Below are 43286 nucleotides of genomic sequence, written 5' to 3'. Positions count from 1 at the left end.
AGGTCGTCGGTTCACCTTTTATAAGTTCAGGCTCCCGCAACCACTGAAATAAATAAGAATGAAACGGCACGCTTAAAGCGTGTTTTTTTATGTCTAAAATTTAGTGTGTATATTGAGGCTCATAACCCGAAGGTCGTCGGTTCAGCTTTTATAAGTTCAGGCTTCCGCAACCACTGAAATAAATAAGAATGAAACGACACGCTTAAAGCGTGTTTTTTTATGTCTAAAATTTGATGAGAGTGGTGAGATCATCTTCACTGCATGAGGCATTCACTTCTCATAAGCGCAAGCTCCCGCCCCCCTAAGATACACTTTAAAATGTTATAAACTTCTTAAAATAAATCGTTATTACTTAAAACCTTGTTTGGTTTGTGTTAAAACGGCACAAATATTTTTAGGTTGTTACAAATATGACTGAACTTTACCACTGGTTTGATTTAATAGGCATTGCGGTGTTTGCTGTATCGGGCACTTTGCTAGCGTATGAGAAAAAAATGGATGGCTTTGGGGTCGTAGTTTTAGCGACAGTAACTGCTATTGGTGGTGGTACAGTGCGAGATCTAATTTTAGATGTTCCAGTGTTTTGGTTACACGATCAAAGTTACTTTTTTGCCATACTCGCTTCAGTATTTGTTACAACACGCCTTATAAATAAACAAAAGCCGATACCTCATTATATTTTACAAACAGCGGACGCGTTTGGGTTAGCTTTTTTTGCAGTAATGGGGGCGCAAAAAGCACAGCTTGTTGGTATGCCCGATATGACTGCGGTAATTATGGCTGTAATTACAGGCTGCTTTGGTGGATTAATTCGAGATGTGCTTGCACGCGAGATCCCTATGCTATTAAAGGGGGAGCTTTACGCTATTACCTGTATAGCGGGTGGTACTGTTTATACGCTTGGCATTAGTTTTTCGTTAGCAACCGAAATGGCGATGGTATTAGGAATGTTAATGACCTTATTACTTCGTTTAGCCGCTATAAAATGGCAAATCACATTACACGTTTTTAAATATCCTGACTAAACTGGTGTAATTACACCATTTACTAGGATAAGGAATGTCGTTAGCTCGTATATTTTCTCGTGCTCAAGTGGGCATAAATGCCCCTGAAGTTATTGTAGAGGTTCACCTAGGAAATGGTTTACCCGCTTTTCATATTGTAGGCCTGCCCGAAGCGTCTGTTAAAGAGTCGAAAGACAGGGTACGTAGCGCACTCGAAAACTCACAATTTGGTTTTCCCGATCAACGAATAACCGTAAATTTAGCCCCAGCCGACTTACCAAAAGATGGTGGGCGGTTTGATCTGGCTATTGCGGTGGGTATTTTAGTCGCCTCTGGGCAAATAGTGTGTCCTGATATTCATAAGTACGAGTTTTATGGTGAGCTTGCTCTTAATGGTGAAGTGCGTGGTGTAAACGCTATTTTACCTTCGGTACTTGCTGCTAAAGAAGAAGATCGCTGCTGCTTTTTACCTCTTGCAAACGACAGCCTAGCAAGCCTAGTTAATGGCGTTAAACGCAAAGCCGTAAGCTCTATTCAAGAAGTATGGGGCGACCTACTTAATCAACAACCCTTGCCATTAAATATAGAGTACCCCGACTGCACGCAAGCCCCTGATTTTTTGCTCGATTTAAGCGATGTTAAAGGTCAGCCCGGTGCAAAGCGAGTATTAGAAATAGCCGCAGCTGGCGGGCATAATTTACTATTTTTAGGCCCTCCAGGTACTGGTAAATCAATGCTGGCCCAGCGAATGGCTACAATTATGCCTACTATGTCGGACGATGAAGCTATTTCAACAGCTGCGCTTTACTCTATTATTGGACAATCCATAGATTTAACTAATTGGCGACAGCGGCCATTTCGCAATCCGCATCATACGTGCTCAGCTGTTGCTTTGGTGGGGGGCTCTTCAAATCCCAAGCCTGGTGAAATTTCGCTGGCACACAACGGTGTGCTCTTCTTAGATGAGTTACCGGAATTCGAGCGTAAGGTGCTTGATTCACTGCGTGAACCAATGGAGACCGGCACAGTAACTATTTCACGTGCAGCTAGGCAAATGGAGTTCCCAGCGCAGTTTCAGCTTATTACAGCATTAAACCCAAGCCCAACGGGGAGCCATACTGATAAGCGGGCAACTCCCGATCAAGTTATGCGTTATTTATCGCGAGTATCAGGGCCTTTTATTGACCGTATTGATTTGCAAATAGAACTACCTCGTTTAACGAGTGTTGAGCTACAAAGTACCAAACCAGAGGAAACCAGTGCTGAGGTTAGAGCAAGAGTTGAGGCTGCTTATTATGTGCAGCTAAAACGCCAAGGTAAGGTTAATGCGAGACTTAATAATAAAGAAATGAGTGTGCACTGTGAACTTGCGCCTGCAGAGTTGCAATTTTTAGCTAGAGCAAGCGAGAAGTTGTCTTTATCGCCACGCTCTTACCATAGAATAATTAAGGTGGCGCGGACTATTAGTGATTTAAAAGGCGCTGAAAACATTAGTTTAAATGAGCTTAAAGAAGCACTTAATTACCGCGCATTTGAGCGCCTTATTGCGCAATTAACTAAGTATTAAATAGAAAGCATATAGCCTTTACCGCGTACGGTAACGATGCGTTTTTGATCTTTTTCGTCATTTAATTTTTTACGTAAACGACCAATAAGCACATCAACAGTACGATCGTTTGGGCTCCAATCGGGCTGGCCTATTTCTTCTGATATTTTTTCACGGGATGTGGCTTTACCTGCATTACTAATTAAGCAAATAAGCACTTTATGTTCGGCTTCAGTTAAGCGTGACTCAACGCCCGCAGCAGTAATTAATGTGCGGTTATCAGGATGAAGCTTAAAGTCAGCATATTCTATAAACTCTTCGCTTTCGTCGTCTTCTAGGTTAACTGCAACACGCTTATAGAGCGCGCGCATGCGAAGTTCTAACTCAAGTAAATCGACGGGCTTACAAATATAGTCATCAGCACCTTGTGCAAGACCTGCAATACGATCGGCTTGGGAGTCACGACTCGATAATACAATAACGCCAATATCGGTCAGTGTGTTTAATTCTTTTGCGAGCTGAAGCCCGTCGCGCTTTGGTAAGACAATGTCAATTATGGCTAATGATATAGCACCGCGCAGGTTTACCCGCTGCCTTACAATGTTAAGTGCATCAGCGCCAGTGGGGTCTACCTCTATTGTAAATTCGGTATCTGCAAAGTGATTTTGGATGCGTTTAACGAGTAGTTCATCGTCTTCAACCAATAAAACATTAATAGCCATAGTACTTTATTTTGAATGCTTATAGCTCTGTATGGTAGCACCATTAGGTAAATGCTGAGAAGGGGGTTTATTAGTTTTAAGTAACTTAATATTTCAAAGGTGTATAAGACGTTATTAGAGGATGAGGTTAGCACCTTTAGACTAATTAAAAGGTGCTAAATAATTAATTCTACTATTAATAAATCTGTATTAAGTCGTTATTTTAAAGGTTCAGGCTCAGTCATTTTTATACATCGAGTCCCACCATTGAGGCTCGTTTTTTAGCTTTTTATCAAAGTATGCGAGCATGGTGTTCCACCAATCAAATCGTTTATCGCGTGCAAAAATTTGATGGTCGGCGCCTTTGTATTCGATTAACTCTACGTCCTTATTAAGCAGTTTAAGTGCAGTGTACATTGTTAAGCTTTCGCCAACAGGTACATTGGTATCGCTATCACCATGAAGAAGTAGCATAGGTGTTGTTACTTTGTCGGCATGAAATACAGGGCTATGTTGGCTGTAAAGCTCAGGGTTATTCCACGGGAAGCTATTTTTTGATGCTTCGCCAGAATATAAGTAGCCCCACCAACCTTCACCCCAATACGAGGTAATATTAGAAATACCCGCATGAGCTATTGAAGCACTAAATATATCGGTTTTAGTTGCCAATAACATGGTCATGAAGCCACCGTACGATGCCCCTAAGTTACCTACTTTTTTACTATCAACATAGTTGTATTTATTTAAAAAGGCTTGTGTGCCTTCGATAATATCGTCTGCGGTGTAGTCGCCCCAGGCATTAACATGCTGCGCTGAAAACTTTTGTCCAAACCCTGTTGCGCCAGTAGGTTGTACTACATAAACAATGTAGCCATTTTCTGCCCATAAGTTAAACGGATAACGACCTGTAAAACCACGCGTAACTGGTGAAGTGCCGCCGTAGTAATACACGAGCGCCGGGTGCTTTTTAGTTTTATCTAAATTGCTAGGAATATAAACGCGGCCAGTTATTTCAACCCCATGTTTATTTTTAAAATTAAACTCTTCTAATGTAGGGAGTCGTATATTTGCATAGCTACTTGGTTTTGAATCCCATATTAAATCTGTTTTATTTTTACTGACGTTAAGGCGCTTTAGCTGTTGTGGCGCTAAAGCGTTAGTGCCACTTAATAAAATTTCGGTATTACGGTCGTGTGAGTAACTAAATTGTTCAACAATATCCAATCCTGTATTTAACTTTTTAAAGCGCTGTTTACTTAAATCAAATAGGTAAAGTGGTTGAGTGTCTTGCTCTGTTACTTTAATGAGCGCATCGCCGTTTTCTAAAACGTGTAGTTGGCCAATAGCGGGGTCGAATTGTTTACTGAGTGTTTTTACGTTTTTACCGCTTTCAGTAAGTAGGTAAAGTTGCCCGTCGTAGTTATTAGCAAGCATTGCTTTTGGTAGTGCTCTGCCTGCGCCATTTTTAAAGTCTGGGCCTGCAACTACATAAATATCTTTATTTGCGTATTTGGCTAAATTAAACGTTTTGAATTTACCAAGCGATGAAAGCTTGTTTGATTTTAAATCGAGTTCAACAAGCTCTGTTTCAGGGTGAGTTGATGTCTGCATTGCCATTACTGGGCGGCTCATTAATACTTTGCCACGGTTACTATTTGAATCTTCAAGGCTGTAAGAAAGAGGACCTTGGCTAAGTGCTTTTGTTAAACCACTTTTAGTATCAAGCATATAAATTTGGCTGATGGAACGTGCATACGACCAGCGATCTTGCAGACCTTTATAGTGCTTAGTTAAGCTGTTAGTGCTCTCGGGTGATTTAGACCAGCTAAACAAAAGGCTGGTGTTGTTATAAAAGGTAAAGCTATTAGCTCCTTCTAAATCGTTTGCTAATGTTTTTATTGAGAAGTTTTTACGGTTAAGTTGTTTAAGCTCACCATTTAACAAATACACTAAATATTGGTTATCTGGACTCCAAATAATGTTACTTGGTTGGCCTGCTTCAAAGCGATAAAGCGTTTGATTGTCTGAATCTTTAAGTACAGTAACTGTATTTGCTTGATTTTGTGTTTTATCACTATAAGTGCGAGTGGTAGTAACGTACTGCTTGGCATTAGGTGCGAGTGATAATTGGCTAATTGTAGGAGCATCAAACAGTTGTTTTGCAGATAAACGTTTTGTTTGTGAAGTGCTGAGCGTAATTTTATCAACCTCGCTCTTTGGAGCAAAATCAAGCGTTACATCGTGCCAATTAGCTACTTGCTGGGCTACTATTAAAACAGTGTGAGTACTGTTATTTAAAGCTAACTTATAGCTATTTTTATCGCCTGTTTGTAGTTCGCCATTAATAAATAACTGCCCTTGCTCAATCCCTTTTAAGGTAAGCGTACCTTGCGTAAAGCGGGTTGTTTCAATATTAAATTTTAGTGCCTGTAACCCACCTAAAGTGAGCGCATTGATTTTATTAAACGGTTGCCAGTTTTGTTTTTTCCCAAATATAGAAAAACTATCGGTGTCTGCTTGTAGTTGCGGCAATAGGTTGTTAATAATCGCACTGCCATGAGGTGTCTGAAAAGGCTTTAACTGCATATCTTCGGCAAGTGGGCCGATAAACTGAATTTTTGATTTATCTAATGGTGCAGCTATTGCAGCAAAGCTTAAGCTGCTAAGTGTTAAAAGAGCTGCTGCGTACTTAAATAGCTTATTTTGATGACACCATGGTGCGCTAAATTTCATTATTATGCCTATTATTATTGGAAGTTTGGCCAAATATAGCATGTATTGTTACCATGCTCACATATCCAATATAGAGGAGAGAAAGTGACTTTACTGATAGTTTATATGGTAGTGGCGATTGTTATTTCGTTTTTATGTTCTGTGATGGAGGCTGTGTTATTAAGTATTTCGCCCAGCTATGTTGCATCACTTAGAAAAAAACACCCTGGGCTTGCTAAACAGCTCGAAAAGCTTAAAAACAATATAGATCAGCCTTTAGCTGCTATTTTAACTTTAAATACAGTTGCCCATACTGCAGGTGCAGCGGGAGTTGGCGCACAAGCGGCTGTCGTTTTTTCCGATGCGGCTGTAGGTATTGCATCAGCCATTATGACATTTCTCGTATTAATTCTTTCTGAAATTATTCCTAAAACCTTGGGGGCTAATTACTGGCGAGCTCTAACGCCAAGTGTTACTTACGCTTTGCGGTTTTTAGTTATATCACTAAAGCCTTTTGTATGGTTTGCACAAAAGCTAACAAATTTAATGGGTCCAAAGCACGATGAGGCTTACTATATTCGTCAAGAGATAGAGGCAATGGCTGATATAGGTACGGAGTCGGGTGCATTACATCAGGATGAGTCCGAAATAATTCGTAATTTATTGCATTTTAGACATGCAAAATTATGCGACTTAATGACGCCTCGAACTGTAATTTTTAAAATCCACAAAGACTTAACAGTAAATCAGTATTTAAACGATCACGGCTCGTCGTCATTTTCTCGTATATTGGTATTTGATAAAGACAGCGACGATATTGTTGGGTTTGTGCATAAAAACGATATTATGCTGGCATTTCACCGTTTAGGTACCGATTACAAAATTAGCAAATTGATTAAGCCTATTTATACCGTACCAACTTCTCAGAACGTATCGTCGTTACTGCAAACACTTTTAACAAAGCGCACTCATATATGCTTAGTTGTTGATGAGTACGGTGACGTGCAGGGTATTGTAACGTTAGAGGATATGATTGAAGCTTTAATGGGGTTAGAGATTGTAGATGAGCGTGACCAATCTACTAATATGCGCGCAGTAGCAAGGCAGCGTTGGCACAAACGTTTAGCAAGCAGTGCGCATATAGTCAGTGAAGAAGATAAACACACTCGGGGTGATAATTAGTTAACCAGCCCCGATTAAATATTAATACCGCTTTAAGCGGGGCTGCCATCAGTTTTTAGCCAATCTTTAGCCCAAGATATAAATTCGTCTTGTGGTTTAGGGCGGCTAAATAAAAAACCTTGTATGGCTAGTTTTCTTCTATAATGCCTTAAATAAACGAGCTCTTCTGGTCGTTCAACACCTTCTGCTACTAAGTCTAAATTATCTTTACTCGTAATATTAAATAACGAACTTACGACCACTTGAGAAAATAAATCTGTTTCTATATGGCTAATAAGTGAACGGTCTATTTTAATTTCAGTAAAAGGAAGATTTCGAAGCTGATTCATATTAGTAAAACCAACACCAAAATCGTCTAGCGATATACCAAAGCCATGCATTCTTAATCTGTTTACTGTTTCTAATTGCATGAGGCTTGAGAGTGCATGTTGTTCTGTTATTTCTATAATTATATTACTAGGTGTGAGTTGGTTTAGTTCTAAAATAAGTAGTAATTTATTAGGGCAGTTTAGGTCATCGAGCTGGGTTGGCGATAAGTTAAAGGCCATTTTAAAATCATGACCTAGTTGTGCTGTCATATTTTTGAATTCGCTGGTGGCCTTTTCAAAAAGAGAAAATGTAATTTGATTAATTAAGTTGTGTTGTTCGGCAGTATTTATAAAACGGCAAGGTAAAATAATATTGTCGTCTTTACTTGATAAAATACGCGCTAACACTTCAACGCTTTCAATTTTATTGTTATCCGCGTTTATTTTTGGTTGGTAAAAAGGCGTTATTTCATCGTTTTTTAATGCATCAATAAGCTCATCTTTTGAAATGGCTGGCTCTTTTAATAAAGTGTGGCTGTTTAATTGCGCCACTTTAGTAAGTAACCTACTAACCTGAGACAGTTGCACTGGCTTTGAAATATTACCAATGAGGTGCGCGTTATGTTGTTTCGCGAGATTGGCAGCTAAGCTAATAACTTTATGGTCCATTTCAGAAACAATTATTATACCGCCTTGATAATGTAACTCTCCTAAGTGGCGGATTAGTTCCATGCCGTCCATTTCGGGCATATTGAGATCAGTAAAAATAGCATCAAAGTAGTTGATATCCTCTTTAACTTTTTCAAGAGCTTCTTTTGCATTCAGGCACGTAGTTATAGTGTTAGACATACCCAATTCGTTAAGTATAGCTTCCATAACGATCAAAATTGCTTTTGAATCGTCAACAACTAAAATATTAGGCACTATCTTCTTCACTGTTATCCCTTTCAATGTATCGCTTGGAGTTACTATAAAAGTAGTAGTGTTTTTTTATTTTGTCAGTATCAAATACTTTTATTTTGAAAATAGTTACCTAGCACCTTCACTCGTGTTTTTAAGCTGATTAGGTATACTAGCGCCATTATTTTAAACGGTCTTAATTATGATAAGAATAGATCTTACTTTAGCCGAGCAACCATTTTCGCTTATGGTGTCTGGGCAAAAAATTGTGCAGGTATTTCACGCGCAACAAGCCATTACATTTGATAACCCTCGTGAAAACTATTTTCAATTTACTTACGACAACAAAGTAATAGGTATTGATACAGCGGCAGTGGAAGAGCAAAGTATTTCGCTCTTTGTAGATGATCAATTTGCAACACAACTTGCGTTACCAGCACCTACAAATGGGTCACCTAAAAAAGGCTTTTTAGGGCTAGCTGCATTAGGTTTTAAGCTTTTTAAAAGTGCTAAGGTAATTAAAGTAGTGCTTGCCGGGGCTTCTGTTGCAGGCTATGCGTGGTTATTTAGTATTGAATTTGCACTAATGCTAACTGGTTGCTTAGTCGTACACGAATACGGCCATGTGCGAGCAATGAAATACTTTGGCATAAAAACCAAAGGTATTTACTTAATCCCGTTTGTTGGTGGGCTAGCTGTAAGTGACGATAAAATAACAACCCGTTGGCAAGATGTCGTTATATCACTGATGGGGCCTGCATTTGGTTTAATTACCTCGGTGTTGGGTGTCGTTTTATATTACGCCACCGAGATGGAAATATTTGCAGGTGTGGCGGTTCTTAGTGCGTTATTAAATTTATTTAACTTGTTACCAATTTTGCCGCTTGATGGCGGGCATGTATTAAAAAGTATTAGCTTTTCAATGCGTTCATGGATTGGTTTAAGCGTATGCTTATTAGGCGTACTATTTGGCTTATGGCTGAGCTACACCTTTGGCTTAATGTTACTGGTATTCTTTTTGTTTGTTGGTGCGCTGGAAATTGTATTTGAATGGCGAGGCCGTCACTACTCACACTTAATGCCGCTAGATAAATATGGCCAAGGCTTTTCAGCGGTTATGTATGCAGTTGTAGTAGCTGGGCATGTAGCTGTAATGATGCACTTTGCCGATTCAGAAAATCCAATATTGAGCCTGCCGATGACTATTTTATCGAGCTAGTATTTTTATTTTTCCAACAAAATAAGTTAGTTTTTTGCATTAATGTTTTATTTTTTAACTTTCTATGTTGATTTATTGTTAATTGAATTCTAGTGTAATATAAATTAGAACAATCTTAGCGAGTCAACTGGATGTTATTTAGAAAGGAAGCTGTCGCTCAGCAAAGTGAGCGTTTAACTGGCGTGATTACGCTAGCACAACCATTATCAATAAAACTTACCGTATTTGTTTTGGTATGTATTGCGATTGTAGTGATAAGCTTCTTATTTACAGCAGAATATTCCCGCAAGGAAACAGTACGGGGGTTTTTAATACCCAATAAAGGGATAATCCAAAGCTTTGCTAGTCAAGGTGGTATGATTGAGCAGCTATTTGTACGAGAGGGTGATGCCGTTACTAAAGGTCAGCCGTTGGCGACCATTATTGTGCAGCAAAATAACAGCCAAGGCATAGCCTTTAGTACCCAGCTTGTTGAGCAGCTAAGTATGCAAATACAGTTGCTTAATGACGAGATAGCACAAAACCTTACCCTACAAAAGCAAGAATCACTTAACTTGCAAGCGCAAAAACATGCACTTACTAATGAGCAAGTTGCATTACAAAGTCAACTAGCTCTAGCTGATGAAAAATTAGGGCTACTTAACCGACAACAAAGCAACCTAAATCAACTTAATAAAAATGGCTTTTTATCAAACATCGAGCGAGAGCAACAGCAGCAAGCCCTGTTAGATGCTAAGCAAGAAAAACAAAACCTAGCGCGCTTGCTGATGCAGCAAGAAAATCAATTAAGCCAACTTAGTTTTAATATTGCCAACGTACCACAACAATATATGTTGCGTATAAATAGTCTTAAACGCCAACAAGCGGATATTAAAAACCAGCTCACACAAATTAAAAGTAACTATCAATATACCATAACAGCCAGTAACAGCGGTGTTGTTACTGGCATTCAAGTGGTTAAGGGCGAAACACTTACCCAAGCCAAACCACTGTTGCATATTATTCCCGAAGGATCAGAGCTAGTAGCAGAGTTGTTGCTACCAACACGTTCAGCGGGCTTTATACAGCTAGGTAACGATACGCGCCTGCGTTTTGATGCTTTCCCCTATCAACGCTTTGGTTTCATTAACAGCAAAATTAGCCGTATTGATAAGGCACTCATTACCCCAAATGAAATACGCTTGCCCATTGCTCTGCAAGAGCCTGTATACCGCTTGCGGGCAATACTTAGCCAACAACAAATGCAGGCCTATGGTAAAGCGTTCGAGCTAAAAAGCGGCATGTTGTTTGAAGCGGATATTATGTTGGAGCAGCGCACATTAATCGAGTGGTTACTCGAGCCACTGTACAGCCTAAAAGGGCGCGTAAGTTAAGTGTAGCGTTTTATAAAATAAAGAAAAATTTGAAAGTTTTGGTGGTTTGCTAAATGCGAACAACCGAAAAAGACGGCCAGCTTTAGTTAACTTTAGCGAGCAGCTAAAGCTAGCCTATTAACCGCTCACCTTTATTGAAGGGGAGCATATTAACAACCCGACGACTTAACTAAAAAGCGTCGGATACATGGAGTATAACATTATGCGTGAATTAAACGTAAATGAAATTCAAGAAGTGAATGGTGGAGTTGTATTTTTAGTTCCCCCATTATTAACATTCGCTGTTAAAGTCACAGGGATTAGCATTGGTACAATTGCTGCATCTATTGCTACCTTCTCAGCATATCAGTCATTGAAGTAGGGGGATTTATGAGAGAGTTAACTGCGAGTGAATTGACTCAAGTTGATGGTGGTGTTTCTAGTCGCACTGTTGCAGCTGGTGCTAGAATACTTGGTCGTGCGTTGTTGAGTGGAATTGCTATCGGAACAGGTGTTGGTATTGCGGTTGGTGTGGCAATGATCGCATATGATGTTTATCAAATGCAAAAGTAAACATTTCTTAAGGCTACTTTGTAGCCTTTAATTTATTTCAATGTAAGGTACTAAGATGAATGCAATTATTAGAAAACCTTATAGTTTTTCAATCTCATTAGTCTTTCTAATATTAGGTGCGTTTCTTGTTAATGATGGAGAGTTTATTTTTTCTGGCTTATTTTTTGTTCTGGGTTCCTTTAGCTTATTTTATTCAATTATTAGGCTTAATTTAATATTATTTCAAATATTTCAGATTTTTATATATATAGGTATTGCAAGTTTCTACATGGTAATCATATCAGCATTAAGTTTTTCCTTATTTATTATTGCTGGATTTTCAATATTGATGCTTCACCTCACATTCAAGTATGTTTGTAAGTTAGAGTATGAATAATCTAAATTTCTCTATAAGCAAAAGCACTCCTCTATTACTCCAATCCGAAATAGCTGAATGCGGCCTAGCCTCTATGGCTATGATGGTATGTTATCACGGCCATAAGCTGGATATGCCTGCCATGCGAAAACGCTTTTCGGCTAATCTAAAGGGTATGAACTTACAGCAGTTGATTGAGCTAGGTGATAATTTAGGGCTAGCTAGCCGTGCGCTACAATGCCCGCTTGATGAAGTTCATAAACTGCAAACGCCGTGTATATTGCACTGGGATATGAATCACTTTGTGGTATTGACCAAAGTCTCTGGTAAAGGATCTTCAGCTAAATTTGCAATTAACGACCCAGCTGTTGGTAAACGCAGTTTAAATAGTAATGAGTTTAGTAAACACTTTACCGGTATTTGTTTAGAGCTCACACCAACGAGTAAGTTTGAAGCTAAACAAGAAAAAGCGCAGATGAAGTTTACCCAACTTTGGAGCACCATGAAGGGCTTAAAGGCGGGATTACTAAAACTGATAGCATTATCACTTGTATTACAGTTGTTTGCCTTGATGACCCCTTATTATATGCAGTGGGTGGTGGATGAAGTACTCATTAGTTTTGATGAATCGTTATTAACGGTGCTTGCTATGGGTTTTGCGCTGATTGCTATTATTTCGGTGGTGACTAATGCGGTACGAAGTTGGCTAATTTTACGTCTTTCCAGCCTTTTGAATATGCAAATGGGTGTGAACTTACTCCGGCACTTATTGCGGCTACCGATGAATTATTTTGAGTCGCGCCATGTCGGCGATATTGTGTCGCGCTTTGGCTCATTAGCGCAAATACGTGAGCGTATTACCACGGGGTTTGTAGAAACACTGGTCGATGGCGTGATGGCTATTACCGTATTGATTATGATGCTAATTTATTCGCTAAAGCTCACTGCAATAGTTGTAGGTGCAATTGTGCTTTACACCTTAGTACGTTTAGCGCTGTATCGTCCACTACATCAAGCCACCGAAGAAATGATTCAATCATCTGCCAAAGAGCAATCGAACTTTTTAGAAAATATTCGGGGTATGCAAACTATAAAATTGTTTGGTAATGAATCGCAGCGCCAAGGTATTTGGCAAAACCGTTATGCAGAGGTAATAAACAGTGAAATTCGTTTAGGGCGTTTAAACATTAGCTTTGATTCATTTAATAAACTGTTATTTGGCCTTGAAAATGTATTGGTGATTTACTTTGCTGCATTGCTAGTTATGAGCAATAGTTTGTCTGTTGGTATGGTACTGGCGTTTATTGCTTATAAAAACCAGTTAACCAGCCGCTTTGCCAACTTAATTGAGCAAATTATTCAATTCAAAATGATGCGCTTACACTTAGACCGTATTGCAGATATAGCACTCACGAAACAAGAAGCTAATCGTGACGGTGAAATGGCCTATACCGGTGATGACGAAGGTAAAGTTAAAGGCCAGCTTACGCTCGAGAATATTTGCTTTAGTTACAGTGAAGAGCAAGCGCCTATTTTAAATAATGTTAATTTAACGCTGAATACCGGTGACTCGATTGCGATTACAGGGCCATCTGGCGCGGGTAAAACTACGCTAATGAAAATTATGCTGGGGTTATTACAGCCGACCTCGGGTAAAGTGCTGCTGGATGGTAAAGATATCACCCAGTTTGGCCTTAAAAACTACCGTAAACAAATAGCTGCAGTGATGCAGGATGACACATTGTTAGCTGGCTCAATCGCCGATAACATCAGCTTTTTTGACCCACAGCCCAATTACTTGAAAATAGAGACGTGTGCTCGTCATGCGGCTATTCATGATGATATTACCAAAATGACTATGGGTTATAACTCATTAGTAGGTGATATGGGATCAAACTTATCTGGCGGTCAAGTACAGCGTTTACTCCTTGCTCGCGCATTGTATCAATCGCCCTGCGTGTTGTTTATGGATGAAGCAACCAGCCATTTAGATAAGGATAACGAGGCGAAAATAAGTGAGCAAATTCAGCACTTACCAATCACACGGATTATGATTGCTCATCGCCGAGAAACTATTAATATGGCTGGCAAAGTCTATCATTTAAATGCAGGTGAATTAGTGGACTTAGGTCAGCAAGGTGAGAGTGCTTAAAGCAATGAAGGCGTGCGTATATTGCACGCCTTTGCACAATGCTTGCAGTTAATAAAAGCTCAATACCAGCGATATAAAAACCCCAGTTACAAATAGCTGCACAACACAAAACCCCATAATATCTTTTGCTTTTAAGCCTGCGATAGCAAGGACGGGTAATGCCCAAAAAGGTTGAATTAGGTTAGTCCACGCATCACCCCATGCAACAGCCATTGCAACGCGAGATATATCGGCACCTAGCTCTTGTGCTGCGGGTATAACAATAGGCGCTTGTACTGCCCATTGGCCGCCGCCAGAGGGTACAAACATATTAACGAGTCCTGCACTTATAAAACTAAAAAATGGCAAGCTATCAGCATCTGCAACGGCAATAAAGCCACGTGATATCTGTTGTGCTAATCCGCTATCAACCATTACCGCCATAATGCCAGCATAAAAAGGAAATTGAATAACAATGCCAGCCCCGCTTGGAATTGCTTGTTGCAGACTGTTAAGTAAATTATGGGGTGTTTGATGCAGCGTAATAGCTAAAAACAAAAATACGGCAATAACGCTATTAAGGTTTAAGTTTCCGCCAGTAATAAAGAAGTAATAGCCTAAATATGCCAAACCTAATAAGCCAATTGTCATACCGAGTAGTTTACTTTGTTCCAAATGTTGGGCAGGTCTGGTTATTGTTGTGGGCTTAGGTGTTGTCTCTTGTAAAAGAGCTGGGTCGATATATACGCTTTCTTGCTCGCTTGGCAGCATATAGCGATTAACGAGCGGCATAATAATGAATAAACCAACTAATATGGCTATATTAAAGCCCGCAAATAAAGTGTGCTCTGTACTCATAATACCAATGCTGGCCTCTGAAAAGTGACCATCGGTTGCGATAGTTAAAGGAATCGAACCCGCTAATCCGCCATGCCATACAACAAAACCTGAGTAAGCGCTGGCTACTAATAATCGATAATCAACACGAGTATGTTTAGCAATTGCTTTGGCAAAAAGGGCACCAATAACTAAGCCAAATCCCCAATTTATCCAGCTCGCTAAAAGCGAAATAAGCGTGACTAATATAATTGCTTTAGGTGCGGTGCTTGCAAATGTTGCTAGCTTTTCTAATAACTTACTTATAGGTGGCGTACTTGCCAACATATAGCCTGTAATTAACACTAGTAGCATTTGCATCGCAAAACTTAATAAGTTCCAAAACCCACCTCCCCACGCTTGTAATACTTCAATGTTAGTTGCGGTTGTAAATAAGCTCGCACTGACAAGGGTAATTATTGTAAGTAAAATTACAAATATAAAGGGGTCGGGAAGATAACGCTCTACAATTTTAGTAAAAGGGCGGGCTATTTTATTAAGCATAAGCACAACTGTTTTGGTTATTATTTTAACGCTAATTAATCATGAAAAATCACCATTGGCAAACAGCATTTAGTCTAATATTTGCGGTTAAAAGCTTAAACATTGCTTAAAAGCATCGCTTACAGTAACGTACTGTTTATAGATAATTTACTAACGAAGACTTTGTATTATGCCGGTGATATTTAAAAGGCTAGCGTTACTTGTTCGCGCTCATATAGATCAGTTGAGTTGGCAAGCAGTGGCATTAGCTATTTTGACTCATATGCTATTAACATGGAGCTTACTATTTATAGCGAATGAGAAAGCGTTAACCTCGCTTACTACCTTTTTTTACTATTACACAGTAACAACATCAACAGTGGGATATGGTGACTTTAGTCCAACTACTGATCTTGGTCGTTGGGTGGTTGCATTAATACAAATTCCATTTGGTTTAGCTTTATTTGGTGTTTTGCTAGGAAAAGCAGGACAAACTGTTACTTACTTAATTAGGCGCGCTATGACTGGTGATAAAAACTTTGCCCACAGTAACCACCATATTATTATTTTTGGTTGGCACGACACTCGTACAAAAAAGATGATTGATTACATTTTGGCAGATACGAAACGTACTGACCGTCGTATTTTACTCGCGGTAACAGAGCAAATGGATCATCCTTTTTTAGCTAACGAAAGCGTTGATTTTGCACGTTTAACGAGTTTTACTAATTTAGCTGAACTAGAGCGGGTAGCTATTCGTAGTGCTGATAAAGTGATTATTGATGGTCAAGATGACGATCAGACATTTACAACAGCCCTGCGCATAAGTCGCTTAGTAAAAGATGATTGTCATATAAGTGCTCACTTTTTGGATGAAACCAAAGTTGAGATGATGTTAGAGCATTGCCAAAATGTAGAGTGTAGTAGTGCAAAATCAGCTGAGATACTCGTACGCTCAATGCAAGATCCAGGTTCGAGCCGTGTGCAAGAGGAGCTGCTATCTACTTTGCATGGTGATACACAATTTAGTTTGAAAATACCAAGCGGCTGCAAAGATATGGAGTTTGGTACTTTGTTTCATCATTTTAAGCTTGAGCATGATGCAATACTGTTGGGTGTTGCTCATAATTTAAGTGCGCAAAATATGGATTTAAATCCACCATTAGATTACAAAGTAAGTGAAGGCGATATTTTGCACTATATATCGGTAGATCGAGTATTAAGTAGTGAAGTAGACTGGTCGAGCCTAGAAAAATAATGAATGAAGTTGTATTTTTAATTGTTGTTTTAAGTGCTTATATATTACCTGTCGTTATTGTACTCAACAGTAAGCGTACACAGGGTCATGAAAAGAATGGCTGGCTAATGGGAATAATTATATTTTCTTGGTTAGGGTTAATGATGTACTTTGCCATTGTGCCCAAGTATGGGCACAAAAAGAAAAAGGCCAAATAGAGTAGTTGGCCTTTACAGCCGCTTTTACTGGCGTAACTACTCTTCTAGTTGCTTAATTTTATGCTCAATTAAAGGATCGTCAGGTACAAGTTGTTGAGCAACTTCTAATAACTGAATGGCATCATTAGGATGCTCATCTTGATGCTTGAGGGCAACATCTATTAATGGCTGAATATCAATTTTTGCCTGATGTTCCTGTACGTGAACTTCTTTTTCATCAATCAAAATATTATGAGCTTTGCTTAATAGTGTTTGACGGTGAGCTGAGTTTACATTCGCTTTATTAAGGCTTTTGTAATAATCCTCTTTAAAACGTAAGGTTTTAGTTTGCAGACGAAACTGCGCAATATCAATTTGCTGATGCTGGATAAAATCGACGGCTACTTGCTTATAAAATCCAAACTTATTCAAATATGTGGCATGTGTGCCATGTCCCATACCAAATACTCGTAAGTGAGTTAACTGCTTATAGCGCTTAGCGTGCATTCGGTCTATACGATTAGTAGGATCGTAAATAACATAGCCTTGGGCATCTCCTAAATCTAGATCGTGATAATCTTGCTGCCAATCAAACTGCTGAGCTATATCGGTACTAGAGCGGTCATCCCACGGTACTAATTCTTTATTTTTAGTACTTACTGGATGGAAGAACAACACCTGATTTAGCTTTAATAGTTTAGCAAAAGCGCCAACAGCAAATCCGCCACGACTTAAACCATAGCCAAGTCGACAATTAAACGGCGTAAGTAATGTTGATAATTGCTCGAGAAAAAAGATTAAATTACGATTACGAAACCAATTACTTTTACCTAAATGCTGAAAAGCGATTACGTTTACGTTTTGTTTTTGAGCTAAGTGATAACCCCATGGTGCAAAATCAGGGTGAAGATCTTGCTCTTGCACGTTAGTGCCAGCAGGGGAGAAGGTAAAAAGCAGGGGTTTATTAACGTCAACAAAATCATACTTAACAAATACATCGCCGAGTAAATCATTACCCGTCATGGGTAATCGAGTTTGTTGCTCATTGCGCGGGAGAGTTAACCATTCATCTAACCAATACAGTAATTTCATTAATCCTCCAGCTATAAGTCAATATAGATCATATCAAACTCAATGAAATTAGGTCAAACCGATAGGGTATTACTGCGCCATTTTGATTATTTCATCCCAGTCATTTTTAGTAACAGGCATTATTGATAGTCGTCCGCCCTTTTTAAGTGCGATTTCAGTAATATTGTCATTGGCTTTAATATCTTTAAGGCTAATTAATTTTTTTAAATGGCTTTGATAAGTAACCTCAACAACAACCCAACGTGGTTTGTCGCTGGTGGCTTTTGCATCGTAATAGTCGCTGCTTAAATCAAATTGAGTGGGGTCTGGGTAGGCTTCTTTGGTAACCTCGGCAATGCCGGCTACGCCCACGTGTTTGCAGCTTGAATGATAAATCATGACTGAATCACCGACTTTGACGTCGTCACGCATAAAATTTCGTGCTTGGTAATTACGCACACCTTCCCAAAGAGTCGTTTGTTTTGGTGCGTTTTTTAAGTCATCTAATGAAAACGCATCGGGTTCAGTTTTAAATAGCCAGTAAGCCATAACAGTATTCCTAACAAATATTTACTTCCCACTATTGTATAGTATCATTTGGACACTAGGGTAATGAGGAAGAAATAATGAGCCAAGTATTAGATGATTTATTGTCGTTGTTAACACTTGAAGAAATTGAGCAAGGTTTATATCGAGGACAAAGCCAAGATTTAGGCTTTGGTGCTGTATTTGGTGGTCAAGTAATGGGGCAGGCGCTTTCTGCTGCCAAAGAAACTCTACCTGAAGGGCGAATAGTTCATTCATTACATTCTTACTTTTTACGCCCAGGCGATCCGGCTAAACCCATTGTTTATGACGTTGAAACTATTCGTGATGGAAAGAGCTTTAGTACGCGCCGAGTCAAAGCAATTCAGTACGGTAAACCTATTTTTTATATGACCGCGTCATTCCAAGGTGAAGAGAGTGGGTTATCGCATCAAGCGACAATGCCTGATGTTCCCGCACCTGAAGAATTACGTTCATCGCTTGAGTTTTACCAAGATAACGCTTCGCATATCCCAGAGGTTATCCGTAATAAGTTTACCCGTGAAATGCCAATTGAAATGCGACCGGTTACTTTTCATAACCCGTTTAAACCAGAAGTTATGGAGCCGGTAAAGCATATTTGGTTTAAAGCTAATGGTGAAATGCCGGACGATCAGCGTATCCATAATTACTTATTAGCGTATGCGTCTGATTTTGAGTTTTTACCAACTGCATTGCAACCTCATGGTGTATCGTTTATGCAGCCAAATATGCAAGTAGCTACTATTGATCATGCAATGTGGTTTCATCGTCCATTTAGAATGGATGATTGGATTTTGTATTCAATTGATAGTCCAAGTGCGAGTAATGGGTGTGGTTTGGTACGGGGGCAGTTTTTTGATCGCCAAGGCAACTTGGTTGCCTCAACAATGCAAGAAGGGGTTATGCGTCAACGCTAACCCCTTCTGTAAATGCATTGCTAGTTACACTGATCTTGAACTATATCGCTGATTGACTGCCAGACGCGTGCTGGCAGTAATGTTTTAAGGTGTGCGTAGGTTTCACATAGTTGTGTGCTACCTACTAAGCCCTTATCACCCTCTGTTATTAATGACTCACCACGTAAGTTTTCGATAAAACTAACAAGTACTTTTTTGTCAAAAAACTCAGGTGTTTTTATGCCATGCAGTGTACCTAAACGCTGTGCAAGCACTTGGCTCTCTCTTTCAAGCTCGGCTTTTTCAATGCCATCACTTGTTTGAATAAAACCAATCACAATAGCGTAACGTTGTAGAGTAAAACTAAGTGCTCGTCCAAGCATCTCTAGCTTAGCTAAGCAGTCATTACCGTTTGTTATATGAATGTTATTGCCATCAAACTCAATTAAATTTTGATCGGCAAAATTAGCTAAAATACGCGTTATATAGTTTTCATCAAGAGGCTGTAAATACCATTCTTTAGCAAATAATGGATAAAACGTTTTTACAAGTTGCTGGCATTGCTCAATAGTTGTGCTGTGTTGTTTAAATAGATGTAGTGCAATTAAGCTTGGTACTGCAAACAAGTGCAAAATATTGTTGCGGTAGTAATTAAACAATACTTTTTCTTTATCGCTAATAGTAATAATTTCGCCAAACTCATCACTGATAACTTCAAACTTATTCAGCTTTAATGCATGCTTTAGTAATTGCTCTGGTGTTTCGTCTGGCGCGGTTACTTTATCGCTATAGCTGGCATCGCGCTGTAAACGCAGATAAAAATCAAGTTGTGCTAATAGCTTTGGTTTACTCAATGCTTGTTTATCGTTAACCAGCAATATCATCGCTAGTAAGTTAACCGCATTAAGCGCCGCTGCATTATTAATTTTAACCATTACTTGGTCGGCAAGTTTAGTTACTTGTGGCGCTAACCATTGCGGCTTTTGCACATCGGTAGGGTGTATTGAATCACGCCAATCAGGTTGGTTATCGTTTAAGTATTGGTTAATCGAGATTGGATCACCAAAGTTTAAATTACCACGACCGTAGTTTTTGAGGTTTTTGATTGCCTTAAAAATACCAAATATAGATTCGCCTTTTTTATCTTTTCCATCCAGCTCTTTAAGGTAGGTGTTAATTTCCATGACGTGCTCGTAGCCAATGTACACAGGAACGATAGATATTGGTCTGTCTATTCCGCGTAGCATTGCTTGTAATGTCATAGATAGCATACCCGTTTTAGGCGGAAGTAAGCGCCCAGTTCGGCTTCGACCGCCTTCCGTGTAAAACTTAACAGAGTAACCTTTAATAAACAGTTGGCTTAAATACTCTTTGAATATGGCAGAATAAAGTTTATTGCCTGCAAACGAGCGACGAATAAAGAATGCCCCAGAGCGTCTAAATATGCCACCGGCAGGGAAAAAGTTAAGATTTATACCTGCAGCTATATGTGGTGGAACTAAGCCTAAATGATAAATAGAGTAAGTAAGCAGTAAGTAATCCATATGACTGCGATGACAAGGCATATAGATTATTTCATGACCTTTATCTGTTAGTTCATGAATTTGTTCGGCGTGTTTAATATCAATACCATTATAAAGCTTATTCCATAACCAAGTTAAAAACCTTTCGGCCACACGTATTATTGCTTCAGAGTAATTAGCGGCTATTTCATCAAGTAGCTTAAGTGCATTTTGACGAGCTTCTGTTTGGCTAATGTTTTTAGCGTTAGCTTCATCTTGAATTGCTTTTTTTATAGTAGGTGACGCTAATAATGAATTAAACAATTGCTCACGAGATGGCATTTTAGGGCCTGTAGCAGCTAGCTTTTGGCGCTTAAAGTGAACACGCGCTACGCGTAATAATTTATGTGGTAACTCGCTTACATCGGCTTTTTCATTGACTAAAAGTGATAAGTCGAGTGGTTGGCTAAAGCGAATAAAGTTATCGCGCCCTGAAAATAACACCACAAAAAACTTTCTAAACCAGCTTGGAGTAAGAGAGTGTGTAATTAAAGTACGTAGTCCTGGCTTTTCTTTACCTGGATCGCGCCCCCATAAAATAGTAACAGGCACCACTTGTACGTTTTGCTGACCGCTTTTTATTAAGTACTCAATAATTTGCTTGCCTTGGGCTAAAGCATTGGTTGGCTTAGCTTCATCACCAAAAAGTGGTGGTGGATTTTTAATACCAATAAAACGGTCTAAATCTTGGTTACCTAATACTTGCTCTTCAGTTGGGCTAGGTAGACCATTTTTTTTACACGCATGTGCGAGAGCCGCTAAATCAAATCGTGAATTTAAACGCACTATATAAAATGTAGGGTACTCAGGGTTTAGATCATACTGTTTAATCGGATTTTCTGGCAGCACTTTGCTTTTTACAAATAAGCGGCTAAATCCAGCAGACATAACATTTAAACAATAATTAAAAATACGCATCGACTCACCATATTGAGAGTATTAAGGGCAAAATTAGCGCAGTAGGATACCATAATATCTAAAAATCCCTTAGTTTGCGTAATTAAGGTGTTAACTTGTTTATTGACTAACAGTAGAGGTATTAGTTCAAGTATAGCTAGTAAGCATGTATGGGTGCTTATTTAATCAAATTTATAGGCATTGTATTGTTTCTAAATAGTTGTTGCATTTATCACCAATACCTCTATAATACGCAGGCTTTCAAAATTCCTCTGGGAACTTGAAAGGATAAATTAAGCTTGGATTTCAAGCTAATAAACAGGAGTTCCGATTTGGAACTCAACGTAGATATAATCAAACAGCCGACATCTTAAGTTTTAAGATTGTTTCGGTCGTTTTTTTATGCTCTTTTATATGCTCTTTATATTGAGGTTAAGAATGTCAAATCAACGCATTCGTATTCGCCTAAAAGCTTTTGACCACCGTTTGATTGACCAATCAACGGCAGAAATCGTGGAAACTGCGAAACGCACTGGCGCACAAGTACGTGGTCCAATCCCACTACCTACACGCTTTGAACGTTTTACTGTACTAACTTCACCGCACGTTAATAAAGATGCGCGTGATCAGTACGAGATCCGCACCCATAAACGTCTGATAGACATCGTAGAACCAACTGACAAGACTGTAGACGCGCTTATGCGTTTAGATCTTGCTGCTGGTGTTGATGTTCAAATCAGCCTGGGTTAATCGAAAGATTAGAGAGGTTTTAGGAAAATGGCATTAGGTCTAGTCGGTCGTAAAGTGGGTATGACACGAATCTTCACTGAAGATGGTGTATCTATCCCTGTGACAGTTATTGAAGCGACACCTAACCGCATTGCTCAGATCAAATCTGACGCAACAGACGGTTATAACGCGCTTCAAGTAACCGCAGGCACTAAAAAAGCAAGTCGTGTAAACAAAGCTAAAGCGGGTCATTTCGCTAAAGCTGGTGTTGAAGCGGGTCGCGGTCTGTGGGAATTCCGCCTTAACGGTGGTGAAGGCGATTTTGAAGTAGGCGCTGAGCTTACTGTTGAATTATTCAACGAAATCAACAAGGTTGACGTAACCGGTACTTCTAAAGGTAAAGGTTTCCAAGGTGGTGTTAAGCGCTGGAATTTCAGCATGCAAGACGCTACACATGGTAACTCTCTATCTCACCGTGCTCCTGGTTCAATCGGTCAAAACCAATCACCTGGTAAGGTGTTTAAAGGTAAGAAAATGGCCGGTCATATGGGTGCTGAGCGTGTAACGACTCAAAACTTAGAACTAGTTCGCGTTGACGCTGAGCGTAATTTGCTTTTAGTTAAGGGTGCAGTACCTGGAGCTATTGGCGGTGACGTTATCGTTAAACCAGCTGTTAAAGCATAAGTCCTGGAGATTTAGTGATGGAATTAGCAATTAAAGACGCTTCTGGCGGTCTTGAAGTTTCTGAAGCTACTTTTGGACGTGAGTTTAACGAAGCATTAGTACATCAAGTAGTTGTTGCATACGCAGCAGGTGCTCGTCAAGGTACTCGTGCTCAGAAGACACGTTCTGAAGTAAGCGGTGGTGGTAAAAAACCATGGGCTCAAAAAGGTACTGGCCGTGCACGTGCCGGTACAATCCGTAGCCCAATTTGGCGTTCAGGTGGCGTTAGCTTTGCAGCTAAACCACAAGACCACAGCCAAAAAGTAAACCGTAAAATGTACCGTGGTGCGATTAAAAGCATCTTATCTGAATTAGTTCGTCAAGAGCGTTTAATCGTTGTTGAAAGTTTTGCTCTAGCAGCACCAAAAACTAAAGAACTAGTTGCTAAGCTTAAAGAACTTGAGCTTAAAGATGTTCTTATCGTGACTGAAGAAGTAGATGAAAATCTTTTCTTATCGGCACGTAACCTTTATAAGGTTGACACACGTGATGTAGCTGGTATCGATCCTGTAAGCTTAATTGCTTTCGATAAGGTACTTATTACAGCCGCTGCTGTTAAGCAACTTGAGGAGGCGCTAGCATGATTCGCGAAGAACGTCTTTTAAAAGTGATCCTTGCTCCACATATCTCTGAAAAAAGCACAATTGCTGCTGAAGAAAACAATACTATTGTTTTTAAAGTAGTAAATGACGCAACTAAAGCTGAAATTAAAGTAGCAGTTGAGAAGCTTTTTGAAGTAGAAGTAACTGGTGTTCGCACACTTAACGTTAAGGGTAAAACAAAACGTACTGGCGCACGTTTCGGTCGTCGTAGCGACTGGAAGAAAGCTTACGTTACTCTTAAAGAAGGCAGCGAGCTAGACTTTGTCGGCGGCGCCGAGTAATAAGGGGATAGAATTATGGCACTTCAAAAGTGTAAGCCTACTTCTGCGGGCCGTCGTCACCTAGTTAAAGTGGTTAACTCTGATCTACATAAGGGTAAGCCATACGCACCACTTTTAGAGAAAAACTCTAAATCAGGTGGTCGTAATAACAATGGTCGTATTACGGTTCGTCATATCGGTGGTGGTCATAAACAACACTACCGTTTAATCGATTTTAAACGTACTAAAGATGGCATTCCAGCTACTGTTGAACGTTTAGAATACGATCCAAATCGTAGCGCAAACATCGCTCTTGTATTATATGCAGACGGTGAGCGTCGTTACATTATCGCACCTAAAGGCTTAAAAGCTGGCGATGCAATCCAGTCTGGTGTTGATGCACCAATCAAGCCTGGTAATGCATTACCAATGCGTAATATGCCTGTAGGTTCGACTGTTCACAACGTAGAATTAAAACCAGGTAAAGGTGCTCAAATCGCACGTTCTGCTGGTGCATACGTTCAAATCCTTGCTCGTGATGGTCAGTATGTAACATTACGTCTTCGTTCAGGCGAAGTTCGTAAAGTTGAATCTGATTGTCGTGCGACTCTAGGTGAAGTAGGCAATGCTGAGCATATGCTTCGTTCACTTGGTAAAGCAGGTGCAAATCGCTGGCGTGGTATTCGTCCGACAGTTCGTGGTGTTGCCATGAACCCGGTAGATCACCCACACGGTGGTGGTGAAGGTCGTACATCTGGTGGTCGTCATCCTGTGTCTCCATGGGGTAAACCGACTAAAGGTGCGAAGACGCGTAAGAACAAGCGTACGGATAAATTTATAGTACGTCGTCGTACTAAGTAATATTGAGGAATAGCCATGCCACGCTCTCTCAAGAAGGGTCCTTTTATAGACCTACACTTGCTGAAGAAGGTAGAGAAAGCTTTGGAAAGCGGTGAGAAAAAGCCAATTAAAACTTGGAGCCGTCGTTCAATGATCATACCTAACATGATCGGATTGACCATTGCTGTCCATAATGGTCGCCAGCACGTACCAGTTTTCGTTTCTGACGAAATGATCGGTCACAAACTAGGTGAATTTGCACCAACTCGCACTTACCGTGGCCATGCTGCGGATAAGAAAGCGAAGAAACGATAAGAGGGGAAGATAAATGCAAGCATTAGCTAAACATAAATTCGCCTCTGGTTCGGCGCAAAAAGCACGTCTAGTTGCAGATCAGATCCGTGGGTTACCTGTAGATCGCGCACTAGAAATCCTGGCGTACAGCCCTAAGAAAGCCGCTGTATTAGTTAAGAAAGTACTTGAGTCTGCTATTGCTAACGCAGAGCATAACGAAGGTGCTGACATTGATGAGCTTCGTATAACAACGATCTTTGTGGACGATGGTCCTACAATGAAACGTATTATGCCTCGTGCTAAAGGACGCGCAGACCGCATCCTTAAGCGTACAAGCCATATCACTGTTATGGTTTCAGATAGCTAGGAGTATAAGTAATGGGACAAAAAGTTCATCCTACTGGTATTCGCCTAGGTATATCTAAACCTTGGGTTTCTACCTGGTACGCGAGTTCAAAAGATTTCTCTGCACAGCTTTTTGGCGATCACAAAGTTCGTACATTCCTTACAAAGGAATTGAAAACGGCTTCTGTGTCTAAAATCGTTATTGAGCGTCCAGCAAAATCAATCCGAGTAACAATCCACACGGCTCGTCCGGGTGTTGTTATCGGTAAAAAAGGCGAAGACGTAGAAAAATTACGTCAAGCGGTAACTAAAATCGCTGGTGTACCTGCTCAGATTAATATCTCTGAAGTACGTAAACCAGAACTAGATGCACAACTAGTAGCAGACGGCATTGCCTCTCAACTAGAACGTCGTGTTATGTTCCGTCGCGCTATGAAGCGTTCGGTACAAAATGCAATGCGCATCGGTTCTAAAGGGATTAAAGTTGAAGTTAGCGGTCGTCTTGGCGGCGCTGAAATCGCACGTTCAGAATGGTATCGTGAAGGTCGTGTACCTCTACATACTCTTCGTGCTGATATCGATTACGCAACTTCTGAAGCCTTAACCACTTATGGTATCATTGGTGTTAAAGTTTGGATCTTCAAAGGCGAAGTTATTGGTGGTTTACCACTAGTACAAGAGCAAGAGAAGCCAGCTAAACGCGCACCAAAGAAAGCCAAGAAAAGTGCTAAGTAGAGGTAGCGAGTAATGTTACAGCCAAAACGTACAAAATTCCGTAAAATGCACAAAGGCCGCAACCGCGGTTTAGCGCAAAACGGTAACAAAGTAAGCTTCGGTACTTTCGGATTGAAAGCAACTGGCCGTGGCCGTATGACTGCTCGTCAAATCGAAGCAGCTCGTCGTGCTATGACGCGTCACGTGAAACGTCAAGGTAAAATCTGGATTCGTGTCTTCCCTGACAAACCGATTACAGAAAAACCTCTTGAAGTTCGTATGGGTAAAGGTAAAGGTTCTGTTGAATATTGGGTTGCTGAAATTCAGCCTGGTAAAGTACTTTACGAAATGGAAGGTGTTTCAGAAGAGCTTGCTCGTGAAGCATTCGACCTTGCTGCTCGTAAATTGCCATTCAAAACAACTTTCGTAACTCGGACGGTAATGTGATGAAAGCTAGCGAACTAAAAGATAAAAGCGTAGAAGAGCTTAATGCTGAACTTCTAGGACTACTTCGTGAGCAATTTAATATGCGCATGCAAGCTAGCACTGGTCAGTTAGCTCAGACACACACGCTAAGAACAGTACGCCGCGATATCGCGCGTGTAAAAACAGTTATTAACCAGAAGGCAGGTCAATAATGAGCGATAAAATTCGTACTCTTCAAGGCCGTGTAATCAGCGACAAGATGGAAAAATCTTTCACTATCGCTATCGCACGTTACGTGAAGCACCCAATCTATGGGAAATTCATTAAACGTACGACTAAGTTACACGTACATGACGAAAATAACACAGCAAAAACGGGTGACGTAGTTACTATCCGTGAATGCGCACCAATTTCTAAGAATAAATCTTGGACTTTAGTGGACGTTATTTCTAGTCCAAAACAAGCTTAATTTTTTAATTAAGTTAGTTTTGTAAAAAGCCCCGGCATTAGCTGGGGCTTTTTGTATTTAAAGCACCTGTAAACAGTAAACTAGGGTGAGCGGGTCACCTGGATTAGTCTTTTATCTAAAAATATAAAGTTATCTTGGGGAGTAGTTGAGAGTTTCATTTACCAGTTACTTTTTTGCTAGCAGAACCATCTGCTGAATCAGAAGAAGTTAGATAATAAACTTACATATCTCAGTTAATTTAATGCCAATATGGGGTCATCTAATTCGTGGTGTTACTTTTCTTTTACTATCTTTTAGTCTGAGAACTCACTTACATTATTTTATTACAATGATACAGCTTCAAAGTATCGAAAATAGACATCCATACACAACTTTCATTATCAGCTTATCTGGTTTTTTTATGTCTAAAACCTCAATTTATCGCCTTAAATTAATATTCTGGTATGATTAGCAAATATGCGCTTTTGAATGAATTTTTGAGGTAGTAATGACGCGTAGTTTTGAATTTCATTTGACTGATGAAGTAGCCACGGTCGCAATGGGTAATTGCGTTGCTGATATTATAGAGCAAGGTGCGGTTATTTATTTACATGGTGATTTAGGCGCTGGTAAAACAACGTTTACTCGAGGTGTAGTGCAAGGCTTTGGACATACAGGCAAAGTTAAAAGCCCAACGTATACACTTGTTGAACCTTATGAACTCGAGCGCGCAAATGTTTATCATTTTGATTTATACCGCTTAGGTGAACCTGAAGAACTAGAATACATGGGAATACGCGATTATTTTTCACCAGATGCAATTTGCGTTGTTGAGTGGCCAGAAAAAGGTGGTGAATTTATTCCTGTGCCTGATTTAGATATTACTCTAAGCTATATGGGTAACAAACGTAAAATTGTTATTAATAGCGCCAGTGAGCGTGGTGTAGCAATTGTCGAAAAACTAAATAACAAATAATAATATAGTTAAGGCAGTAATTATCAAATGAGCCGAGGTGTAGTTAAACTCTTTATTTACCTTATGGTTATTACCATAAGCTTGCCGCTGTGGGCCAAAAATACAATTAATAGTGTACGCGTATGGCCGTCCCCTGATAGTACGCGTGTGGTATTTGATTTAAATGATAAGCCTGACTTTAGCTATTTCATGCTTAAAAACCCAAGCCGCTTAGTAATTGATTTAGAAAACACTAGCGAGTTAAAAATACTACCAGGTGTACCACCAAAACATCAAATAGTGAGCAAGCTACGCTACTCAAAACCTAAAAATAAGCACAGTGTTCGGTTAGTGTTTGAATTAAACGCACCAGTAAAGCCAGTTGTATTTGCTTTAGCGCCTACAGGCCCTTATAAAAACAGGCTCGTTGTTGATTTATACAATAAAAGCCAAGCTGCCACAGTTGTTTCTCCTGCTCAAACCGCAGCTAAAAACCGCCAGTTAAGCCAAGAACGCGATATTGTGATTGCAATTGATGCGGGTCATGGCGGCGAAGATCCAGGTTCAATTGGTCCCTCTGGCACGTACGAAAAAACAGTAACACTGCAAATTGCAAAACGTTTAGAGCGCATGATTGATGGCGAACGTGGGATGATTTCGCGCATGGTACGAAGCGGTGACTACTTTGTAAAACTTAATACGCGCACCAATCGTGCTCGTGAAAAAAAGGCCGACTTTTTTGTCTCTATTCATGCTGATGCATTTACGAGCCCGGGACCAAATGGTGCCTCTGTTTGGGTGTTGTCGTTAAGGCGTGCTAATTCAGAGATAGGTAAATGGATAGAAGATAAAGAAAAGCACTCTGAGCTTTTAGGTGGCGCTGCGGATGTAATGAAAGATGCCGCTAACGAAAAATACTTAGCGCAAGCATTACTTGATATGTCGATGGATCACTCTATGAAAACCGGCTTAAACGTAGCTGACGAAGTGGTTAAAGAGCTACGTAAAGTTGCTAAGTTGCATAAGAAAGATCCCCAACATGCGAGTCTTGCTGTACTTAAATCACCAGATATCCCATCAATTTTAGTAGAAACAGGGTTTATATCTAACCCACGAGAAGAAAAGCTGCTTAAAAGTGCTAACCATCAAGAGCGTTTGGCTAAAGCTATATTTACTTCAATTAAAAATTACTATTTAAAAAATCCACCTGATGACTCTTTATTTGCTAAATTAAAGTCGCAATATCCAACAAAGCACAAGGTACGCCCGGGTGAATCTTTAAGTATGTTGGCGAGTCGCTATGGCATTACAGTCACTGAATTAAAACAAGTTAATAAGCTTAGCTCTAATACTTTGTTTATTGGGCAAGAGCTCGATATACCACAAAGTTAGTCATTATTATTAGCGCAATGCTTGCTAGGAAATCTCATGAATATTGAAATATTACCCGCGCGTTTAGCTAACCAAATTGCCGCAGGCGAAGTGGTTGAGCGCCCAGCGTCGGTAGTAAAAGAGCTAGTCGAAAACAGTTTAGATGCTGGCGCTACACGTATTCAGATAGATATAGAGCGTGGCGGTCATAAGCTTATTCGTATACGTGATAACGGTTCAGGGATAAGTAAAGATGAGCTAACGCTCGCGCTTTCTCGTCACGCTACGAGTAAATTAAAATCTCTAGATGACCTTGAAAATATTTGTTCACTTGGTTTTAGGGGAGAAGCGCTTGCGTCAATTAGCTCTGTATCGCGTTTAACGCTGAGCTCAAAACCAAAAGATCAAGAAGCTGCTTGGCAAGCATTTGCAGAAGGTCGCGATATGGCCGTGCAAGTAAAGCCAGTAGCGCACCCTGATGGCACAACCATTGAAGTAAAAGATTTATTTTTTAACACCCCAGCTCGTCGTAAATTCTTGCGTACCGAAAAAACGGAATTTAGCCATATTGATGAGTTGATAAAGCGTATTGCGCTTAGTCGCTTTGATGTCTCTATTACACTAACTCACAACGAAAAAGTAGTAAGGCAGTATCGTGCGAAGACAGAACCCTCTCAGGCTATTACACGTGTAGCGCAAGTTGCAGGTAAGGCTTTTGCTGAGCAAGGTTTGCATATTCAATCAGGAGAGGGTGGCTTACAGCTGCATGGTTGGGTGCTACCTGTAGGTTCAGCTAATACGACTCAGTATACTTATGTTAATAATCGTATGATGCGCGATAAACTTATTCTGCATGCTATACGCCAGGCATTTGAAGAAGTAAGCGGAACACAAGAATTACCCGGTTTTGTCATTTATATTGATATAGACCCTCGGCAGGTTGATGTAAATGTTCATCCAGCTAAGCATGAAGTCCGTTTTCATCAAGGGCGCTTAATTCATGACTTTATATTACAGGCTATTAAGCAAGTGGTAGTGCCGCTGCAAGGTGAGTTTACGAATGAACCGCTTAGCTCTGAGGTGGAATCTGCGCCTGTGTTTATGGGGTCAGCGCATAGTAGTTCTAATGATATAAAAGCGGATGGAGTATTTGATTACCCTAAATCGCAATTACAGCCCTCTTACTCTGGAAGTGCAGGTAGTTCAGCATCAGGTACTAGAAGTGTTGGCGGTGGCGGGGCATACCGTGATACACCAAGTACGAGCCATCATGATGTAAACGCGTTTTATCAAGGTGTGAGTGAGCAACACGCTGCGCATTTTGATAATGTAGCAAACATACCCGTAGCACAACACCAGTTAGAGTCTGCGCATAATGTTTTAAAGACAGTTTCAATCATCAGTGTTAATGAAGGTGCGTGTGTATTTAGTGTTGAGCAGCAATTGTATTGCTCACATTTCAAATATGCATTGGTAGATGATTGGCATAATCAAATTAAAGAGTTCGGAAGTTTAGAAGGGAAAGCCCTTTTGTTACCAGTGCGAGTAAACTTAGAAAAAGAAGATTGCTTACTTATAGAATCCCAGCAATCGTGGTTTACCTTACTTGGTTTTGAACTTGTAATAGAAAAACAATTTGTAATGGTTAAAAAATTGCCAGCGTGTTTATATTTACTTGATGTAAGTGCAGCGGTAGGTGAGCTACTTGATGCGTGTAAAGCAAAACTTGAAAATATAGAGAATTGGTTAGAATGGCAAATGAAATGCGTGCCGACCCGATTTTATTTAAGCAATATATTTTTAGCGCAACAAATGCGCTTACAAAATAATCCACAAACTATTGAACGCTTGCGTAAAAAAGCAGTTAAAATAGAGCTAAATCACTATTTAACGCAATTAGATTAAGGTATCAGTGTTGAGTAATTTACCAGTTATATTTTTAATGGGTCCAACTGCAGCAGGTAAAACAGCATTGGCAATCTCGCTGTGCGAGCATTTAAATACAGAAATAATCAGCGTAGATTCAGCGCTAGTGTATAAAGGTATGGACATTGGTACAGCAAAACCTGATGCGGAAGAATTAGCCAAAGCTCCGCATCATTTAATTGATCTACTTGACCCGAGTGAAACGTATTCAGTTGCAGATTTTAGGCGCGATGCAGTGCAAAAAATTGACGAATTTCACAGACAAGGTAAAGTGCCTGTATTGGTTGGAGGTACAATGCTGTACTTCAAATCTTTAATTGATGGTTTATCGCCTTTACCTGAAGCAGATACAGAGATAAGAACAGAGTTAGAAGCGCAAGCGAAAGAATTTGGCTGGCCTCATTTATATAAAGAATTAGTTAAAGTTGACCCAAAAGCAGCCGAAAAAATAAGTGAAAATGATTCACAAAGAATTAATCGAGCTTTAGAGGTTTACAGGTTAACTGGTAAGACCATGACTGAGTTGCAAATGCAAAAACAGCCGGCTTTACCTTATACTTTTCATCAATTTGCGATTGCACCGCAAGAACGCAGTGAATTACACCGCCGAATTGAAGAAAGGTTTAAAATAATGATTGATCAGGGGTTTGAAAATGAAGTTTCGACCCTATATCTACGTAAGGATTTACACCCCAATATGCCTTCTATTCGTTGTGTTGGTTATAGACAAATGTGGGATTACCTTGCGGGTGAAACAAACCATGATGAAATGGTTTTTCGTGGCATCGCAGCAACACGTCAGCTGGCAAAACGGCAGTTAACGTGGCTTCGTAGTTGGCCTGATGTTACTTGGTTAACAACAGGCGACGAAGAAAACTTGCATCGTGTAGTAAGTTCGCTAAGCTAGTAGTAGTTGAATATTGTTTTTTATCAAATAAGTTCAGCCACTTAATTATAATAACACCTAGAACGAAGGAACAATAACATGGCAAAAGGCCAATCGTTACAAGACCCATTTTTGAATGCACTACGACGTGAGCGCATTCCAGTATCAATCTTTTTGGTAAATGGCATAAAATTACAAGGCAAAATTCAGTCATTTGACCAATTTGTTATTTTACTAGAGAACACCGTAAATCAAATGGTTTATAAGCATGCAATTTCTACAGTTGTCCCTGCTCGCGCAGTTAACTTCCAAGCAGTTCAAGGGAGTGAAGACACTGAAGAGGCAGAAGCTGGAAACTTTTAATTAGGAGCATAATGTTTGTTTGACCGCTATGAATCCGGCGAACAGGCAATTTTAGTTCATATCGACTTGCCTAAAGAAGGAGATCGTGAAGATCTTCACGAATTAGAAATGTTGGTATCTTCTGCTGGTGTTAGTAGTTTGGCGGTTGTGCAAGGCAGCCGTCAAGCACCACATCCGAAACTATTCGTCGGTACCGGTAAAGCAGAGGAAATAGCTGAGATTGTCAAAATCCACAAAGCAGATGTCGTAATTTTTAATCATCAACTTAGGCCATCACAAGAGCGTAATTTAGAGCGCGTTTGTCAATGTCGTGTGCTTGATAGAACGACGCTAATTCTTGATATTTTTGCCCAGCGCGCACGTACCCACGAGGGTAAGCTGCAAGTTGAATTGGCTCAACTTCGCCATATGTCGACTCGATTAATTCGAGGCTGGACTCACCTTGAACGTCAAAAAGGCGGGATTGGTTTACGTGGTCCTGGTGAAACTCAACTTGAAACTGACAGAAGATTACTTCGTGCCCGTATTCAAAATATTCGTGCACGTTTAGCTAAAGTTGCAGTGCAACGTGAACAAGGTAGGCGAGCTCGTACTCGCAACGAAATACCTACAGTTTCATTAGTTGGTTATACCAATGCGGGTAAATCTACATTATTTAATCGAATTACAAATTCAGATGTATACGCGGCCGATCAGTTGTTTGCCACGCTTGATCCGACTCTACGTAAGCTTGAGTTAGGTGATGTTGGCCCTGTTATCTTAGCTGATACAGTGGGCTTTATTCGTCACCTACCACATGACTTAGTTGCTGCTTTTAAAGCAACGCTTACTGAAACTCGCGAAGCTGATTTGCAGTTACATGTAATTGATGCCGCAGACTCACGTCTGCAAGAAAATATTGAACAAGTACAATCGGTGCTTAAAGAAATTGAGGCCGATGAAGTACCACAGCTATTAATTTATAATAAAATTGATGCGCTGGATAACGTAAGCCCACGTATTGATCGAGATGACGAAGGTCAACCTATAAGAGTATGGCTTAGCGCTCAGACTGGTGAAGGGTGTGAATTACTTAGCGAGGCTATCAGTGAGTTACTAGCTAAGAAGATGTTTAACGAAACATTATTTCTTACGCCATTGTATGGTCGCTTAAGAGCTGCATTGTTCAGTTTAAATGCAGTGCATGAAGAGCAATTTGATGAGCAAGGTAATTGGCTGTTAGATGTTAGAATGCCAATGGTTGAGTGGAATCGTTTAATTAAAGAATTTGGTCCTGAAATTGCTGGTTTTATCAACCGTAATTAAAAATTGACGTTTTAATGTCGGTTTTTGTATGAGAAACGCGGTAGATTTGTTAGATTTAACACAATTTCCTAATTTATTTAGATAACAATGGAGTATAGCTATGGCCTGGAATGAACCGGGTAATAATGGCAATGACAAAGATCCGTGGAATAATAAAGGCGGACGTGATCAAGGCCCACCTGATTTAGACGAGGTGTTCCGCAAGTTTAGTAACAAGTTCAGCGGCTTATTTGGCGGGAAAAAATCCGGCAATGGTAGCGGCGGTGGACTTGGCGGAGCCGGTATTTCATTCATACTTATTATCGCCGTTATTGTATGGGCGTTAAGTGGTATTTATACGGTTAAAGAAGCCGAGCGTGGTGTGGTTCTACAATTTGGTAAATATGACCGAATTGCTGATCCTGGTTTGCGTTGGAAAATGACTTTCATCGAAACGGTAATCCCAGTAGATATTGAAGCTGTTCGTTCATTATCGGCTTCTGGTTTTATGCTTACTGAAGACGAAAACGTAGTGAGCGTTGAGTTTCAGGTGCAATACCGTGTTATTGACCCATACCTTTATGAATTTAGCGTAACTAACGCTGATAGTAGCTTAGAAGAAGCGCTAGACAGTGCCCTGCGTTATGTTGTGGGCCATGCAAAAATGGACCAAGTATTAACTAATGGCCGTGAGGTTGTTCGTCAAAATACATGGGATGAGCTTAATAAGATTATCGAACCATATAACTTAGGTTTAATTGTTACTGACGTGAACTTTAAAGACTCTCGTCCACCAACTGAAGTTAAAGATGCATTTGATGATGCAATTGCTGCACAAGAAGATGAAGAACGTTTCATCCGTGAAGCAGAAGCATATGCTCGTGAAATTGAACCGCGTGCTCGTGGTCAAGTAACGCGTATGACTCAAGAAGCGGAAGGTTATCAAGAGCGCATTACATTGGAAGCACAAGGTGAGGTAGCTCGCTTTGAAAAGCTTTTACCTGAATATCAAGCAGCTAAAGAAGTTACTCGTGAGCGCTTATACATTGATGCAATGGAAGAAGTGTTAGGGAGTAGTTCTAAAATATTGGTTGATGTTAAAGGCGGCAATAACATGATGTATTTACCTCTTGATAAAATTATGGACAAGCAAGGAACCGCAACACGAGTTGCACTTCCAAGTTCAAGTGATATTCAAGACTTACGTAATAAAGTTAATACGTCGCGCAATAGCTCCGTTAATAGTGGCAATGACCGCTTTAACAATGACCGCTTCAATGATGGGAGATAATCATAATGAAAAACTTTAGTTTAGTAATACTATTAGCTGCCATTGTTATGTCTTTCTCATCGGTATTTGTTGTACCTGAAGGGCAAAAAGCAATTGTAATGTTATTCAGTAAAGTACAAAAAGATAGCGACGACAAAGCGATTGTATATGGCCCAGGCCTACAATTTAAAGTACCATTTTTTAGCCAAGTACGTCGTATTGATGCACGTATTCAAACGCTAGATGGTGCGCCAGATCGCTTTGTTACTAGCGAGAAAAAAGACTTAATTGTTGATTCGTTTGTAAAATGGCGAGTTAATGACTTTAGTGCTTTTTACTTACGTGCTCGTGGCGATAAGCAATATGCTGAAACGCTACTTAAGCAAAAAGTAAACAATGGTCTTCGTACAAACTTTGGTACACGTACAATTCGCGAAATTGTATCAGGTGAGCGTAGCGAGTTGATGGAAGAAGCGTTAGTACAAGCTTCTGAAAGTGCACGTGAGCTAGGTATTGAAGTACTAGACGTACGTGTTAAGCAAATCAACTTACCACAAGAAGTGAGTAGCTCTATTTACCAACGTATGCGCGCTGAGCGTACTGCGGTTGCAAAAGAGCACCGTTCTGAAGGTCAGGAAAAAGCAGAGACTATTCGTGCGGGAGTTGACCGTCGAGTAACTGTAATGCTTGCTGATGCTGAGCGTAATGCACGTTCTGTACGTGGTCAAGGCGATGCTGATGCTGCAGGCATTTATGCTAATGCGTATAACAAAGACCCTGAGTTCTTTAGTTTTGTACGTTCACTTGAAGCTTACAAAAAGACTTTTAAAGATAAGCAAGATGTTATGGTGCTTTCACCAGATAGCGACTTCTTCCAATATATGAAAGGCGCTAAAGCTCAATAGACTTTACGTTAATTATTTAAAAGTTAAAAAGCCTCGCATTTGCGGGGCTTTTTGTTAAATACAAACTAGTGCGTTAAATCACTGTTATTTATGTGGTTATTGGTCAATATTTGGATGTAACAATTGCCCGCAGAAAAAATAAGCTGAACAGGGGTGATCTTTACTTTAGTTTTCTGGTAAAATCTCGTCCTAATTTTCTCTAAGTGAATTTACGATGGGTAAAAACGTTGTTGTATTAGGCACCCAATGGGGTGACGAAGGAAAGGGTAAGGTAGTTGATCTCCTTACAGACAAAGCATCTTTAGTAGTTCGTTATCAAGGTGGCCACAATGCGGGTCATACTTTAGTTATCGAAGGTGAAAAGACGGTTCTACACCTTATTCCATCGGGTGTATTACGTGACAATGTTAAATGTGTGATTGGTAATGGTGTAGTTTTATCACCAGAAGCGCTAATGAGAGAAATTGGCATGCTTGAAGAGCGCGGCGTACCAGTACGCGAGCGTCTTTTAATAAGTGAAGCATGTCCGCTAATCTTGCCTTTCCATGTTGCATTAGATGTAGCCCGCGAAACAGCTCGTGGCGATAAGCCTATTGGTACAACTGGCCGTGGAATCGGTCCTGCGTACGAAGATAAAGTAGCACGTCGTGGTTTACGCGTAGGCGATTTATTTAATCCTGAAGTATTTGCAGCTAAATTAAAAGAAGTGCTTGAGTACCACAACTTCACTTTAGTTAACTACTACAAAGTAGATGCTGTAGATTTCCAAAAAACGTTTGATGATGCAATGGCTGTTGCTGATATCTTAAAAGCAATGGTTGTAGATGTAACTGAGCTTTTAGATCAAACGCGTTTAGCAGGCGAAAACATTTTATTTGAAGGTGCACAAGGTACGTTACTTGATATAGATCACGGTACTTACCCTTATGTAACATCTTCAAACACTACCGCTGGTGGCGTTGCTACTGGTGCAGGTTTTGGTCCATTAAACCTTGATTACGTTTTAGGTATTATTAAAGCGTACACGACACGTGTTGGTTCAGGTCCTTTCCCTACAGAGCTTTACGACGGTCTTGATAAACAAGATCCAGTTGGTAAGCACCTAGGTGATAAAGGCCATGAGTTTGGCGCTACAACAGGTCGACTTCGTCGTACTGGTTGGTTAGATGCAGTGGCTATGCGCCGTGCAGTTCAAATCAACAGTATTTCAGGTTTTTGTTTAACTAAGCTTGATGTTTTAGATGGCTTAGAAACACTTAAAATCTGTACTGGTTACAAGCTTGAAGATGGCACAGTTACTAACGTAACACCATTAGCGGCTGAAGGTTACGATAAAGTAACACCAGTATACGAAGAAATGCCAGGTTGGTCAGAAAACACTGTTGGTGTAACTAGTCTTGACGGTTTACCAAAAGCTGCGATTGACTACATCAAACGTATTGAAGAAATTACGGGTGTTCCAATTGATATTATTTCTACAGGTCCTGACCGTGTAGAAACTATGGTGCTTCGCAATCCGTTTGCGTAATTACCATTAGATTAAAAAAAGCTGCTCCGTGCAGCTTTTTTTGTGTCTAAAATTCACCTTGGAACGATCTTTGTATATTATTTAATAAGTTTATTTATATAAGTGGTGAACATGCGTTTATTTAATCGTAATTGCGTACTAAGGCTTTCGTTAATACCGCTGTCTTTATTTATAGCAACCAACAGCTTAGCTACAGAAAGCCCTGCTGCTGTGCCGCTGTATACAGAATCAGAGCTAATTGCGTTAATAAATAAAAATACGCATTTAGCGCGCGTAAAGGCAGATGATTGCCAGTTGGTGCAAGATATAGAAGCACGAGCCAATAAAATGGCATTGCCGTCTTATCAATTTTTATACGGCGATATGCTGGCTTATAACGTGTGCGTTGATCGCAATGTAGAGTTAGGGGTGTATTACATGCGAAAAGCAGCTGAGCAAGGCTTAGCTGCAGCGCTAGAGCAATTGGGACGATACTACGACACTGGTCGCTTAGTTCAGCAAGATAAAGCAATGGCAATTACGTATTTGCGTGAAGCCTCGTCGCAAGGCAATTTAAAAGCACAACTACGTTTAGTTAAATTATTTAATGATGGCTATGGCAGCCCGCGTGATTTTGAAGATGCCTATCGTTGGCTATTTAATTCTATGGTGGCAGATAAAGCGACTCATAAAAAAATTGAGCGAGCGCTGACTAAGTTAGCGCAAAAAATGCCAGATAGTGTGGTTGCTCGAGCTCGCCTTCCTATTTAATGGCTTTTAAAAACAAAACCCTAACTTTTTAAGTTAGGGTTTTTTAGTTTTTACAGACCGTAAAAGTATTTAGCTGTCTTCTTTAGCCTTTGTTTGCGGGTCTTTTAAAACTGACATTTTAGGCGGCTGCAATGCAACAACGCGTTCGCCTTCTTGCGGCGGTTTTTCCATGTTGATTGTAAACGGTCTTAGCTTAATTGGTGTATCGTCATCACTGTCTTTATCACCTTTGAGAATAAATAAAGGGATAGCCTCAGGGTTCATTTCTAAGTATTGTTCCCAGCTAAACTCATCCGAGATACGTGTTGAACTAACCTTACCGCCTTTAGCTATAATACTGCTTAAACGTGCATACGAGCCTTCGTCTCCAAACAGTATTTGTCTAGATAAAAACGTTGCGCTGTCTTTATTTGCTTTTGCATGCGACGTTGATGAGCGTAGCGAAAATACATTTTTCTCATTAAGTAAATGCGAAAAGTATTGAACACCTAACGCATTATGATGACGATTTGGCGATAATGCTAATACACTACGAATCGTTGTTAGAGGTAAGTAGCGTTCAGCATGCTCTGATTGCGGGTTACCATAATAACAAGCTAAACCATCCATACGTGCCATTCTGCAGTTTTCCCATGCAGGATCTGACAGGTGAACCGGAATGTTTTGCTCTTGTAAGCCTCGGCCGATTGCACGCGATACATGGTTTGCACCAATAATTAATATTGTATTTGGCGATGGCTGGCGTACACCTAATAGCTTGGCGACAGGAATGGCGGTTAAGCTCTGTAGTACAACGGTAATTATAATTACTGTAAATATAAGAGGTACCATTTTTTCAGCATCCGCAACACCAGACTCCATCATGCTAAGCGCAAATACCGACCCAACGGCTGCGGCGACTATACCGCGTGGAGCTATCCAGGCAAGTACCAAACGAGACTTCATTGGTAAGTCAGTACCAAAGGTCGAAATAGCAATACACAGTGGCCGAGCAACAAAAAGCACGATAGCTAAAAATATAAATACATCGCTGTCGAGCATCATTAAATCAGAGAGCTGTAAGCGTGCTGCAAGTAAAATAAACAGCGTTGATATTAATATCATCGACAAGTCTTCTTTGAACTCAAGTACAGAATCTATTTCTAAATCGTCTTGGTTAGCAAGCCAAATACCAAATACAGTCACTGCTAATAGGCCTGATTCATGGCTTAAATAGTTTGATACAGAAAAACTAATGAGTACTAATGCCAATATACCAAACTTATGTAATTCAAATGGTAGCCACTCGCGGCGCATTAATAGTGTTGTTAACCAACCAGCAGCAACACCAATACTTAATCCAACACCTAGGGTTTTAACTAAAGCAATAATAGTGTGGCTAAATACTTCGCCTTGGCCTACCAGCATTACGGCTTCAAATACTAATACAGCGAATAATGCGCCGATCGGGTCTATTACAATACCTTCCCATCGAAGTATGCGGTCAATGTCTTGTGTTGGGCGCATTGAGTTTAATAGCGGTGCTATAACAGTAGGGCCTGTTACAACTAGCACTGCACCTAATACCGCAGCTACACGCCAATTAAGTTCAAGTAACCAATAGGCGCTGAGGCTAATAATAATACAGGTAGTAAGCATGCCGATGGAGCAAAGGTTTCTTACAACTTTTCCGATTCCTTTTAGCTCTCTGAAATGCAGAGTTAAGGATCCTTCAAATAAAATGATGGCAACACTTAGTGATACAACTGGAAACAGTAAATCACCTAACAATGCATCAGGGTCTAAAACACCACTAAATGGCCCAAGTAAAAGACCAGTAAGCAATAAGAAAAGAATAGCGGGCACTCTAAAAGCCCACGCGACCCATTGGGCAAGCACAGAGCAAAGTGCGATACCGGCTATGTAAATTGCTGACATAGATTAAGAATTCCTTATTTATGACGGTTTGTTTAGAAAGTATAACTTTTGTTAATTATTAATACAGGGGTATACACGGGAAATTCAAATATTACTAATCAATTTTAGCTGCTTATAGAAGATTAGTAGGCTTAAATTATTTTGCGCGTGTTAAGCCGCCTTATTTTAGGCTGTATTAATTGTTTAATTGGTTGAATTTTAATAACAATCTAACACCACAAACGAGGAGGAATTAGCTTCGCTCGAATTTTAACCTTGATTTTTAAGGGGTATTTAGTGTAATATGCTTCGTGTTCTAATAATTAGTTATCTAATGAAGTTTATTGGAAGTAAAAGTGGTTTGTTAATCTTAACGTCATTTTTAATCTTTATAATCATGCATTAGTGGTGTTACTAGTATTCGAACACTACATAATTTCATTTGCCGAACTCTTGGTATGGTTTTGCTAAACAAGTTTATTTAATTATTTAAGTAAATAAAGGTTTGAGTTGAACTATTACTTTCAATGTTTAACCCCCATCGTGGCGGTTAAATCTCGGTCCTTTGGTCTTCACCCTATCTGTTGGTGTATCAGACTTTAGAGGCTCTATGTATGTTGTTAATAAAAAAGCCACACACAGCTTTTTACAGCGATGCATAAACAACACTTTTAAATTTTTTGATTAGTGCTGCTCGATATTATTGGGTTGTTGCTACTTTATACTTAACCTTAAATCTAAGCTTATTGTTTTAGATATGGTTTTCGCGTGTGTGTAAAAAAGTGTTGCCTAAATGAAAGACAAATTCGAAGCTATGTTTTAAACCTAGCTACTTAGTTTTAGCTCGTCTAATTAAGGTGAGCGCAGATAAAATGGAAAGTTGAGCATTTATGCAAAAGTTAAATTGGCGACGTATCGTACTTAAAGTAGGTAGTGCATTAATTGCACCAGATCAAGATGGCTGCCGTTCGCGTTACATATTAACCATCGCACAGTTCATTGTTCGTTGTCGTGCCCGTGGAATCGAGGTGATTTTAGTATCATCGGGTTCTGTAGCTGCTGGCGCGCATTTATTCCCATCAGACAAACCACGCTCTGTGGTAATGAAAAAAGCAATGGCGGCAGCAGGTCAAACAGAAATGATTGCCATGTGGGACCGCTTTTTTGACTTTCCATCTGCGCAGCTATTATTAACGCATGGCGATTTACGTGACCGCGAGCGTTACCAGAGCATCCGTGAAACCGTGTTCACTTTACTTGAACATGGTGTACTTCCTATCATTAATGAAAATGATGCTGTAACTACCGACGACTTAAGAGTGGGTGATAACGATAACTTATCAGCAATGGTTGCAGCAGCTGCCGACGCCGATGCTTTATTAATATTCTCAGATGTTGACGGGCTATATGATAAAAACCCTAACTTGCATGATGATGCGGTGCTACTGCCTGAAATAAAATCAATTGATGAATCTATTTATGCTATGGCAGGATGTGCTACAAGTGCGGTTGGTACTGGTGGTATGAAAACTAAAATAGAAGCGGCAGAAAAAGCAACGTCACATGGTATAGCGACTTATATTATAAATGGCTTTAAAGAAGAAACATTTACAAAACTGCTAGCTGGAGAAAACCCAGGTAGTGTATTTTTACCGTACGAAAAACCGATGCAGGACTCTATTCATTGGATGACACATACAGCAAATGAGCAAGGTGAAGTTGTTGTTGATGGATCATTTGATGAATCTCTTGAAGGTGAAAGTGGATGTATTCGTGGTGACGAAATCATGGAAGTTCACGGTGAATTTGCCGTGGGTGATACCATTTTAGTACGTAGTGAAGACGGTACGCGTTTAGCTAAAGCGACCGCAAATTATAGTAGCTGTTTGTTAAACTTTATTGCAGACAACGAACAGAGTGAATTCAGCGAAAAAATGCAGGATTCAATTGGACCAGTTATATCTGAAAAACATATCGCATTATTGGAGAAGTCATGAGTTTAATTACGGACATTTCACGTCAGGCAGCTAAAGCTGCACATACACTTGCTTTACTCGATACCAAGACTAAAAACAAAGTACTAGTTGAAATGGCAGCGGCACTAAGAGAGCAAAAAGCATTTATAATAAAAGAAAATGAAAGTGATTTAAGCGCAGCACGCGACAATAACTTAGCTGCCTCAATGATCGACCGCTTAACGTTAAACGATGAGCGTATTGAAGCAATGGCTGAAGGAATTGAAGTAATCGTAAGCCTTGATGATCCTGTTGGTCAGCTGCGTGATATTACTGAGCGCCCAAATGGTATTAAAATTCGCAAAATGCGAGTACCTCTTGGCGTTGTGTGTATGATTTACGAAGCACGTCCGAATGTGACAGCAGACGCTGGTGCACTATGTTTTAAATCAGGTAATGGCGTAATTTTACGTGGCGGCAAAGAAGCACTTAGAAGTTCACAAGCTATCGCAAGTGTAATGCATAGCGTACTTGAGAAGCACAACTTACCGGTATCACTTATTTCAGTGATTCCAGATCCAGACCGTGCGCTGTTAATGGAACTGATGCAGCAACGCGAAAGCATTGATTTAATCATTCCACGCGGCGGCGAGGGTTTAATTAACTTTGTTACTGAAAACAGTACGATCCCAGTAATTCAGCATTACAAAGGCGTTTGTCATCTATATGTAGATAAAGATGCCGACCTAGAAATTGCGCTTAACTTACTGCTTAACGGTAAAACGCAGCGTACCGGTGTTTGTAATGCACTAGAAGGTTTAGTTGTGCATCAAGATGTGGCAGATGAGTTTTTAAATTTGTGTGCAGTTGTATTACGCCAAGAAGGTGTAAAAATAAATGCTGACAGCTTTGCAGTTAAATACTTTGATAACGCAACAGTCCTAGCTGATAACGAATTTGGTGAAGAATATCTAGACCTAGAAATCGCTATTCGCGTTGTACCAAACTTTACGGCAGCGGTTGAACACATTGCACAGTTTGGATCAA

42 protein-coding genes (1 of these 42 only partly in view) are annotated in these 43286 nt (G+C 40.0%); 34 read left to right on the top strand and 8 right to left on the bottom strand.

Going from position 1 to position 43286, the window contains the following annotated elements; all coding sequences use genetic code 11:
- The first annotated feature begins 410 nt into the window (after positions 1–410).
- Both GQR47_RS13860 and GQR47_RS13855 read left to right on the top strand, forming a co-directional pair.
- Positions 411–1025 (top strand): trimeric intracellular cation channel family protein, encoded by a 615-nt coding sequence (locus GQR47_RS13860; protein ID WP_002957915.1) that lies wholly within the window; start codon positions 411–413, stop codon positions 1023–1025.
- A 34-nt stretch (positions 1026–1059) separates the two neighbouring features.
- Entirely contained in the window at positions 1060–2571 is a 1512-nt protein-coding gene (locus tag GQR47_RS13855) for a YifB family Mg chelatase-like AAA ATPase (protein ID WP_024597647.1), read from the top strand.
- On the opposite strand, the gene GQR47_RS13850 is transcribed toward GQR47_RS13855, so the two are convergent.
- Positions 2568–3272 carry a response regulator transcription factor gene (locus tag GQR47_RS13850; protein WP_002957913.1) on the bottom strand — a complete coding sequence of 235 codons (705 nt, stop codon included), beginning with the start codon at positions 3270–3272 and terminating at the stop codon, positions 2568–2570. The two genes, GQR47_RS13855 and GQR47_RS13850, sit on opposite strands and share 4 nt — an antisense overlap.
- Before the next feature lie 216 nt (positions 3273–3488).
- Positions 3489–5984 (bottom strand): prolyl oligopeptidase family serine peptidase, encoded by a 2496-nt coding sequence (locus tag GQR47_RS13845; RefSeq protein WP_024597648.1) that lies wholly within the window; start codon positions 5982–5984, stop codon positions 3489–3491.
- Between the two features lie 84 nt (positions 5985–6068).
- On the opposite strand from GQR47_RS13845, the gene GQR47_RS13840 reads away from it, so the two are divergent.
- Entirely contained in the window at positions 6069–7145 is a 1077-nt protein-coding gene (locus GQR47_RS13840) for a hemolysin family protein (RefSeq protein WP_165723906.1), read from the top strand.
- 32 nt (positions 7146–7177) lie between these two features.
- Here the strand turns inward: GQR47_RS13840 and GQR47_RS13835 are convergent, their stop codons facing one another.
- Positions 7178–8389 (bottom strand): EAL domain-containing protein, encoded by a 1212-nt coding sequence (locus tag GQR47_RS13835; RefSeq protein WP_165723905.1) that lies wholly within the window; start codon positions 8387–8389, stop codon positions 7178–7180.
- Positions 8390–8555: 166 nt separating this feature from the next.
- Here GQR47_RS13835 and GQR47_RS13830 point away from each other — a divergent pair, with 166 nt between their 5' ends.
- The 5 genes from GQR47_RS13830 to GQR47_RS13810 all read left to right on the top strand — a co-directional run bounded on the left by GQR47_RS13830 (position 8556) and on the right by GQR47_RS13810 (position 14004).
- Entirely contained in the window at positions 8556–9572 is a 1017-nt protein-coding gene (locus GQR47_RS13830) for a site-2 protease family protein (RefSeq protein WP_165723904.1), read from the top strand.
- Between the two features lie 131 nt (positions 9573–9703).
- Entirely contained in the window at positions 9704–10945 is a 1242-nt protein-coding gene (locus GQR47_RS13825; protein WP_024603520.1) for an HlyD family efflux transporter periplasmic adaptor subunit, read from the top strand.
- Positions 10946–11147: 202 nt separating this feature from the next.
- On the top strand, positions 11148–11306 hold the full coding sequence (locus tag GQR47_RS13820; protein WP_138740524.1) for a class IIb bacteriocin, lactobin A/cerein 7B family: 159 nt from the start codon (positions 11148–11150) through the stop codon (positions 11304–11306).
- Between the two features lie 8 nt (positions 11307–11314).
- A complete protein-coding gene (locus tag GQR47_RS13815) occupies positions 11315–11497 on the top strand; it encodes a hypothetical protein (RefSeq protein WP_024594667.1) in 183 nt (60 codons plus the stop codon).
- A gap of 368 nt (positions 11498–11865) precedes the next feature.
- Positions 11866–14004 carry a peptidase domain-containing ABC transporter gene (locus GQR47_RS13810; RefSeq protein ID WP_076914934.1) on the top strand — a complete coding sequence of 713 codons (2139 nt, stop codon included), beginning with the start codon at positions 11866–11868 and terminating at the stop codon, positions 14002–14004.
- Positions 14005–14052: 48 nt separating this feature from the next.
- On the opposite strand, the gene GQR47_RS13805 is transcribed toward GQR47_RS13810, so the two are convergent.
- On the bottom strand, positions 14053–15363 hold the full coding sequence (locus GQR47_RS13805; protein ID WP_024603522.1) for a TIGR00366 family protein: 1311 nt from the start codon (positions 15361–15363) through the stop codon (positions 14053–14055).
- Between the two features lie 169 nt (positions 15364–15532).
- On the opposite strand from GQR47_RS13805, the gene GQR47_RS13800 reads away from it, so the two are divergent.
- Both GQR47_RS13800 and GQR47_RS13795 read left to right on the top strand, forming a co-directional pair.
- Entirely contained in the window at positions 15533–16600 is a 1068-nt protein-coding gene (locus tag GQR47_RS13800) for a potassium channel family protein (RefSeq protein ID WP_024597278.1), read from the top strand.
- Positions 16600–16797 (top strand): PLDc N-terminal domain-containing protein, encoded by a 198-nt coding sequence (locus tag GQR47_RS13795; RefSeq protein WP_002957905.1) that lies wholly within the window; start codon positions 16600–16602, stop codon positions 16795–16797. The genes GQR47_RS13800 and GQR47_RS13795 overlap by 1 nt, the downstream gene beginning before the upstream one ends.
- A 36-nt stretch (positions 16798–16833) precedes the next feature.
- Here the strand turns inward: GQR47_RS13795 and GQR47_RS13790 are convergent, their stop codons facing one another.
- Complete coding sequence (locus GQR47_RS13790; RefSeq protein WP_024597277.1) at positions 16834–17868, bottom strand: hypothetical protein; 1035 nt, start codon at positions 17866–17868, stop codon at positions 16834–16836.
- 69 nt (positions 17869–17937) lie between these two features.
- Positions 17938–18396, bottom strand: a complete 459-nt coding sequence (locus GQR47_RS13785) for an EVE domain-containing protein (RefSeq protein ID WP_024597276.1) — start codon at positions 18394–18396, stop codon at positions 17938–17940.
- Positions 18397–18473: 77 nt separating this feature from the next.
- Here GQR47_RS13785 and tesB point away from each other — a divergent pair, with 77 nt between their 5' ends.
- Positions 18474–19331, top strand: a complete 858-nt coding sequence (gene tesB, locus GQR47_RS13780; protein ID WP_024597275.1) for an acyl-CoA thioesterase II — start codon at positions 18474–18476, stop codon at positions 19329–19331.
- A gap of 20 nt (positions 19332–19351) precedes the next feature.
- Here tesB and plsB read toward each other — a convergent pair whose 3' ends face one another.
- The gene (gene plsB / locus GQR47_RS13775; RefSeq protein ID WP_024597274.1) at positions 19352–21790 is read right to left on the bottom strand and encodes a glycerol-3-phosphate 1-O-acyltransferase PlsB; all 2439 of its coding nucleotides are present in this window, start codon (positions 21788–21790) and stop codon (positions 19352–19354) included.
- Positions 21791–22207: 417 nt separating this feature from the next.
- Here plsB and rpsJ point away from each other — a divergent pair, with 417 nt between their 5' ends.
- From rpsJ to GQR47_RS13670, 21 genes are all read left to right on the top strand, one after another.
- On the top strand, positions 22208–22519 hold the full coding sequence (gene rpsJ, locus GQR47_RS13770) for a 30S ribosomal protein S10 (protein WP_002957900.1): 312 nt from the start codon (positions 22208–22210) through the stop codon (positions 22517–22519).
- Between the two features lie 27 nt (positions 22520–22546).
- Positions 22547–23182 (top strand): 50S ribosomal protein L3, encoded by a 636-nt coding sequence (gene rplC / locus GQR47_RS13765; protein WP_002957898.1) that lies wholly within the window; start codon positions 22547–22549, stop codon positions 23180–23182.
- Positions 23183–23199: 17 nt separating this feature from the next.
- Positions 23200–23805 (top strand): 50S ribosomal protein L4, encoded by a 606-nt coding sequence (gene rplD, locus GQR47_RS13760; RefSeq protein ID WP_002957897.1) that lies wholly within the window; start codon positions 23200–23202, stop codon positions 23803–23805.
- The gene (gene rplW, locus GQR47_RS13755) at positions 23802–24104 is read left to right on the top strand and encodes a 50S ribosomal protein L23 (RefSeq protein ID WP_002957896.1); all 303 of its coding nucleotides are present in this window, start codon (positions 23802–23804) and stop codon (positions 24102–24104) included. Before rplD ends, rplW begins: the two co-directional genes overlap by 4 nt.
- 15 nt (positions 24105–24119) lie before the next feature.
- A complete protein-coding gene (gene rplB / locus GQR47_RS13750; protein WP_002957895.1) occupies positions 24120–24944 on the top strand; it encodes a 50S ribosomal protein L2 in 825 nt (274 codons plus the stop codon).
- Between the two features lie 15 nt (positions 24945–24959).
- Positions 24960–25238: a 30S ribosomal protein S19 gene (gene rpsS / locus GQR47_RS13745; RefSeq protein WP_004588689.1), complete on the top strand. Its 279-nt coding sequence runs from the start codon at positions 24960–24962 to the stop codon at positions 25236–25238.
- Between the two features lie 13 nt (positions 25239–25251).
- Positions 25252–25584, top strand: a complete 333-nt coding sequence (gene rplV, locus GQR47_RS13740) for a 50S ribosomal protein L22 (RefSeq protein WP_002957892.1) — start codon at positions 25252–25254, stop codon at positions 25582–25584.
- An 11-nt stretch (positions 25585–25595) separates the two neighbouring features.
- Positions 25596–26297, top strand: a complete 702-nt coding sequence (gene rpsC / locus GQR47_RS13735; protein WP_002957891.1) for a 30S ribosomal protein S3 — start codon at positions 25596–25598, stop codon at positions 26295–26297.
- 12 nt (positions 26298–26309) lie between these two features.
- Entirely contained in the window at positions 26310–26723 is a 414-nt protein-coding gene (rplP, locus tag GQR47_RS13730; protein ID WP_002957890.1) for a 50S ribosomal protein L16, read from the top strand.
- Positions 26723–26914 carry a 50S ribosomal protein L29 gene (rpmC, locus tag GQR47_RS13725; protein ID WP_002957889.1) on the top strand — a complete coding sequence of 64 codons (192 nt, stop codon included), beginning with the start codon at positions 26723–26725 and terminating at the stop codon, positions 26912–26914. The genes rplP and rpmC overlap by 1 nt, the downstream gene beginning before the upstream one ends.
- Entirely contained in the window at positions 26914–27171 is a 258-nt protein-coding gene (gene rpsQ, locus GQR47_RS13720) for a 30S ribosomal protein S17 (protein WP_024597273.1), read from the top strand. The genes rpmC and rpsQ overlap by 1 nt, the downstream gene beginning before the upstream one ends.
- Before the next feature lie 487 nt (positions 27172–27658).
- The gene (gene tsaE / locus GQR47_RS13715) at positions 27659–28126 is read left to right on the top strand and encodes a tRNA (adenosine(37)-N6)-threonylcarbamoyltransferase complex ATPase subunit type 1 TsaE (protein ID WP_024597272.1); all 468 of its coding nucleotides are present in this window, start codon (positions 27659–27661) and stop codon (positions 28124–28126) included.
- 27 nt (positions 28127–28153) lie between these two features.
- Positions 28154–29497 (top strand): N-acetylmuramoyl-L-alanine amidase, encoded by a 1344-nt coding sequence (locus tag GQR47_RS13710; protein ID WP_024597271.1) that lies wholly within the window; start codon positions 28154–28156, stop codon positions 29495–29497.
- Between the two features lie 36 nt (positions 29498–29533).
- Positions 29534–31381 (top strand): DNA mismatch repair endonuclease MutL, encoded by a 1848-nt coding sequence (mutL, locus tag GQR47_RS13705; protein WP_024597270.1) that lies wholly within the window; start codon positions 29534–29536, stop codon positions 31379–31381.
- Positions 31382–31391: 10 nt separating this feature from the next.
- Positions 31392–32309, top strand: coding sequence for a tRNA (adenosine(37)-N6)-dimethylallyltransferase MiaA (gene miaA, locus GQR47_RS13700; protein WP_024597269.1), 918 nt, complete (start codon positions 31392–31394; stop codon positions 32307–32309).
- Positions 32310–32387: 78 nt separating this feature from the next.
- A complete protein-coding gene (gene hfq, locus GQR47_RS13695; protein WP_024597268.1) occupies positions 32388–32651 on the top strand; it encodes an RNA chaperone Hfq in 264 nt (87 codons plus the stop codon).
- Positions 32652–32666: 15 nt separating this feature from the next.
- Positions 32667–33956: a ribosome rescue GTPase HflX gene (hflX, locus tag GQR47_RS13690; protein WP_024597267.1), complete on the top strand. Its 1290-nt coding sequence runs from the start codon at positions 32667–32669 to the stop codon at positions 33954–33956.
- Positions 33957–34056: 100 nt separating this feature from the next.
- On the top strand, positions 34057–35226 hold the full coding sequence (hflK, locus tag GQR47_RS13685; RefSeq protein ID WP_002957881.1) for an FtsH protease activity modulator HflK: 1170 nt from the start codon (positions 34057–34059) through the stop codon (positions 35224–35226).
- Between the two features lie 5 nt (positions 35227–35231).
- Positions 35232–36110: a protease modulator HflC gene (gene hflC / locus GQR47_RS13680; protein ID WP_002957880.1), complete on the top strand. Its 879-nt coding sequence runs from the start codon at positions 35232–35234 to the stop codon at positions 36108–36110.
- A gap of 214 nt (positions 36111–36324) precedes the next feature.
- The gene (locus tag GQR47_RS13675; protein ID WP_024597266.1) at positions 36325–37638 is read left to right on the top strand and encodes an adenylosuccinate synthase; all 1314 of its coding nucleotides are present in this window, start codon (positions 36325–36327) and stop codon (positions 37636–37638) included.
- 111 nt (positions 37639–37749) lie between these two features.
- On the top strand, positions 37750–38388 hold the full coding sequence (locus tag GQR47_RS13670; RefSeq protein ID WP_024597265.1) for an SEL1-like repeat protein: 639 nt from the start codon (positions 37750–37752) through the stop codon (positions 38386–38388).
- 69 nt (positions 38389–38457) lie between these two features.
- On the opposite strand, the gene GQR47_RS13665 is transcribed toward GQR47_RS13670, so the two are convergent.
- Positions 38458–40305: a sodium:proton antiporter gene (locus GQR47_RS13665; RefSeq protein WP_002957877.1), complete on the bottom strand. Its 1848-nt coding sequence runs from the start codon at positions 40303–40305 to the stop codon at positions 38458–38460.
- An 869-nt stretch (positions 40306–41174) separates the two neighbouring features.
- On the opposite strand from GQR47_RS13665, the gene proB reads away from it, so the two are divergent.
- Complete coding sequence (proB, locus tag GQR47_RS13660; RefSeq protein ID WP_002957876.1) at positions 41175–42281, top strand: glutamate 5-kinase; 1107 nt, start codon at positions 41175–41177, stop codon at positions 42279–42281.
- Positions 42278–43286 carry the 5' portion of a glutamate-5-semialdehyde dehydrogenase gene (locus GQR47_RS13655; RefSeq protein ID WP_024597264.1) on the top strand. 239 nt of this gene lie beyond the right edge of the window, so only the first 1009 of its 1248 coding nucleotides appear in the window; it begins with the start codon at positions 42278–42280; the stop codon falls past the right edge of the window. The genes proB and GQR47_RS13655 overlap by 4 nt, the downstream gene beginning before the upstream one ends.

The organism is Pseudoalteromonas sp. Z1A2 (assembly GCF_011378755.1).
Lineage (GTDB): Bacteria > Pseudomonadota > Gammaproteobacteria > Enterobacterales > Alteromonadaceae > Pseudoalteromonas > Pseudoalteromonas distincta.
The sequence above is the reverse complement of the archived record's forward strand: the minus strand, read 5'-3'. Positions and strand labels throughout refer to the sequence as shown.

Excerpts from the sequence above, each read along its gene's own strand:
- GQR47_RS13860 (WP_002957915.1), top strand. The coding sequence starts at position 411 with ATGACTGAACTTTACCACTGGTTTGATTTAATAGGCATTGCGGTGTTT.
- GQR47_RS13855 (WP_024597647.1), top strand. The coding sequence starts at position 1,060 with ATGTCGTTAGCTCGTATATTTTCTCGTGCTCAAGTGGGCATAAATGCC.
- GQR47_RS13850 (WP_002957913.1), bottom strand. The coding sequence starts at position 3,272 with ATGGCTATTAATGTTTTATTGGTTGAAGACGATGAACTACTCGTTAAA.
- GQR47_RS13845 (WP_024597648.1), bottom strand. The coding sequence starts at position 5,984 with ATGAAATTTAGCGCACCATGGTGTCATCAAAATAAGCTATTTAAGTAC.
- GQR47_RS13830 (WP_165723904.1), top strand. The coding sequence starts at position 8,556 with ATGATAAGAATAGATCTTACTTTAGCCGAGCAACCATTTTCGCTTATG.
- GQR47_RS13825 (WP_024603520.1), top strand. The coding sequence starts at position 9,704 with ATGTTATTTAGAAAGGAAGCTGTCGCTCAGCAAAGTGAGCGTTTAACT.
- GQR47_RS13820 (WP_138740524.1), top strand. The coding sequence starts at position 11,148 with ATGCGTGAATTAAACGTAAATGAAATTCAAGAAGTGAATGGTGGAGTT.
- GQR47_RS13815 (WP_024594667.1), top strand. The coding sequence starts at position 11,315 with ATGAGAGAGTTAACTGCGAGTGAATTGACTCAAGTTGATGGTGGTGTT.
- GQR47_RS13810 (WP_076914934.1), top strand. The coding sequence starts at position 11,866 with ATGAATAATCTAAATTTCTCTATAAGCAAAAGCACTCCTCTATTACTC.
- GQR47_RS13805 (WP_024603522.1), bottom strand. The coding sequence starts at position 15,363 with ATGCTTAATAAAATAGCCCGCCCTTTTACTAAAATTGTAGAGCGTTAT.
- GQR47_RS13800 (WP_024597278.1), top strand. The coding sequence starts at position 15,533 with ATGCCGGTGATATTTAAAAGGCTAGCGTTACTTGTTCGCGCTCATATA.
- GQR47_RS13795 (WP_002957905.1), top strand. The coding sequence starts at position 16,600 with ATGAATGAAGTTGTATTTTTAATTGTTGTTTTAAGTGCTTATATATTA.
- GQR47_RS13790 (WP_024597277.1), bottom strand. The coding sequence starts at position 17,868 with ATGAAATTACTGTATTGGTTAGATGAATGGTTAACTCTCCCGCGCAAT.
- GQR47_RS13785 (WP_024597276.1), bottom strand. The coding sequence starts at position 18,396 with ATGGCTTACTGGCTATTTAAAACTGAACCCGATGCGTTTTCATTAGAT.
- tesB (WP_024597275.1), top strand. The coding sequence starts at position 18,474 with ATGAGCCAAGTATTAGATGATTTATTGTCGTTGTTAACACTTGAAGAA.
- plsB (WP_024597274.1), bottom strand. The coding sequence starts at position 21,790 with ATGCGTATTTTTAATTATTGTTTAAATGTTATGTCTGCTGGATTTAGC.
- rpsJ (WP_002957900.1), top strand. The coding sequence starts at position 22,208 with ATGTCAAATCAACGCATTCGTATTCGCCTAAAAGCTTTTGACCACCGT.
- rplC (WP_002957898.1), top strand. The coding sequence starts at position 22,547 with ATGGCATTAGGTCTAGTCGGTCGTAAAGTGGGTATGACACGAATCTTC.
- rplD (WP_002957897.1), top strand. The coding sequence starts at position 23,200 with ATGGAATTAGCAATTAAAGACGCTTCTGGCGGTCTTGAAGTTTCTGAA.
- rplW (WP_002957896.1), top strand. The coding sequence starts at position 23,802 with ATGATTCGCGAAGAACGTCTTTTAAAAGTGATCCTTGCTCCACATATC.
- rplB (WP_002957895.1), top strand. The coding sequence starts at position 24,120 with ATGGCACTTCAAAAGTGTAAGCCTACTTCTGCGGGCCGTCGTCACCTA.
- rpsS (WP_004588689.1), top strand. The coding sequence starts at position 24,960 with ATGCCACGCTCTCTCAAGAAGGGTCCTTTTATAGACCTACACTTGCTG.
- rplV (WP_002957892.1), top strand. The coding sequence starts at position 25,252 with ATGCAAGCATTAGCTAAACATAAATTCGCCTCTGGTTCGGCGCAAAAA.
- rpsC (WP_002957891.1), top strand. The coding sequence starts at position 25,596 with ATGGGACAAAAAGTTCATCCTACTGGTATTCGCCTAGGTATATCTAAA.
- rplP (WP_002957890.1), top strand. The coding sequence starts at position 26,310 with ATGTTACAGCCAAAACGTACAAAATTCCGTAAAATGCACAAAGGCCGC.
- rpmC (WP_002957889.1), top strand. The coding sequence starts at position 26,723 with ATGAAAGCTAGCGAACTAAAAGATAAAAGCGTAGAAGAGCTTAATGCT.
- rpsQ (WP_024597273.1), top strand. The coding sequence starts at position 26,914 with ATGAGCGATAAAATTCGTACTCTTCAAGGCCGTGTAATCAGCGACAAG.
- tsaE (WP_024597272.1), top strand. The coding sequence starts at position 27,659 with ATGACGCGTAGTTTTGAATTTCATTTGACTGATGAAGTAGCCACGGTC.
- GQR47_RS13710 (WP_024597271.1), top strand. The coding sequence starts at position 28,154 with ATGAGCCGAGGTGTAGTTAAACTCTTTATTTACCTTATGGTTATTACC.
- mutL (WP_024597270.1), top strand. The coding sequence starts at position 29,534 with ATGAATATTGAAATATTACCCGCGCGTTTAGCTAACCAAATTGCCGCA.
- hfq (WP_024597268.1), top strand. The coding sequence starts at position 32,388 with ATGGCAAAAGGCCAATCGTTACAAGACCCATTTTTGAATGCACTACGA.
- hflK (WP_002957881.1), top strand. The coding sequence starts at position 34,057 with ATGGCCTGGAATGAACCGGGTAATAATGGCAATGACAAAGATCCGTGG.
- hflC (WP_002957880.1), top strand. The coding sequence starts at position 35,232 with ATGAAAAACTTTAGTTTAGTAATACTATTAGCTGCCATTGTTATGTCT.
- GQR47_RS13675 (WP_024597266.1), top strand. The coding sequence starts at position 36,325 with ATGGGTAAAAACGTTGTTGTATTAGGCACCCAATGGGGTGACGAAGGA.
- GQR47_RS13670 (WP_024597265.1), top strand. The coding sequence starts at position 37,750 with ATGCGTTTATTTAATCGTAATTGCGTACTAAGGCTTTCGTTAATACCG.
- GQR47_RS13665 (WP_002957877.1), bottom strand. The coding sequence starts at position 40,305 with ATGTCAGCAATTTACATAGCCGGTATCGCACTTTGCTCTGTGCTTGCC.
- proB (WP_002957876.1), top strand. The coding sequence starts at position 41,175 with ATGCAAAAGTTAAATTGGCGACGTATCGTACTTAAAGTAGGTAGTGCA.